Source organism: Bradyrhizobium cajani, assembly GCF_009759665.1.
GTDB classification, from domain to species: Bacteria; Pseudomonadota; Alphaproteobacteria; order Rhizobiales; family Xanthobacteraceae; genus Bradyrhizobium; species Bradyrhizobium cajani.
On record NZ_WQNE01000001.1, the window covers coordinates 515234 to 572231 of the forward strand.

Sequence of the window (56998 nt, forward strand, 5' to 3'; positions counted from 1 at the left end):
GATACAGCAGCCCCCCCTTGGTGTTGACCGGCAGGTAGATGATGGCGCCGACACCGACGTCCGGCAGATCCATGTTGCCGCCGTAATAGTCCGGGACCAGCGAGGAGATCGCCTCGATCTCCGGCGAGGTGCCGATGGTGCCGATGAACGGCTCATAGGGCAGCGTGATCTTGTCGTTCCATTTGGTCCCGGTCTTGGCGTCGATCTCGAGCTTCTTGACCCGCTCAGGCAGCGCCGGATTGAGCAGCGCGGTTTGACCGGTCGAGACCAGGCCGCCGAAGTCCGGCATGACCACGGTGGTACCGCATGGCTGCGGACCGCGCGGCACGATGTTCTCGATATAGACCGCGAGCGTATCGCCCTTCTCGGCGCCGTTGACGTGGATCGGCCCGTTCTGCGGATTGAGGAACGGGAAGTTGAGGATCTTCGACGGACTATCGGTCTCCTTCTTGATGGCGCCTTCGAACGCGTCATGCGTCTCAGCGGAGACGACCGCGCCGGGATCGACCGTCAGCACCGGCTTCACATAGGGACCGTAGACATAGTGATACTTGCCCTGTTCGCTCTCCGTGATGGTGTGCTGCTTGCCACGCTCCCCCTTTGCGACGCCCTTGCGCGCCATGATGGATTCGTTCTGCCAGGCCATTGCTGTTCTCCTTGGTTGGGGCGTCGTTTTTTTAAACTGCCAGATGGCGACGCATCTCCGCCTCGTTGTCGAGCGCCGCGCGATCGAGACTTGCGACGATGCGGCCCTTGTCCATGACGTAGCAGCGCTGTGCCATGGCGCGGATCATGTCCAGATTCTGCTCGACCAGGATGATGGTCACGCCGGTCCTGCGATTGAGCTCGACCATGTTGCGCGCGATGTCCTGGACGATGTTGGGCTGGATGCCTTCCGATGGCTCGTCGAGCAGGATGAGATTGGGGTCGGCGATCAGGACGCGTCCGATCGCGAGCTGCTGCTGCTGGCCGCCGGACATGGTACCGGCGCGCTGATCCCAGCGCTCGGCCAGGATCGGAAAGGCCTCGACGATCTTGCGCCGGCCCGCCTCGGGAATGCCGCCGCCCTTGATGGCGGCGCCGACCGCGACGTTTTCGCCGACGGTCAGGCGCGGAAACACGTCGCGCCCCTGCGGCACATAGCCCATGCCGAGACGCGCCCGCTTGTGGGCCGGGAGCGATTCCACCGCCTCGCCGCGATAGACGATCGAGCCGCTCATCGCCGGCACCAGCCCGATCAGGCTCTTCATCAGCGTCGACTTGCCGACACCGTTGCGTCCGATGACGGCGACGATCTCGCCTTCCCGCACCTCGATCTCGAGGCCCTGGAGCACCGGCTTGCCACCATAACCGGCACGCAGGGCCAGCGTCGAAAGGATCACTTCCTTGCGCGGCATATCAAGCATGGGCCTGTCCCAGATAGATCGCCGCGACACGCTCGTCGGCCACGATCTCGTCGATCGATCCCTGGGCAAAGACCTGGCCGAGATGCAGCACGGTGACGCGCTGAGCGACCTGGCGCACGAAGGCCATGTCGTGCTCGATCGCCAGCACGGTCATGCCATCGGCGTTGAGCCGCTGCACCATCTCGCCGGTCATGTGGGTTTCCTCCGGCGACATGCCGGCGGTCGGCTCGTCCAGCAGCAGCAGGCGCGGCTTCAGGCTGATCGCCATGCCGATCTCCAGCCATTGCTTCTGGCCGTGGCTGAGATTTCCCGCCGTCTGCGCCTGTTCGGATTCGAGGCCAAGGAAGTCGAGCAGCCGGCCGATCTCGGCTTCAAGCTCGACGCCGCGATGCCGGCTCTGGAGTGCAATCTCGAGGTTCTGGCGGACGGACAGCCCCTTGAAGACTCCCGGCACCTGGAACTTGACCGACAGGCCCCGATGAATCCGCGCAAAGGACTTTAGCGTCGTGATGTTCTCTCCGGCGAAGAGAATGTCGCCGCTGCCCGGATGATGCTCACCCAGGATCAGGCGGAACAGCGTGCTCTTGCCGGCACCGTTCGGACCGATCAGGCAATGAATCTCGCCGGGATTGAGCGTGAGGTTCACGCCGTTGGTGACGTGCAGCCCGCCAAAATGCTTGTTCAGCTCGCGCAGCTCCAGTAGCGACATCAGCCCGCCCTCTGCGTGAAGCGGGTGGCGAGGCGACCGAGCCAGTTCATCACCCCGAGCACGAGGCCGTTGGGCGCGATCAGGACCGTGAGCACGAGCAGCACGCCCATGAAGACGAGCGCATACTGGCTGCCGTAGATCGTGAGCGCCTGGAACGCGGCCAGCACCACCAGTGTGCCGACCACGGTCGACGTCAGATCGCTGCGGCCGCCGACCGCGACCCAGATCAGCGGCAGCGCCGCCGCCGTCATGCCCATACTCGACGGGGTGATGTACTGTCCCCACACCGTGTAGAGCACCCCGGACAGACCCGCGAGCACGGCGCCGATGACGAAGGTGATGAGCTGATATTTGCGCACGTCGTAACCCAGCATCTCCGCCCGCTCCGGGTTCTCGCGGATCGCGACGATGACGTTGCCGAACGACGAGTTCATCAGGATGCGCAAGGCCAGATAGACGAAGACCAGAAGGCCGAGCACGAGGTAGTAGAGCCCGACATCGGCGAACAGCACGATCGGCTCACCCGGCCAGGGGATGGTCAGAGGCGGCATCGCGCTCATGCCGTTGAAGCCGTTGAGCCGTGCAACTCCGATGTGCCACTCCGGCCCCGCCGTCTGCGCCATGAAGCGCTCCAGCATCAAGGTGACGGCGAGCGTGACGATGCCGAGGAAGACGCCGGCGATGCGGCCGAAGAACATGAAATAGCCGAGCAGGACCGCGAACAGCGCCGCGATTGCGACTGCGGCCACGAGCGCGATCAGCGTAAAACCATAGGCCGAGCCGAAATTGATGGTGAGGATGCCGTAGCCATAGCCTGCGATTCCGAAGAAGGCGGTCTGGCCGAAGGAGAGCGAGCCGCCATAGCCCCAGATCAGGCACAGGCTGAGCGCGATGAACACCCAGACGAAGAAGTAGACGGTGTTGCCAACCGTGTAGCCGTCGCTGAACAGCGGATAAGCGAGTGCGACAGCGAGCACCACGGCGAACAGGCCCCAGAAGGCCGGACCGCGACCGACGGTCTGCGGGCCTTCGAGACGGCGAAACATTGCGAGCAGACCGGTCACCGCCATCACTCCGTCAGGTGCGCTCGCGCAGCACGAAGCCGGAAATGCCTTTCGGCAGCACCCGGACGACGATGATGACGGCGACCAGCAGGCCGATCTGGCCGAACAACTGCCCCTGCCAGGACGTCATCACCGACTTCACCACAGCGAGCACGCCGCCGGCCGGCGCCGTGCCGAGGAAAACGTCGGCGCCGCCGATGACGACGGTGACGAACGCTTCCATGATGAAGGTTGCCCCCATGGTCGGCACCAGCGTCATGGTCGGCGCGTAGAGGCCGCCGGCGAGGCCGGCCAGCCCTGCGCCACAGGCAAAGGTGAGGCTGTAGATCAGGCGCGTATCGACACCGAGCGCCGCCGCCATGTGCGGCACCTGGATGGTGGCGCGTGCCAGCACGCCGAAGCGCGTCCAGTTGAACAGCGCATAGAGCCCCGCCAGCACGCCGAGCGCGGCACAGAACAGCACGATGCGATAGATCGAATATGAGTAGTCGCCGACCTGGAAACTGCCGAACGGCGTGCCGACGCCTGCCATGGTCGAGCCCACCATGATCAGCGTGCCCTGCGTTGCGATCAGGCTGAGCCCCCAGGTGGCGACGATGGTGTCGAGCGGGCGGTCGTAGAGATGGCGGATCACCGCGAGCTCCACCACGACGCCGACCAGCGCCGACACGAGGGTGCCGGCAAGTATTCCCAGTGGCAGCGGCAGGCCGGCATGCACAGTCGCGGCGGTGACATAGGCGCCGCACATGATGAACTCGCCATGGGCGAGATTGATCACGCCCATCATGCCGAAGATCACCGCCAGCCCGCAGGCCGAGAGCACCAGGAAGGCGAAGGCGTCGCCGAATTGATAGAGCGCCGAGAATACGTGGGTCGCGATGTCCATGAATCAACCAGGATGGAGGGAGACGCGACGTCGCCGCCGCAGGTGTCCGTGACCGCCCCGGCGCGCCGCGAGCGCCGGGGCGATCAGCCGCCGGTCAGGGTTTCGGCGGGGGATTCGATGGCGTATATTGGGCCATCGGATCTTTCTTGGTGAGATCGCAGCCGGCTTCACCCAGCCAGTACGGCTTGATGTCTTCCCAGGTTTTCGGGAAGGAGATCGAGTGATCGGCACCGACCTTGGCGAGATAGATCGTGTGCGACATGTGCTGGCTCTTCGGGTCGATGCAGACCTTGCCCTCCGGCGCGTCCATGCAGACGTCGCCCAGCGCGATCACCTTGCGGATCTCCTCCCGCTTGGTCGACTTCGCGCGCTCCACCATCTGCTTGTAGAGATAGACCGCGAGATAGGAGTTCTCCGCCTCCTGGTTCACATAGGGCTCGCTCGGGAACTTCGCCTTGAACTTGGCGTAGAATTCCTTGCTCTTGGGCGAGTCGATCTCCTCGATGTAGTTGGTGGTGACGTACATGTCCTTCAGGCTCGGCGGCTTGAAGCGCTTGTGCTCGTAACCCTGTCCGACGTTGACCGAGGACGCCATCGGCAGGTTGACGTTGGCGGAGGCCGCCTGCTCGTAATAGGAGGCCTGCGCGGTGCCGACCAGCAGCGTCACCACGAAGTCGGGCTTGGCCTTCTGGATGTTCTGGATGCTTTGCGAGAACTGCGACACGCCGAGCGGGATGAACTCCTCGCCGGCCATCTTGCCGCCGTTCTCCTTGACGATCTTGCGCACCCATTCCGCCGAGATCTGGCCGAAATTGTAGTCGGCGGCGAGCGTGTAGACGTTCTTGCCGTACTTCTCCATCATGTAGGGGATGAGCGTCGAGAACTGCTGCTCCGGCACGGCGCCGGTGACGATCATGTGGCCGTCGCAGACGCCGCCTTCGTACTGGTTGTTGTAGAAGGCGAAGCCGTTGAACTGGTCGACGATCGGGCGGTACGCCTCGCGCGAGGCCGAGGAGAAGCCCGCGAACACGACGTCGACCTTGTCGCGCTGGAGCACACGGCGCATGAACTCCTGGTAGCGGGTGTTGTCGGACTGGGTGTCGTAAGCAACGAGCTCCAGCGGCCGGCCCATGATGCCGCCGGCCTTGTTGATCTCGTCGGCCGCGAGCTGGATGGCGTGGACCTTGCCGATGGTGGCCGCGGCGAAGTCGCCGGACTGATCCTCCAGCACGCCGAGCTTGATCGGGTTTTCCGCCGCGAGCGCCAATTGTGATCCAAGGGGTGATCCGAGGACAAGCGTCCCCGTGAGGGCTGCGGCGCGCAGCCCCCGCAATACAGACTTGCTCATTTTGCTTCTCCTAGATGGCCTGCTTGTTGCCGCCTTGCAGCGTGATGCCGGTCGTGCGGCCGGACGTGTCGGGCGGCTTCGCCCGCTTGCTCAGAAACTCCTCGCAATAGAGTTCCATGTTCTGCCGCGCGCGCATGCTGTCGCGACGGAGCTGGGAATAGGCACCTTCCTCGTCGAGGCCGTCCTGCTGCATCAGCAGGATGACCGCCCGGATCACCGCGCGGCGGCCGCGGCGGCGCTCCTCGAGGCCCTGGAGGCGCTCGCTCATTTCGGCGCGCAACAGGAACTGGTTGATGCCCATGAAGAGCGACGTGTAGACCGCGCCGCCATGTACCGGTTTGCGCAGGAACGAGGTCGCCCCGAGATTGACCAGCGCCTTGAGCCGGCTCGGCGCCTCGACGCCGACGAGGCCGATCACCGGCACCGGCGGCAGCCGCGAGGCCGGGTTGACCTCGATCGCGACGGCGCCTTCCAGATCGCCGTCGACGAACAGGATGTCGCGATCAGCCTGAAGGCTCGCAATTTCGATCTGCGCGCGGCCGTCGATGATCTCCGGATATTCGGTCGAGACGCCGAGCTTGGCGAGTGTCGATTCGAGCGTGCTCTCCCATCCGCCTCGCCGGGTGACGACGATGGCCCGGCCGCCCTTGAAGTTCTGTAGCAGTCGAGAGCTCATGATTGCACCACTTTCAACAGCGGAGAGCGCATTGCGCTGGCAAAGCGCGGCGACGACTGGACGAGATATGGATCCGGCGCGATCGGCTCGCGGGATTCGAGCAGCACCTCGAACTGCCCGTTGGCCATCGAGCGGCCGATCCGCGGCGTGAGCCAGGCGTGAAAGGTCTGCCGGTCGATACGGACGTCCCCTTGCGGCGCGCGCAGCCGCTGATCGGCCACGGCCGCGCGCACCGTGCGCGCGTCGTCAGTCCCGGCCTGCGACAACGCCGCCGCGAGCAGCTTGACGGCGATGTAGGAGGATTCGGCATCGGCCGACGTGACCGGTCCATCCGGAAAGGACGTCGCGTAGGCGCGGATAAAGGCGCCATTTTCGGGCGAGTTCAGGGAGGAGAAGTAGACGCTCGAGGATAGATGTCCGTCGACTGCGTCCGGACCGATTTCCGGCAATTCCGGTTCCGACAAGGTGCAGCTCGCGACCGGAATTTCGGCGGCCTGGTCGATGCCGCGAACGCGGCAGGCCGCCCGGAACGCGCGGAAGAAGGCATAGGCACTGGTCCCGATCAGGTTGTTGAAGACGAAGTCGGGCCGGTGATCGATGATTGCCGCGATCACCTGGTCGACCTCGGTATCGCCAACCGAGAGATAGCGCTCGGCGAGCACGGTGCCGCCGCGCGCGGTCAGCGCCTCCCGGAAAATGCGGTTGTTCTCCCAGGCCCAGATGTAGTTCGAGCCGACGCAGAAGGCGCGCTTGCCAACGCGGGACGCCAGATAGTCGACGAGCGGCAGCACATGCTGGTTTGGTGCAGCACCGGTGTAGATGACGTTATCGGAGCTCTCGAAGCCCTCGTAGTGAGACGGATACCACAACAGTCCGTCGAACTTCTCGAAGCAGGGGATCACTTCCTTGCGGCTCGAGGACGTGTAACAGCCGACCACCTGCCGGATGCCCGAACGCAGGAGTTCGAGGCTGAGCGCACGGTAGCGCGCGAGATCGCCCGACGGGTTGACCACGACCGGCTCCAGCGCGACGTCGCCCTGGCTCGCATTGACTTCCTGGAATGCGAGCATCGCGCCGTTGAGGATCGAGCGCGCGACGACGCTGTAGGAGCCCGTCGTCGAAAACATCACGCCGATCCGATACTGCTTTCGCGTCATCACTCGATCCAAAAACAAAAAAGCGCCCGCCGGCCGTTAAGCCGAGGGCGCCCTCGCCGCCAACCGAACACGCAATCGCGTGGCGTTGGAAATGGTTGAACTTATCGCGTTGGTGGGCCAGTCTGCCCTACGCTCGCGAATACGGTCGTTGAGATCGGCCACGTTGTCAAGCGCGTTGTTGCAGCGAAGACTGCCGCAATTCATATCGACGTGTAGCAAATCTGAGCAGCGAACCGGCGCGCCGCTGCAGGTGCGAATTGACGCAAGCAGACAGATGCGTCGACCGGTCCCATTTCGTCACGTGCGCCTCTCGCCATCTACCAATCCCACAGGGCACCCGTCTGACTCCGCTAACGCAGACCTTCAGCACGTCCGCGACCGCGACGCGCATCACACTTCAGGCGGTGCCCAGAAGCGCGGGCTCCGTCTCGATATGAGGGATCGCCTCGACCAGCTTGCGCGTGTAGTCGGTCTTCGGGTCATCGAACAAGGCCCGGCTTTCCCCCTGCTCCACGATGCCGCCGTTGCGCAGGACGATGGTGCGGTCGCAGAGCATGCGCACCACGTTGAGATCGTGGCTGACGAACAGCAGCGCGATGTCGTGCTCGCGCCGGAGGCGGTCAAGCAGTTGCAGCACCACAGCCTGCACAGAGACATCGAGCGCGGCCGTCGGCTCGTCCAGCACCAGGAGCCGAGGCCGGCAGGCGATGGCACGAGCGATCCCGACACGGGCTTTCTGACCACCTGAGAGTTGATGCGGAAAACGCGGCAGCAGGTCCAGCGGCAAGCCTACACGCTCCGCGCACTCCTCCACCCGCTGCCGCAACACCTCGCCTGCGCGCATACCGTCGAGCCTCATCAAGGGATGGGCGATACAGTCGAAGGCGGTGAAGCGCGGGTTGAGGCTCTCGTTCGGGTCCTGGAAGACCATTTGAATGTCCCTGCGCAGGCGCGAGCGGTGAAACTCGCGTGCCGGCACATGACCGATCGACTGCCCGTCGAACACGATGTCGCCCTCACTCGGGTCGATGAGACGGCAGATCATCCGCGACGTCGTGCTCTTGCCCGATCCGGATTCGCCGACGAGCCCGACGCTCTCGCCGCCGGTCATCGTCATGGAGAAATCGGCCACTGCCGCGGAGCCCTGGTCGAAGCGCTTTGCCAGTTTTCGCACTTCCAGCAGCGGCGGCGTGCCATGCGCGAGCTCCGGCCTGGGCTTGCTGGCAACCGCCGCGTAGCCTTCCCTCTCCTCCTCCGTCACGAGATCCTCGATCCGCGAGGTCGCCGTCGGCGATGCCGCAACCAGGCGCCTGGTATAGGCGTGCTGCGGTGCACGGAATAGAGTTCCGGGACTCGCCTCCTCGACGATGCGGCCGCGTTCCATCACCGCGATGCGGCGGCAATAGCGCGCGGCAAGCCCGAGGTCGTGGGTGATCAGGATCGTCGCCATGCCGCGCGCGGCCGCGATATCAGCCAGCAGGTCCATCACCACCTTCTGCGTGGTGACGTCGAGCCCGGTGGTCGGCTCGTCGGCAATCAGGAGCGCGGGATTGCAGGAGATCGCGATCGCGATCATGACGCGCTGGCACATGCCGCCGGAGAGCTCGTGCGGATAGGCATTCATCCGCGTTTGGGGATCGCGGATCTGAACGGCGCGCAGCAAGTCCAGCGCCTCCGCACGCGCCGCGTCCTTCGATATCCGCTTGTGGGTGAGGATCGCATCCGCGATCTGGAGGCCGATCGCCCGGATCGGATTGAGCGCCGCGCGCGGGTTCTGGAAGATCATCGACATCGCGGCGCCCTGGAGGTGACGGAGGTCATCGCCCCTGAGCTTCGTCACGTCCTGGCCGCGAAACAGGATCTTGCCGCCCGTGACGCGCCCGGCCGCGTCCAGCAGCCGCGTCGTCGCAAAACCGGTGACCGACTTGCCCGAGCCGCTCTCGCCGACAAGGCCGAGCATCTCGCCCTTTTCGACCGAGAGCGTCACGCCGCGCACGGCTTCGACCATGCCGCGCCGCGTCGAAAACGCGACGTGGAGATCGTCGATCTTGAGCAATTCCTCGCTCATGTGCGCATGCGGGGGTCGAGAATGTCCCGCATCCCGTCACCGAGGAGATTGAAGCATAGCACCGCCATCATCAGCGCAAGGCCTGGAAAGGCCACCAGCCACCACCGCCCGGTCGAGATGAAGCGCGCGCCCTCCGCGACCATGATGCCCCATTCCGGCGTCGGCGGCTTGACGCCGAGCCCGATGAAGGACAGGCCGGCTGCATTCAAGATCGCCCAGCCGAGATTGAGCGAGATCTGCACCGCCATCGCCGGCAGGATGTTGGGCAGCAGGAAGCGCAGCACCACCGAGAAATGGCTCTCGCCGCAGGCGCGCGCGGCCTCGACCCAGCCGAGGTTGCGCCTGACATTCACCTCGGCCCGCGCGAAGCGGATGTAGAAGGGAAGATTGATCACCGCTGTCGCGATCACGATGTTCTCGATCCGGTTGCCAAGCGCCGCCACCATCGCCATCGCCAGCACGAACAGCGGAAAGGCCATCATCACGTCGACGAAGCGGCCGACCGCGCGATCGAGCCGGCCGCCGGCATAGCCGCAGAACGAGCCGACGACGGCCCCGATCACGAAGGAAATGCCGACCGCGGAGACGGCGATGGCAAGATCGAGTCGTGCCGCGATGACGAGCCGGCTGAACACGTCGCGCCCGAGCTGATCCGTGCCGGCGATGTGCGCCGCGCTCGGCGGCTGCAAGGCCTCCGAGACGTTGGAGACGATGGGATCGTAGGGCACGATCCACGGCCCGAAGATTGCGAGCAGGACGAACAGCAGGACGCCGGCCGCGGCGACACCGGTGAGCGGATTGCCGCGCAGGATCCAGACCGAATGGCGGAGGGTCGCGCTGGTCATTCGATCGATACCCTGGGATCCGCGATGCCGTAACAGATATCGACCGCCAGATTGACCAGCACGAACAGGCTCGCCATCAGCAGCACGAATCCCTGCACCGGCGCATAGTCGGACGACAGAAGCGCATCGAGCGCGTAGGAGGCAACGCCCGGCCAGGAGAACACCTTCTCGACCAGCACATTCGCGCCGAGCATGGTGGAGAACACGATGCCGGCGATGGTGATGACGGGAAGGATCGCGTTCCTCAACGCATAGGTGACGACAACCTTGCGCCAGGACAATCCGACCGAGCGCGCGGTGCGCACGAAATCGCTGCCGAGCGACACCAGCATCGAGGCGCGGGTGATCCGCGCCAACGGCGCGATGACGAACAGGGCCATGCTCACCGCCGGCAGGATCAATTGCTTGCAGGCCGCCCACCAGCCGTCGATGTCGCCGCCCAACAGAAAATCGATCGACAGGAAACCGGTGCGTTGCGGCGGCAGCGAGGTGAAGACGTCGATCCGCCCGGTCGGATCAGGCGCAAGCCCGAGCAGATAATAGAAGACGTAGATCAGCAGGAGGCCGGAGACGAAGGTCGGCACACAGACGCCGAGCGCGCAAAACAGCCGTACGCCGTGATCGACGATCGATCCCGGCCGCAGAGCCGCCAGCACGCCGAGCGGCACGGCCGCGACCAGCGCGATCAGGAGCGCCGTGAAGGTGAGCTCGAGCGATGCCGGCAGCCGCTCGCGCAAATCCTTCAGAACCGGCTGCCCCGTCATCATGGAGCGGCCGAGATTGCCGTGACCGATATCGGAGAGATAGTAGACGAGCTGCTCCGGCACCGACCTGTCGAGCCCCATCTGCTTGCGGATCTGCTCGATCTCCTCCTTGCCGGCGTTGGGCCCCGAGGCGAAGAACACCGCAGGGTCTCCCGGCAGGACCCGCATCAACAGAAAGGTGAAGACCAGCACGCCAAACAGCGCCGGCAGCGACGACAGAAGCCGCCTGCCCGCCCGCACCATCGTGCTACCGAGACCGGTCATCACCCTTCAAGGCCTCCCTTGTCCGGCGGCGTCACTTGCGGCTGACATCGCGATAATCGACCTGGCGGTGGAACTCGTAGGTGTAACCCTCGATTGACGGAACCATCACCGCGTCCTGGTTGGGCTGCCACAACATGATCTGCGGCATCAGGTCGGCATGCATCGCGTTGAGCTTGCGGCCGTCTTCCTCGTACTTGGCCTTGTCCGGCTCGAAGCGCGCCTCCTGCGCGATTGCGGCCAGTTCGGAATTGTTGGTCGAGCTGTAGTTCCAGCGTTGGTTGCCGGTGTAGAAGTTGCGGTAGAAATAGTCGGTCGAGGGCAGCCAGGCGACGATGCCCTCGGTGAAGAAGGGCAGCTTCTTCTCGTTGATCTGGGTCGACATCTGCGCATCCGGCAGCTTCTGGATGTCGACCTTGATACCGATCTTGCCGAGCGATTCCTTCACCAGGGCAGCCATCGGCTCCGCTGTCGAGGCCTGACCGACGTTGAAACTGAAGGTGGTCGAGAAGCCCTCGGGGAGACCGGCGGCCTTGAGATATTCCCGCGCCTTGTCGAGATCGATCTTCACCGGCTGCTGGAACGGATAGGTGCCGTTCAACGGCTTGCCGTCGGGCCAGGTCGCTCCGAACAACGGCGCTCCGCGGCCGAACAGCGCGGCCTTGAACATGTCGTCATAGGGCAGCGCAAAAGCGATCGCGCGGCGGACGTTGACATTGTCGAATGGCGGAATCTGGTTGTTCATCGAAACATAGGTGATCGCATTGTATTGCGGTGTCGAGATCACCTTGAGCTTGCCCTTGGCTTCGAGCGACTGCACGTCACTCGCCTGAAGATCGATGACGATGTCGGCATCGCCGCGCTCGACGAGATTCGCGCGCGTCGCCGGCTCCGGCACCGACTGCACGATCACGCGCTTGAAGAACGCCGGCTTCTGGGGCGAACCACGGTTCCAGGCCTCGTCGCGCTTGAGGATGACCTGCTCGCCCGGCTTGAAGGACTCGACCACATAGGCGCCACTGCCGGCGGTGTGCTCCTTGAGCCAAGCGGTCGCCCAGGGATCATCAGTCGTCGCGTGCGCCTTTGCGACCTTCGAGTTGATGATCATCGGGTAGACGGTGGCCAAATTCGGCAGCGCGAGCTTGTCGGGCTTCGGCAGCGTCACTTCGATGGTCAGGGGATCGATCACCTTGAACTGATCGGCCGAGGTCAGCGATCCCGTCAAGAGCTGCGCCTTGCCGAGGATCGGCGCGGTGACGCAGCGATCGAGCGACCATTTCACGTCCTCGGCGGTGACCGGCGAGCCATCCTGGAACTTGGCGTCCTTGCGCAGGCGGAACGTTATCTTCAGCCCGTCTGGGCTGACGTCGTAGGACTCGGCCAATTCGCCCGTGATCTTGTCGAGATCAAACACCCATTTGCCGTTGAGCTGCTTGCGGCCGAACGCCACCAGCCGATCGTAGGTGCTCATGCTCAGCGCGAAGGACTCGCGTGTCGCGCCGGGGATGTTGGGATCGAGCGTGTTGACGGATGCGCCGGTCACATAGCGCAGCGTTTCCGCCCTTGTCTGTGCCTGCGAGGGCGCGGTGGCGGCGAACAGAAGTGCGACAGCGGCGATCGCGCAGGACGCCGGCCTGAAAGACACAAAACGCATTCTTTTTCCCTTGAATTTCGACAAGAAACGCCAGCAAGGCAGGTTAAGAAGCAAGCAAGTTGCGCGCCAATCTCGTGAGACGCTTCGCCGCGGCGGCGCATGAATGATCATCGCGCTTCTCCCATGTTTCGGGCCGGCCGCGTGACCACGGCCTGCGGCACGTCATAGGCGCTGAGCGATGCCCAGTGCCGCTCGACATCGGCACAGAACAGACCGCGGGTCAGACCGTGGACCAGCTTCGGGACCGCGGTGGTCATCGCGTTGATCGACGATCCCGACGGACCGAAACTCATGGTCGAGGCGATGGCAAACAGATGGATGTTGGAGATCCATGGCGTCTCGCCCGGCACACGCTCGGTGAAAGCATAATCGTCAGCGAGATAGGGAAAGCGGCCGAGCCGCGCGTTACGCTCGCCTTCCGGCGGCTGGTAGCAGTCGGCCCAGGTCGCGATGTTGTCGGCAAATCCGCGCAACTCGCCGCGGTCGGCAAAGCTCATGTCGATGCCGGTGCCGCAGATCATGAAATCCGCCATGAGCGCGCCGCGCGGCGTCTGCAGTTCAATGGCTGTGCCGGTCTCGCGCGCCGCCTCGACCGGCGCGCCCTCGTGCAAGGTGAAATTGGCGTGGCGCGCGCAACGGTCGTAGGTTGCTTGCGGAAACCCCTCGCGCATTTCGAGAATGGCGCGCATGAAGCGCCAGCGCCAGGCATCGTCGAGATCGCTGAGATGACGCAGGAAGCCGCGGAAGGTAAGCCAGCGATAAGGCTGGATCACCTGGATCTGTGCGCGGCGGCAAAGCAGATATACCCATGCGGCTCCCGCCTCAAGCGCCGTGGCCGCATTGTCGAAGGCGGAGGCGCCGGCACCGATCACGGCGACACGCTTGCCGCGCAGACTGTCGAAGTCGATGTCGTCGGCGACGGTTGCGACCGAACTCGCCGGCAGACCGCGCAGCGGCTCCGGGATCATCCAGCCGCCCATGCCCTCCTGCCCCGTCGCCAGCACGATCTTGCGTGCATGGAGCGTCTCGACGGCGTCGGCCCGTTTCACGCGTGCGGCAAGCAAGCCGCCAGGCGCGGGCACGATCTCCAAGAGCTCGCAGCTGTTACACACCGGCAAGCCGATCGTACGCCGGAGCCAGAGCAGATACTCGGCCCAATGCCCGCGCGGGATCAGGTCGAGTGTCCGCCAACTCGCAGTGCCGAAGCGCGCCTCGTGCCAGGACTGATAGGTCAGGCTGGGGATATCGAGGTCCGGACCGGTGTAATCCTTCGGGCTACGCAGCGTCGGCATGCGTGCATAGGTGAGCCACGGGCCCTCCTTCCCCTCCTCGGCCTTGTCGAGCAGCAGGATGTTGCTGACGCGGGAGCGCATCAGACCGAACCCGATGGCAACGCCGGACTGTCCTGCGCCGACGATGAGAACGTCCAGCGCGGGCTTGCCATCCGGCCCCGTCTTCGGTTCGAGCCATGCGGCACCCGGATGCGCGATCCTGGCGAGATCGGCGCGAATATCCGCTTCGAGCTGTGTCAGCGCATCACTCATGCGGCGAGCCAGCCTCCGTCGACGACCATCACGGTGCCGGTCGTGAATGAGGATGCATCGCTGGCGAGATGCAGCACGGTCTGCGCGATCTCCTCAGGCACGCCGAACCGCTTCATGGCATGACGGTTGCGGGAGGCTTCACGGACCTCATCCGAATTGGCGTGACGGGCAAAACTGCGCCGCAGCATCGGCGTGTCGATCGCGCCAGGCGCGATCGCATTGACGCGGATGCCGTCGGTGGCAAAGTCCACGGCCATCGTCCGCGTCAGGCTGACGATCGCGCCCTTGGCCGCGATATAGGCACTGTTGCCCTTGCCGCCGGCAATCGCGAGCTGCGATGCCAGCGTGATGATCGAGCCGCTGTTCTGCCGCTGCATCTGCGGCACCGCCGCCCGCGCCCACAGCCAGGTGCCGCCGACATTGGCGCGGAACACCGCGTCCCAATCCTCCGGACTCGTCGTCAGCACCGTGCCGCCGCAGGAGAAGCCGGCCGCGGTCATCAGAATGTCGAGCCGGCCGTGCCTCGCGACGACGTCGCCGACAACGGTCTCGGCGAAACCGGCATCACCGACGTCGCCGACATGCGTCGTTGCCTCGCCGACCAGGCTCAGCGTGTCCTGAAGGCCTGCGGCATCGCGATCGACCAAGGCAAGACGCGCGCCTTCCTCCGCGAACAGTTTTGCGCTGGCGCGGCCGATGCCGGAGCCTGCGCCGGTGATGATGGCCGTGCGCCCTTGCAGCCGCATGTCAGATCGCCTCCCGGTGCTGCATCCACCACCTGCTCATCGCAGCCGCGGACTCGGCGCAGCCGAACCGCGCGCGCCAACCGAATTCGTCCGCCATCCGCGTCACCGACAGCGGCGCGCGATCCGGCCCGTGCAGCTTGATGAACGTCGTCTCGCCCGGCGCCGCCAGCCGGCATTGCAGGCCGGGATGCAGGGCCGCGAATGCCTCGCCCCATTGCAATGCGGACCATGCCGCCCCGCAGGAGATGTTGTAGAGCCGGTGACGCGGCCGCTCGGCTTCGATCAACACCGCCACGGCCTCAGCAGCGTCCGGAGCGTAGGTCCAATCCTTCATGCCTGGCCCCGGCATGATCGCAGGCTCGCCGCGACTGAACGCAGCCAGAATCTGCAGCTGAAGGCTCGGCGTGTCGCGCACAGAACCGGTCCGTTCCCACGGACCGAACACGGCGCTCAGCCGGACGCTGAGGAAATCGCCGCCAAAGAGTTCGGCATGGCGAGCGACAGATCGCTCCGAGGCGAATTTGCTGATGGCGTAGAAGGAGACGGGATCGCAGGGCGTCTCCTCGTCCAGCACCGGATAGCGGCCCCCAGCGGCACCATAGGCCGACGCCGACGAGAGATTGACGACGCGGTGAACGCCGTGGCGGATCGCGGCTTGCAAGACCGGGATCTGGGCCATCACGTTGATCTCAAGAACGTGCGCGGTCGACGTCCGCTCGAGTTCCTCGCCGGCGGTGATCGCCGCGCCGAGCACGATCGCGTCGCAGCCCTCGGCGATGAGGAGGTCGATCGCAGCGGCATCGGTGATATCGCCCGGTACGACCTTGAGCCGCGCTCCGTGATCGGCCAGCGCTCGCCGCGCCGATGGCGGCAACTCTGCGCGATCATGCAGCGTCACCTCATGGCCGCGCGCGAGCAGCACCTCCGCGAGATTGAGGCCGACAAAGCCTGTGCCGCCGAAGATGACGATCTTCATCGCGCGCGATCCACCGTCACAACAGTTTTGCTCCAAAATTCCGTTCCGGATCCATGTCGGCGACGAGCCGGCCGGTCGGCTTCGCGGCCTCGCCGCCGCTGCGCGCGAGGAATTTGCCGCTGCCGGCGTCAGCGAGACACTTGTTACCGTCGATGATGACCCGGCCGCGCGAGAGCACGTTAACCGGCCAGCCCTTCAGCTTGCGGCCCGCGAACGGCGTATAGCCGGCGAGATCGTGCATCATTTCGTCCGATATCGTGACCTCGCGGTTGGGGTCCCAGATCGCGATATCGGCATCGGCGCCAACCGCGATCGAGCCCTTGCGCGGATGCAGATTGTAGATCTTGGCCGGCGCCGTCGCGGTCAGCTCGACGAATTTTTCAAGACCGAGCCGCCCCTTCGATACCATCGCGTCGAACAGAAGCGGCAGCCGCAACTCCAGCCCCGGCAGTCCGTTGGCCACCTGCTTGAAGTTCGGATTGGGTCCGGCGCGCAGCTTGCCGGTCTCGTCGTAGCGATACGGCGCGTGGTCCGACGAGATGGTCTGGAGATCGCCGAGCGACAGCGCCTGCCACAACGCCTCCTGGTCGGAATGCGTGCGCGGCGGCGGGCTGCACATCCATTTGGCGCCCTCGGCGCCCGGCTTGTCGAGATCGCCGGCGGTGAGAAACAGATATTGCGGACAGGTCTCGGCGAAGACCTTCAGCCCCTGCCCGCGCGAGTCGCGGATCACCTTGGCGCCTTCGGCGGTCGAGACGTGGAAGATCATGATGGGCTGGTCGATCAGCGCCGCCATCCCGATCAGCCGCGTGAAGGCCTCCGCCTCCGAGACGCGGGCGTGGCTGACGGCGTGGTATTTCGGCATCGTGTAGCCCCGCGCGAGCAGCCGCTTCACCATCCAGGCGATGATGCCGTGATTCTCGGCATGGGCGCACAACATCGCACCGGACTGGCGCGCGGCGAGGAGGATGTCGAGCAACGGCTCGTCGTCGACCTTGAGCCGGTCATAGGTCATGAAGATCTTGATCGAGGCATGCCCCTGCTTCACAAGCGCGGGAATGTGCTCCTCGACCGTCTCCTTGGTGGCGTCCGCGATGATCATGTGAAATGCGTAGTCGATCACGGCGCCTTTCTTCGCCAGCGCGTGATAGTCCGCCACCACCTGCGGCAGCTTCATGCCGACATGCTGGGCGGCGAACGGGATCACCGTGGTCGTGCCGCCGAAAGCCGCGGAGACGGTCGCGCTCTCGAACGTATCGGCGTTCATGATGCCGGCGGCGGACAATTGCTCGATATGGGCATGGCTGTCGACGCCGCCGGGCAGCACCAGCTTTCCGCGTGCATCGATCTCGCGCTTGGCCGGCGGAAGCCCACGGCCGACGGCCGCGATGGTCTCACCGGAAATGGCGACGTCGGCCTCGAACACGTCGGTCGTGGTGGCGACGCGACCGCCGCGAATGATCAGGTCGTAGATGGGTTCAGTCATGAGGCACTCCATGATATGCCTAAGCTCAATGATCGCCCTTTTGCAGGAAAACCATCATGTCCCGGCCGCGCATTCTCGTCGTCAATCCAAACTCCAACCCCGCGGTCACGCAGGGGCTGGAGGACGCGCTGAAGCCGCTCGGCTTCGACGGCGGGCCGGAGCTGGTCTGCCAGACGCTGGCGGAAGGTCCGTTCGGAATTGAAAGCCAGGCCGATGTCGACGGCGTCGCGATGCCGCTGCGCCGACTGGTTGAAGGTGACAACAGCTCGGCGGCCTTCGTCATCGCCTGCTACAGCGACCCCGGGCTTCAGGTTTGCCGCGAAGGCACCGACCGCCCCGTGTTCGGCATCGCCGAGTGCGGCGTGCTGACGGCGCTCGCCCGCGCCGAGACCTTTGGCGTCATCGCCATCGCGCAGCGCTCGATCCCGCGCCACATGCGCTATCTCAGACAGATGGGACTGACCGAACGCCTGGCCGGCGAGCGGCCGCTCAACATGAGCGTGGCGGAAACCGCCTCGGGCGACGGCACGCTGGCAAAGATGATCGAGATCGGCCGCGCGCTGCGCGACGAGGACGGCGCCCGTGCCATCGTGATGGGCTGCGCCGGCATGGCGCGGCACCGCCGCCCGCTGGAAGACGCGCTTGGCATTCCCGTGATCGACCCGACGCAGGCGGCCGTCACCATGGCGCTGGGTGCGGTGCAGTTCTCGGCTCACTAGGCGTCCTTCAGTTCTTTGGCATCCTGCCGGGCAAGCCATTGCGCGTGGCTCTCGCGCGCCAGCGCAAACGTGTCCCGCTGCGTCGTGTAGAGATTGCCGAACATGCGGCCGATCGGCCGGTAGGCGTCGAGATCGACATACATATTGGCCTCGTCGACGAGGCCGGCGCGGGCATGAACCCTGAGCACCTCGCCGACCAATAGCTCGCGATCGGGCGAGAAGGTCAGGACGACATGGCGCCGGCATTCCAGTGCAAAGGGTGCCGCGGCCAAGCGCGGCACCTTCACGTCGACGGAGGGAAGCGTGGCCAGCCCGGTCGCCGCGACCTCGCTGTCGCCGGAAGGGAAATCGACCGCGCAGTCGTTCATCGCCACCGACAGCGCCTCGTCCACCATGTGAACGACGAATTCTCCATCGCGATGGATGTTGCGGGTTGTGTCCTTCGGACTGTGATCCGGCTTGTGCTGGAGCCCGAGCACGATCAGCGCCGGACTTTCCGAGAAGACGTTAAAGAAGCTGAAGGGCGCGGCATTGACCGCTCCGTTCTCGTCCAGCGTCGTCACCAGCGCGATCGGCCGCGGCACGATCACGCCGCAGAGCAGCTTGTAGCGATCGCGCGGATCGAGCTCGCGCAGGGAAATCCCCGATGTGCTCCGGTCAGCCATCAGCGTCACTTCTCCGGCGGCGGCACGGCGCCGGTGCGGCTGGTGATCAGGCCGTAATGCTCGATGCGGCGATGCCGGGCGAAATCGAAGATCGTGGTCTTGCCGAAGATGGTGGCATCGAGATCGCAGGGATGAACCAGAAGCTCGTCCTCCTCCGTCTTCGCTTCGGCCACGATCTCGCCGTCGGGATCGACGATCAGGCTGCCGCCAAACAGCGGATGCCCGTCCTCGACGCCGGCCTTGGCGACTGCGACAACCCAGGTCGAATTCTGGTAGGCGCCGGCCTGCACGGAGAGGCGATTGTGAAACAGGCGCTTCTCGACGCCCTCCTCGCTCTTCTCTGCGTTCACGGACGGCGTATTGTAGCCGATCAGCACCAGCTCGACACCCTGCAAGCCCATCACGCGATAGGTCTCGGGCCAGCGGCGGTCGTTGCAGATGGCCATGCCGATGATGCCGCCCAGCTCGCGCCAGACGTTGAAGCCGAGATCGCCGGGCTCGAAATAGCGCTTTTCCAGGTGCTGATGCGAGCGGTTGGTGTCGTACTCCACATGGCCCGGCAGATGGACCTTGCGGTACTTCCCGACAATCTTGCCGGACTTGTCGGTCAGGATGGCGGTGTTGAAGTGGTGGCCGTCGGGCGCCAGCTCCGCATAGCCGAAATTCATCGCCATCTGGTGCTGCGCCGCACGTTCGAACAGCGGCTTCGTCGCGGCATTCGGCATCTCGCGCTCGAACCAGATGTCGGCCTCCGCCCGATCCTCCGAATACCAGCGCGGGAAGAACGTCGTCAGCGCGAGTTCCGGATAGACGATCAGATCGGCGCCTTTCTTCTTCGCTTCGTCCATCAGCGCGATCATGCGCTTGACCACGGCCTCGCGGCTGTCGGCCTTCTGGATCGGGCCCATCTGGGCGGCGGCGACATTGACGATACGCATCAGCGAGTTCCTGATTTCCTGGTGAGGCTGGGGATCGCAGCTTCGAGGGCGTGTCGGCGTACGCAGCATAACGCAGCCTCGCGCCATTTTTCCAGCCAAGCAGCTTTCATGCCGTCCGCCCCCATTCGGCGTCCTGCAACAGCCGCCAATTGATCTTGTTGCTCGCCGTGCGCGGCAGCTCATCGACGAAGACGACGGCGCGCGGCGCCTTGTAGCTGGCCATCGCGCTGCGCGCCCAGCTCACGACGTCATCCGGCGAGGTCGTTGCACGCGCCGCCTCATCGAGAACCACCAGCGCCTTGACGGTTTCGCCGCGATAATTGTCGGGCGCCGAGACGATGCAGCACTCCCGGATGGCGCGGTTCTGGTACATCGCCGCCTCGACCTCGGCCGGCCACACCTTGAACCCGCTGACATTGATCATCCGCTTGAGGCGGTCGACCGCGAAGAAATAGCCGTCGGCATCGCGGTAGCCGAGATCACCCGTGCGCAGGAACCGTTTTCCGCCAAGCTCGACAAACGCTTCGGCATTGGCGTCGGGCTTGTTCCAGTAACCCAGCAGCACCTGCGGCCCGTGCACGACGATCTCGCCGACAACGTCGTCGTCGAGCTCGATCAGGCTCTCGGGATCGACGACCCGCGCATCGGTCTCGTGCACGGCAATGCCGAGGCATTGCCGCTTCGGCGCCGCCATCGGATTGAGATGGGTGGGCGACATGGTCTCGGTCATGCCATAGCCTTCGACGAAATCGAGGCCGAAACGGCTCTTGAGCCGCTCGGCGACCGCGGTCGGCATCGCCGCACCACCGCCGGTCAGAACCTTGAGCTTCGCAAAGGATCTATCGCGGAAGCGGGCGCTTGCGAGCACATCCCCAATCATGGTCGGCGCTGCGTTCCAGAAGGACACGCCATAGCTTTCGAACAGATCGGGCAGCAGATCCCTGTCCCAGCGCGCCATCAACAGCAGCGTGGCGCCAGTGACCATCGCAGCATTCATCGAGCCCTGCATGCCCGCGACGTGGAACAGCGGCATGAATCCGGTCATGACGTCGTCGCCGCCGAGACCGTACCAGCGTGCTTGCAGGACTGCGGTGAACAGCGCGCTGCGATGGGTATGCATGCACGCCTTGGGCTTGCCCGTCGTCCCCGACGTGTAGGGCAGGATCATGAGATCATCTGGGCCAACGCTCATCGCATTGGGGCGCAGGCCTTGCGCGATCACCGACGACCAGGAATGCCAGCCCGCCAAAAGCGGCACCTCCGACGGCGCTTCGGTCACGCATGACGGCAGCGCATAGGGTGTGGCGGCCGGAACCTCGTCGCGATACTGCGCGACGATCGTGCGGGTGATGGACTCACCCACCAGCGGGGCAAAGACATCGGTCAGCTCGCTGCCGATGATCGCGACCCGAGCGCCGCTATCGGCGGCGAGATGCGCGATCTCGGCGGTCTTGTTCATGGGATTGACGGGCACGATCACGGCGTCCGCCCGCATCACCGCATAATAGGCGATGACATATTGCGGCGAGTTCTGAAGGGCGATCATCACGCGGTCACCGCGCGCCACACCGCAAGCGCCTTGCAGGAAGCCGGCCATGGCGTCGACCCGGTCGCGCAGTTCGGCATAGCCCAGGCTCGCGCCGTAGAAGACGGTTGCCGGGTGCGCAGGGCGATCACGCGCAGCTCGCGCGAGTGCGTCATAGAGCGTACCCTCCGGCATGGCGAGATGCCAAGGCTCGCCCGCCGGCCAGGCCCGCGATCGAAGGAGCGTTGCGTGATCGGCGCTCACCCGTGCTCCTCGTCGGCAATATCGAGACCGTGGTCGAGCGCATCCAGCAGCCACTCGGCCTCATGCTCGGAGATCACCAGCGGCGGCGCCAGGAACAGCGACGTCTGCTCGCCGCTGGTACCGATCACCGCGCCGGCCTCCAGCGCCCGCGCCGCGACGCGCGAGGCGATCGGCACCTCCGAGGTGTCGGCGTGCCAGGTGCGCCAATCCGGACCGTGCAGCTCCACTGTCCAGTGCAGTCCCTGTCCTGCCACGCGCTGCACGCTCGGATGTTTTTGCGCGATCGCGAGCAGGCGGCGGGTGAACAGCTTTTCGAGGCTCTTCACATGCTCGAGGATCTTCTCTTCGCTGACGACCTTCAGATAGGCGCTGACGGCGGCCATGCTGATCGGATGGCCTCGCAGCGTGCCGTAGTTCTGCCAGCTGGTGCCCTTGAGCCGCTCGACGATGTCTTTCGACACCACGACCGCCGCGACCGCCGCCGCGCCGCCGCCGAGCGATTTTCCGAGTGTCACGATATCGGGACGGCTCGTCGCGCCCTGAAACGCGAACCAGCGCCCGGCACGGCCCGCGCCGGTGACGACCTCGTCCGCGATCCAGTATGAGCCCGCCTGCCGCGCGCAGCGCGCCACCTCGTCCTGATAGGCGCCGTCGTAATAGATGCCGCCCTGGGTGTAGTCGATGAGCGTCGCCGCAGTGTCCGAAAGCAGACGCGTGGCATCCGCCAGATATTCGCTCGGCGGGGCATTGTTGGCCGGCGCACCATAGATCGCACCGTCCGGCGCCGGCAAAATCCGCACGGGTGCCATCGGCGCCGGGAGCTTCGAGCCGCCGGCATGCACCGCGAGGCCGCCGTGCCATTGCGGCTGCACGGTCATGCTGCGCGAGAGGCCGGTGATGCCGTGATAGGCGCGCTCGCGCGTTGCCAGCGCAGAGCGCTGTGTCAGCGCCTGGCAGAGCGACAGCGCCATGTCGTTGGCCTCGCTACCACTGATGCAGAAGCGCACTGCTCCGACCCAATCCTCCTCGCCCTTGAATGCGGTGGTCATCAGATCATCCGCAGCCTGCTCGCGGCCGACCCAGGTCCACCCTTCGTTCACGACAGGCGTATCGGCCGCGCGGCGGATTGCCTCCACCATCGCCGGATGCCGGTGCCCAAGGCCGCCGCCGGTGTTGCTGCCGTCGATGAGCCTGCGGCCGTCCGCGAGATGAAAGTAGATGCCCTCGCCGCCGACGACGGCCATTGGCGCGCTGTCGCCCGCATTCAGCCCGGTTCGCAGCAATCTGCTCATCGCAATCCCCTCACTCCGCGGCTACGGCGCCATAGCCGCCACCGCCGCACATCTCGATCGTGACGAGATCGTCTTGCTGCAACACCAGGTTCGACTTGCCGTCGATGGCGACGTTCGCGCCCTGCCGGACCAGTGAAATACGGCATGCCTTGCCGGACTCCCCGCCCTGCATGCCGTAGGGCGCAATCACCATGCGCTCGATGCAGGTGGTGAGATGCATCGAGGGTGCGAGAATGCGGTAGGTGCGGACGGAGCCGTCACCGCCGCGATGGGCGCCCGCGCCGCCGGAATGCCGGCGAATGGCCTGCTGTTCGAGACGGATCGCGTAGTTCGCTTCGATCACCTCGACCGGCGTGTTCGAGGTGTTGGACAGATGCACGCGCGTCGCCGAGATGCCGGCCCGATCGTGCCGCGCGCCTTCGCCGCCGCCGTGGACCTCGTACAGCATCTTCCACGAACCGTTCTGTCGCGGTTCGGCGAAGAACAGGACGCCCGCGGTGGTCGCGCCGCCGGCCGACAGGCGCTCGGGAATGGTGTCCTGCATCGCGCGAAAAATCGCATCGACGATGCGCATCGAGGTCTCGTGGTTGCCGGCGGCAACCGACGCGGTCCATCCCGGCTCCAGGATCGAGCCCGGGCGCGTGATGATGGTCAGCGGCCGAAGCGCACCCGCATTCTGGTGCATGTCACGCCCGCTCATGATCCGCGCCGCATAGGCCACCGCCGAGCGCGCCATGAACGGCGTCGTGTTGCAGAAATTCGAAACGCGGTCGCAGCTTCCGGAGAGATCGAAGGTCGCCTCGTCGCCGCGAATAGTGATCTTCACATGGATGCGCGCCGGCGCGTTGTTGACGCTGCCGTCGTCGAGATAGTCTTCGCCCTCGTAGACGCCGTCCGGCAGTGCGCGGATCGCCTCGCGCATCTCGATCTCGGAGAGATCGTGCAGGCGGGACTGGGTCGCCGTGAAGACGGCCTTGCCGTGTTCGCGGCAGAGCTCGACGATGCGACGCTCGCCGGCTTTCGTTGCCGCGATCTGTGCGAGCAGATCGCCCTCGCAGGAGTCTGGATCGCGAACATTGGCTTTGAGCAGCTGCACGATCGGTGCATTGACGCCGGCCGCGGTCGCAATCAGCACCGGCGGAATCCGCATCGCCTCCTGGAACGTGTCGATGGCTTTTGCAAAATAGCTACCGGGCCAGGTGCCGCCGATATCGGGCCAGTGCGCGAGGCTGACCGCGAACGCGACGATCTCGCCGTCGACGAAGACGGGCCGCACCACCTTGACGTCGTTGAGATGATTGCCGCCGAGCGCGCCGACGTTGTAGATCAGCACATCGCCGTCGTTCAGGCTCTCGCGCGGCACCACTTTCAGCAGTTCCGGAATTGTGTAGGCCATCGCGCCGAGATGGATCGGGATGTCCCGGCCCTGCCCGACCAGGCCGCCGCGGCCATCCGTGATCGCGGACGACAGGTCGCCTGCCTCGCGCAGCAGCGGCGAGCGCGCCGAGCGCGTCATCACCAGGCTCATCTCCTCGGCCGCGGCGGAAAGCCCGTGCCTGATGACCTCGACGACGAACGGATCGAGCTTCATGCCGCCCTCCACGTCAGGAAGAGATTGCCGGCCTCATCCGGCTTCGCCTGCCAGCCGGGCGGCACGACCACGGTTGACCAGGCGTCTTCGATGATGGCGGGGCCGCTGACCGTTTCAGTCAGCGACGCGCGGTCGATGATCGCGGTCTCGGTCTCATGCGAGCTGTCGAACGAGCAGATGCGCTTGCCGGTGGACACCGCCCTCACCGCAGTCGCCGGCCGGCTCACGACGGTCGTTGACGGCCGGCGGGCCTGGACCCGCACGGATTCGATGACGCAGGGCTCGCCGGTCGCATAACCGAACAGCTCGTGGTGCCGCGTCAGAAAGTCCTTCTTCAGCCTGATAACATCGAGCGGCAAGGTGAAGGGCACCGGAATGGCGTCGTTCTGCGCGGCGTAACGCATCAGCGCGACGAGTTCGACCTGGATCTCGGCCCTCGCAACGCCGTTGGCGATCAGCGGGCCCGAGGCATCCTCAATCAGCGCACCAATCCGCTCCGACACGCGGGTGAGATCGATGCCGTCGAGGGCGGCGCGCAGGGTCTGCTGCTGGAGGAAGCTGAAATCGGCGGTGAGGCAGCCCAGTGCCGAGAACGCGCTCGATGCACTGGGCACGACGACCTCTGCAATCCCATAGAGATCGGCGAGGCCCGCGGCATGCATCGGGCCGCCGCCGCCGAAGGCGAGCAGCGTGCAGTCGCGCCCGTCGATGCCGCGCTCGACCGTGACGCGGCGAAGCGCGCGGGCCATCGTCGCGTTGGCAACCTTGATGATGCCGAGTGCGGTTTCAGTCAGGCTCAGCCCCAAGGCGTGCGCAATCGGTTCGATGACGCGCTTGGCTGCCTCGATGTCGATCCCGATCCGGTCGCCGAGTTTCGTTTCGGGATTGAGATAGCCGAGCACGGCATTGGCGTCGGTTATGGTGGGTTCTGTGCCGCCGCGGCTGTAGCAGGCCGGCCCTGGCTCGGAACCGGCGCTCTCCGGGCCGACCGTCAGGCCGCCCGGGCCGTTGCGCACGATCGATCCGCCGCCCGCGCCGATCGAATGGACCGCGAGCATCGGCTGGCGCAGCGGCTTGTCGCCGAGCATGCGGCCATCGGTCATCTCGGCCTGGCCGTCGACGATCAGGCAGACGTCGGTGGTGGTGCCGCCCATGTCGAACGTCAGCATGCGCGACGTGCCGAGCTGGCGCGCGATGCTGACCGATGCCGAGACACCGGCCGCAGGGCCCGACATCGCCATCACCAGGGACCGCCGCTTTACCGCCGAGATCGGGATCATCGCGCCGGCGGAATGAAACACCTGCAAGCCGGGGCCGATCGGAAGGCGCTGCTCGAGCTCGCTCAGATATTCCACCGCGATCGGCATGGCGGCCGCGTTGAACACGGTTGCCGAGGTGCGCTCATATTCGCGCGCCTCGGGATTGACCTCATGCGACAGCGAGACGTGGGCGACGACGTCCTTGAGACGTTCGCCGAGCATTTTTTCGTGGACAGGGTTGGCATAGGCGTGAAGGAGGGCAACCGCGACGCTCTGCACCCCGGTCTCTTTCAGCCAAGCCACCAAGCGCTCGATCTCTGCTGCATCAAGCGCCTTCAGCACCCGCCCCTCGTGATCGAGGCGCTCGGCGAGGCCAAAGCATCGCTCGGGCGGCACCAAAGGCTGTGATTTCGGCGGAATGTCGAGGCGATACAGATCGCGGCGGCGATAGCGCGCGATCTCCAGCACATCGGCAAAGCCTTCGGTCGCGACCAGCGCCACTTTCGGCAGGCGGTTCTCGACGATGGCGTTGGTGACGCGCGTGGTGCCGTGGACGAAGCGCTTGACCTCGCTCTTGCGCAGGCCCACCGCCTCGATCGCTTCCAGCATCGCCTGAACCGGCGCCTGCGGCCGCGACGGCACCTTGGCGATCCGCGCCTCCGCGGAATCGCGCCGGATCGCGATGATGTCGGTGAAGGTGCCGCCGATATCGGTGCCGACTTCCCAGTGGTTTTCGGAAGAGCTCATGTGCAGGGGGTCAGCTACGCGTGACGTCCGGACCCGACGCCGGGTCCTTGCCGTCCATCGCAACGTCCAATGCCAAACCGAGAGCGCTCATCATCACCCCTTGTCATGCCACCGCTCGCGAGCGTGCGACAGAGCGGCAGGCTCGGGATAGGGCCAGAGTTGTCGCAAACCACTAGACCAGCAAGCGGCCACCGCCGCGCGCCGCGCCACCTGCTGCTCGTTTTGGTGCAGCGCTGCCTGCGCTGGGTGCAGGCGAACGTGGATCGTTCCAGGCGAACAACGTGCGGCGCACCACGGATTTCTTCGTACAAATCGCGCCGCCCGCTGCACCGCAATCGAAGCGTCCAAAATCGTCTGTCTAATTTGCAGGCGATCGAACGGCGTCGCGGGATAGTCGCATGCCTACGAGCTATGCATAACGGTCGGCTCAGCTTCTCTTAATTGTACGAACAGTACGAGCGGATATTGCCGGGTCGGTTGCTGCGTTGCGGGAGCCGCTGCCGATGCCAGCCGCGATTCTTCCAAGCAATGGCGCGGCATCCTCGACATGCAGCCGCCCGTAGCCGAACACCAGGCCCTGCCGCGTCGGCCGCTCCAGGAAATTCTGCGACAAGGGCTGCACGTGGATGCCGGCCTGCTTCAGGACCGCGGCCGCCTCGCGATCGCTCATCCGCCGTTGCATCGTGTCCGTGAACAGCGCCACCAGGTGCAGCCCGGTCACCGCTGCGGACACGGTGAGATCATCCGGCATCCGCGCCGTGATCGCTTCGATCAGCGCCTGTCGCCGCGCAGCATAGATCCGCCGCATGCTTCGCAGATGCCGCGACAGGTGCCCCTCGCGCATGAACTCCGCCAGAGCGAGTTGTCCGATGCCTGAGGTGTGCACGTCGATCCGCGCGCGGCCCTTCGAAAATCCATCGATGAAACGCCTGTTGGCGACGATGTAGCCGAGCCGCAGGTTCGGCATCATGATCTTCGAGAAGGTGCCGAAATAGATTACCCGCCCCTGACGATCGAGCGAGCGCAGCGACGCGATCATGCTGTCCTGATGCCTGAACTCCGAATTGTAGTCGTCCTCGATCACCCAGACGTCGTTCCTGTTCGCCCAGTCCAGAAGTTCGAGACGCCGCTCCAGGCCCATGCTGACCCCGAGGGGATATTGATGCGACGGCGTGACCACGATCAGCCGCGCGCCGGGCGCACGCCGGATCCCCTCCGAGACCACCAGCCCCTTGTCATCGACGGGAACAGGAACCAGCTTCGCGCCGGCCGCTGTGAGCGCCCATCGGGCCTCGACGAAGCCCGGCTCCTCGACCCAGACCTCGTCGCCGGGGTCGAGGATCATCCGGCTGCAGAAGTCCAGCGCGCCCGACGTGCCGGAGGTGACGACGACCTCCTCCGGAGAGCAGACGAGACCGCGCACCGAGCCGAGGAAGTTCGCAATCTCGCTCCGCAGCCGCGGGTGGCCCTCGGGCGGAAGATCGAGGCACTCCTGCTCCCTTGGATTTTGCCAGGCCTGACGCAGCAGGCGCGACCATTCCTTGAAGGGAAAGCTCGAAATATCCGGCGCGCCTGGGCTGAACTCCGATGGCCAGTTGGTCTCGTAGTCGAAGGCGAGCAGTGATTGCCAGCGCTTCGACATATGGGCGGGCGCGGCCACAGGCGCGACCGACGGCGGCTCCACATGCTGCGTTGTGACGGACGCCACCATCACGCTGCCGCGCGGCGTCGATTCAAGATAGCCCTCGGCGTAGAGCAGATCCCACGCGGTCAGCACCACCGTGCGGGAGCAACCCAATTCCCGCGCGATCTCGCGCGAGCCCAGAAATTGCGTTCCGGCCGGGAAGATGCCGCGCAAAATGCAACTCCGGATGTGGGCCGAGATCTGCAAGTGCAGCGGCACCGACGACGTTCGGTCGATATGCATCCCGGCGAGGGATACGCGCTTGCCTGGTTGGCGGTTCTTGTCCATCGCACCGACGTGGGCTCTTCGAACGGCGGGCACGGGCCGCCCGGCGTCGCATCACAATGGGCCAAGAGCGGATTCGGGTCCAGCGTCGGCGGCCTCCGTCACCCGATGGGGTGGTCGGCATCAGCACGGCTCCGAAGCACCATCGTCAGCCCCAATCGCGCGCGCAGGTCCTTTAGCAGCAGCAGAATGTGCGCCTGGGTCGAGACGTCGAGCCCTGAGACGATCTCGTCGGCGACGATGAAGTCCGGCTCGAGGGCGAGCGCCCGCGCGATCCCAGCGCGCTGGCGCTGGCCGCCCGACAATTCGTGCGGATAGCGATCCGCGAATTCGGCCGGCAGTCCGACCAGATCGAGGAGCGCTGCCGCGCGCTCGCGCTGGTCGTCCCGTCCCCGCAACCGTCCGTGCACCCCAAGAGGACGCGTCAGCGTCGTGCCGAGCCGCAGCCGCCGTGGTCGGCGAGAGGGGATCGCACGATGGCGGGACAATGGATCGATATCGCTGCCAATGATGGCGGTAGCTTCAAGGGCTATCTCGCCGTTCCGGCCTCGGGCTCAGTCACCGATCTGGGCCACTCGGTCACTGAAGTCCTATGCGGATCTGCGCGCCGCAACTCTTCCGCCGATGCTGGAAGCGTTGGAGGACTGGGCGGAGAAATCCGAGGCTGCCGGCAGCCATCTCGACCTGATTGCGAGCCTCTATGCCCAGGCGGCCCAAGTCGCGATCACGCGGCGACATCAGCCCTGACGTCGGCGCTTTCGCAGCTGCGGGCCATGCACGGGTCTTTTCGGCGGCCGTCGCTATTCGATCGGCGCCGGCCGCACCAGCTGGAAGAGATCGCGAGGCCTCGCATACCAGCCCGAACCGTGCATGCGGGCAATGAGGTCGAGGCCGATCGCGTCGATATGGCCTCTCTGTGCATCGATCACGAACTGCTCCGCCACATGAGCGCAAACGACCTCGCCGATCACCGCGATTTGCCGGGGCCCGGTCTCCTGGACCGAGAGGGAGCGACATTCGAACGCAACCGGGCATCCCTTGATGCGTGGAGGCGCAATCATCTGCGACGGGAGCGTCTCCAGCCCCGCAATCTCGATCTCGTCGATCTCGGAGGGAGCATCGACCGCCGTCGCGTTCATGGCTTCGGCCATCTGGTGCGGCACCAGGTGAGCGACGAACTCACCGGTCTCGACGATGTTCTGCGCCGTGTCCTTCAAGCCTCGTTTCGGATGACGCAGCAAGCCGAGCACGACCGTCGGCGGCTCATGCCCGAGAACGTTGAAGAAGCTGAAGGGCGCCGCATTGGCGATCCCGTCCCGGGACCTTGTCGTCACCCAGGCGATGGGCCGCGGAGTAACGGTCGCGGTGAGTATCTTGTAGCGGATCTCCGCCGGAAGCTGGCTCATGTCGAACAGCATCGGTCCCTCAATTGCGCGCGCGAACGGAGCTGACAGCGGATACCGCCCGCTTCGGCCGATCGTCGGTTGCGTTTTATTTAGTCATAGATGTATGATGTGGTCAAATGCACTGAACCTGAATATCCGGCGCGACGCGCCCAATAATGCGACCGAGCGACACTCGCCCGTCACAACCACCTGATTCATAAGGACTTTCCGTGAAGAGGCCGCGTCGACCCCGCCCGCCGGATTCGGCGTCTGCATCCGCACGTGGATCCGAGCCCGTCAAAATCACCAAGGCAGAACGCAGCGGTCGGCGCGGCATCCAGTCGATCGAGATCGGCTTCAAGATCCTCGACTATCTGCGGACTGAACTGCGCCCTGTGCCGCTGAAGATGATCGCCGCCAACACCGGAATGTCGGCGGCCAATGTCCACTATTACCTCGTGAGTTTTCAGGCGGTGGGCATCGTCCGGCAGGAGACTGACACCGGCTGCTATGCCCTCGGCCCCTACGCATTGAAGCTCGGCATGGCGGCGATCGAGCAGTTCGACGTCTTTGCCGTCGCGCGGCCTGCGATGACCGAGCTCGCGACGACGATCGGCCACACGGTGTTTCTCGGCGTGTGGGGCAATCGTGGTCCAACCATCATCTACCGCGTCGAGGGCGGAGCCAGCCGCCCCATCATCGAGCTGCGTGTCGGAAGTGTCCTGAGCCTGCTGCGATCCGCGCTGGGGCGAAACTTTCTTGCACATCTGCCGCGTTCGCTGACGGGCGGAATGCTGGATCGGGAGCTCAAGGAGGAGCTCGCGCGCGAGACGCGGGTGGATGATGCGCCGACCACCAAGGCGGAGGTGGAGGAGATGATGGACACGATCCGGCGCGACGGCATCAGCCGCTGTCGTGATGCCCTGCTGCCGAACTTCACCTCCCTATCCGCACCGATCTTCGACCAGGCCGGATTCATGATCGCAGCCATCACGATGATGGGCCCCATCGGCATTCTCGATGATGACCTGAAGGGCCCGACGGCGACGGCGCTGATCGCTCATGCGCGGGCCCTCTCCGCGACCGCCGGCTGGCAACCCGAAGGATGACAGCGCCGCCTGGCAATTCGGCAGGCTTTAGCCGCTTTCCGGATGCCCGACGTCGCGTCGTTGCGACCGGCCCGTCAGCCGGGAGCGACGGCCCACAGCGAGGACCTTGCCGCCTCGATCTGCATCATGTCGCCGACCCGCGCTTCGGTCAGGGCCGGCACCTCGAAATGGAGTTCGCCGGCGCTGGTCCGCAGCCGCAATGAGCGGCGCGCACCGCGGAACACCGACGCAATCACCTCGCCGCGCCAGGTTGCGTCGGCATCGCTCGCGATCGGTCCGATGCGAAGATCCTCCGGCCTGGCAAGGACGCGCACACTTTGCCCGCAGGCGAAGGGCTGGTTGCCGCAAGCGACGCCCTGCCAGCCGTCGCCCTGCACCGTGAAGCGGGATGGATCGGACGGCGTCGCCTCGATCCCCGTCACGGTCGCATCCAGCAGGTTGGGCGCGCCGAGGAAACTCGCGACCGCCTCCGAGTTGGGACGCTGATAGATTTCGGTGGGCGCGCCGATCTGAAGGATGCGTCCGCCGCGCATCACCACGATGCGATCGGAGAGTGCCATCGCCTCGTCCTGATCGTGGGTCACATAGAGGGTTGTGATGCCGAGCCGCTTCTGGAGCGAGCGAAACTCGTCGCCCATCTGCGTGCGCAGCCGTGCATCGAGATTGCTGAGCGGCTCGTCGAGCAGGAGCACCTCGGGCTCGAACACCATCGCGCGCGCGATCGCAACCCGCTGCTGCTGGCCGCCAGACAGAGCGGGCGCCGGCCGGTCGGCAAATCGCTCCATCTCCACCAGCCGGAGCGCTCGCTCGACCCGCTCGCGGATCTCTGCGGCCGGCCGTCGCCGCACCTGCAAGGGATAGGCGACGTTGTCGAACACGCGCATATGCGGCCAGATCGCGTAGGACTGGAACACCATGCCGAGCTGGCGACGGTCGGGAGCAAGATGAATATTCCTGGCGGGCTCGCTCACGACACGCCGGCCGATCGAGATGCGGCCACCGGTCGTTTCCTCCAGACCGGCAACCATGCGCAACGTCGTCGTCTTGCCACAGCCGGAAGGTCCGAGCAGCGTGACGAATTCGCCCGCCGCGACGCGCAGGTCGACATCGTCCACCGCCGTGAAGCCGCCGAAGGTCCTGGAAACGTTTTCAAGAAGAACTTCTGCCATAGTTGCATCCCAACGTTTTGATCACAACGTGCTGACGTAGCGCTTGATCAGCCGGAGCTGCACCCAGCGGAACAGAAACACCAGCAACATCATCATGAGCCCGACCACGCTGACCGCCTCGGCCTGCCCGTTCTCCCACATCCGCAGCAGCACGACGGAGAGAACTTCCGAACCGACCGAATAGAGCAGCACCGAAGCGCTGAGCTCGCGCATGATGCCGAAGAACGTCAGCACCCAGCCGACCGCGAAGGACGGCCAGGCGAGTGCAATGAGGATCCGCCAAAGGGTCTGCCACCAGCTTGCGCCGTGAACGCGGGAGCATTCCTCGAGATCGAAGGAGAGCTGGTGATAGGCGGCCGACATCACGCGGACGGAAACCGGGGTCCCGAGCGCCACGTAGGCGATGAGCAGCGCCCAGATCGTGCCATAGATGGTGATCGCGCCCGGCAGAAAAGCAAAGCCCCAGAGAAAGCCGACGGCGAGCACCATGCCGGGCATCATCCAGGGCAGCCACGCCAGCACATCGATCAATTGGCGACCCGACCAGCGGGTGCGGGTCGAGACATAGGCGACGATGCTGCCGAGCACCATGGTCGCCGAGGCGCCGCCGAAGCCCAGGAGAAAGGTGTTGCGGAACGCGCGCCAGACCTCGTCATTGCCGAGGACCGACCGGTAATGGTCGAGCGTCAGCATGTCCCACTGATAGAAGCCGAAGAACTGGAAGAAGGACCCGAGCAGGAGTTGGCCGATCGGCAGCACGACGCTGATGATGAAGAAGAGCACGCAAACCGCAAAGGTGAGCCAACGCCACGGCCCGAGCTTGATGACGCGCGGCGAATAGCCTTTGCCGGTCACCGTCTGGAAGCTGCGGCCGCGCAGCAGGTGCCACTGCCAGATCACGAGCAGGAACATCAGCCCCATGATGACGAAGCTCAGCGCGCTGGCGAACTGGTAGTTCGGGATGGATTGGTGATGGATGGAATTGTAGATCGCGGTGGTCACCACCTCGATCTTCGCCGGCGTGCCGAAGAACAACGGGGATTCGAAGCTCTCGAGCCCGCGGATGAAGCTGAGCAGGAACGCCGTGATCACCGCCGGAAGCATCAAGGGCAGCGTGACACGGCGGAACGTCCGCCATTGCGAGGCCCCGCACATGCGGCTCGCCTCCTCCAGCGCCGGATCCATGGCGCGAAACGCCTCGACGACGAACAGGAAGAGGAACGGCGTCGAGTATTGCAGCATGTGCCAGACGACGCCGGCATAGGAGTAGACGTTGACGAGCGGCGTCTCGGAGCCGGAGAGCCACTGCCACGCAAGATTGATCACGCCGACCTGCGGATTGCCGAGCATGCCCCAGGCCATTGCGGTTAGAATCGGCGGCACGAAGAACGGCAGGGTAATCAGGACCTCGAGCGAGCCGCGCATCGGCGTGTCGGTGCGCGAGATGATCCAGCCGAACAGCACCGCGAGCAGAAGCGAGAAGACCGTCTTGAGCAGGGATATGCCGACCGTATTGGCGAATACCACGGCGGTCGGCCAGGTGAAGACCTGGATATAGCCCGACAGATTGAACGTCCCGGCCATGCCGGGCGGCGTGGTGTGCAGGCTGCCGTACAGCAGCATCGACAGCGGGTAGAGTGATAGAAACGCGAGCAGCAGGGCCAGGGCCGCAAGCGCGAGCCGCCGCGGCGCCTTGCCTTCCATCAGGCGAGCGAACCGGATCCCCCATCGCATGGGAGGGTGCGTGATCTCGTTCGACGACAACGTGCTCATCGGGCGCTTACTGGTAGAGCTTGCGGGCCAATTCCATCATGGCCGGCCGCTCCGCGAGCGTTGCCATGCCCATCAGCTTGGCGTTGGCGAACGCCTTCGCGTCGTCATTGGCGCGCTCGGCGGCGCCCTTGACGACCGGCAGCATCCAGGCGTTCGCGTAAAGGAGCTGGGAGTCGATCTCCAGGAAGTGGTTGATGAGGAGACGCGCGGCATTGGGGTGCGCCGCATTCTTCAACAGCGCGAACTCCATCTGCGCATAGGGCGCGCCCTCCTGCGGGATGACCACCTTGACCGGCAGTCCCTTCAGATCCGAGGCGAAGGCGAATACCTGCGGAACGTAGATCGGGTATTCGCCGCGCGCCACGCGGCGCGCATCATTGCGCATGTCGCGGCTGAACACCGGCTTCTGTTCCGCGAGCTGCTCGTTGAACGGTGCGCCCATCTTCTTCTGCAGGACCGCGAACATGGTGTTGCCGCTCCCCAGCGGACGCATGTCGTCCGACAGGATCTTGCCCTTCCATTTCGGATCGTTGAGATCGTTCCAGCTCTTCGGTTCCTCCTCGGGCTTCACCAGGCGCGTATTGATCAGGATCCCCATCGGCTGCACATAGGCCGGCACGCTGACATCGGAGGTCTTGAACGGTTCGCGCAGGTTGGCCGCGTTGGGGATGTCGCCGACCTTCTGGACATAGTCGCCAGTCTTGAGCTGCTCCTCGATCATCGTCGTGGTGATGATCTCGGTGTCGCCCAGAAACCGCCCGGCCGCCTGCTCGGTGCGAACACGCTCGGCAAGCTCGCTGGCACGCAGATCGAGACTCTCGACCTTGATTCCATACTTGGCTTCGAAGGACTTCAGCACGGCGGCATAATAGGGTGCGCCGAGCGCCATGCTGTAGACGACGACCTTGCCCTCCTTCTTGGCCGCGTCCACCACCGCGGTCCAGTCCGCGCTCTGCGCCGAGACGGTCGCGCTGCTCCCGACAAGCCATCCCGCACATACGATCCACTTCAGCACTCTCGACACGCCATCCTCCCTTGACTTCTTGTTCTTTCCGGTTGTTCTTTCCGGCTCGCGCAGCGATCGCGCGCTAAAGCTCGATCACAACATATTGCTTCTCGACCGACACGGGAAATGTCTCGGCGCGAAGCTCCTCCTCGCCCAGCGCACTCCCCTGCTCCAGCTTGAGATCGTAGCTTCGAACCTTGGTTCGCCGTGGATCGCACCAGGATTTGCCGGTACGGATGTCGAACTCCCAGCCATGCCAGGGGCAGCGCACGAGCTCGTTCCTGCGGCTGTAGCGATAGGCGCCCGGCTCATCGGCCTCGACCAAGCCGACGATACGGCCCTTGCACAGCGATGCGCCTTCATGCGGGCAACGGTTGGCGATGGCGAAGAACTCGCCTTCCAGGTTGAATATCCCGATCTCCCGCCCCTGCACCTCGACGATCTTGCGTGCGCCGGACGGAATCTCATCGACAGTGGCAACGACATGACGCGTCATCAGGCCAGTCCGTAGAATTGCTGCGCGTTGCCAAACAATATCTGGTGGCGCTGCGCTTCGCTCAGCGGCGCCTTGAAGGCGTAGCGCGGGTCATCGAAATCCCAATGCGGGTAGTCGGTCGAGAACAGCAGCCGGTCCCAGCCGATCCGCTCGAACAGCTCCGTCAGATGCGACGCCCGTTCCGGCTCCTCCATCGGCTGGGTCGTGAACCAGATGTGTTCCCGCACATAATCCGACGGACAGCGTTTCAGGTGCGGCACCTCGCTGCGCAGCTTGGCCCAATGCTTGTCCATGCGCGCGCAGAGCGAGGGAATCCAGCCGAGCCCGCCTTCCATGATGACGATCCGCAGCTTCGGAAAGCGCTCGAACACCCCCTCGAACACCAGGCTGCTGACGATGGCCTGCATGGATTCGGCGACCGCGTGATGTTCCTCCATGTAGTAGGAAGGCCAGCCGCCTCCGGTCGAGGGATGGCCGTTGGTGCCACCGACGTGAACCGCGATCGGCAGGCCCGCCTGCTCGGCGGCGGCAAAGATCGGCCAGTAGCGCCGACGCCCGAGCGGCTCGTCCGTGCGCGGCAGGACCAGGATCTGCACGAAATTCGGATCACCTGCCCGCGCCTCGATCTCGGCGACCGAGCCTGCCGCATCTTCCTGGGCGATCAGGACCGACGCCTTCAGACGCGGCTCGTTGCGCACCCAGCGCTCCACCTGCCAGGTGTTCATTGCCTTGGTCAGGGCTACGCCGAAGTCCAGATTGCGCTGGCTCCCCGGATTCCAGCGCAGCGGGATCAGGATGCCGTGGTCGACACCGTTGGGATCGAGATGCTGCTGCTGCATCAGGGCGAGGCTCGATCCCGGCGGACCGCCTTCGTCCGGATAGGCATCGACGCGCGCGGCATCCGGCGACATGCGCGGATGGGTCAGCGCTTCGGAGAAGGCATGACGCAGATGACTGCCATAGATGGTCAGATGATCGATCCAGCGCCGGGCGAGGAACGGATGAACCTCCGTCCAGGCGGTCATGGCGGGATGAATGTCGCAATCGATGACCCGCAGCCTGTTGGCGGCAGGACTGACGCGATCGAGTTCGACGATGCTCATGCGCTCACCTCGGCTTCGGTGCTGCGGACGGACGCCGCAAGCCGCGGATAGGCCGCAAGCGGGTTGTCGCGCAGGATCTTTTGCAGCAACGGCTCCGGCAGGCCGGGCGGCAACGCGGCATCGCCGTCAAACTGCCAGTGCGGGTAGTCGGTGGAGAACAGGAACAGCTCGTCCGATTTGAGGTGATCGACCAGCCGCAGCAAGCCTTCGGCCTCGTCGGGATCGTCGATCGGCTGCACCGTGAAACGGACGTGATCGCGCAGGATGTCGGAGGGCGCGCGCGTCACCCATGGCACTTCGGCGCGAACGCCCTTCCAGGTCTTGTCGGCGCGCCAGATGAAACCGCTGAGCCAGGTCAGGCCAGATTCGATCATCACCACACGCAGCCGGGGGAACTTTGCGAAGACGCCTTCCGAGATCAGGCTCTGCAGCTGGTTCTCGAAGGCGCCGGACTGCGCGATGTAATCCTCGATGAAATAGGACGGCCATCCAACCGACGTCGGCGCGTAGCGATAGGCGCTGCCGGCATGGACGCCGATCGCAAGACCGAGCCGCTCGGCCGCGGCGTAGATCGGCCAGAGCTGCCGGCGGCCGAGCGTGAGCTCGCCGGACACGAGGAGCAACACCTGGATGAAGCGGCCATCGCCCGCCACGCGTTCGATCTCCGCAACCGCGAGCTCGGTGTTGTGCGCCGGCACGATGATCGAGGCACGCAAGCGGGGATCGCGGTCGAGCCAGGCGTCGCGTATCCAATCATTGGTCGCCCGACACAACGCCGCCGCCATATCCTCGCTGTGCATGGCCTGGCCGCCATAGAGACAGTTGAGGATACCGAAACTGGCCTGGAAGCGATCGAGCACGTGTTGCTGCATCGCGGCGAGCGACGATCCGGGCTTTCCCGCACCGGCCGGCTTCCAGTCCGGGCGGCAGCTCAATGGCGCGTTCTGCGGATAGCTGGTCAGGCTGAGATTGAGGCGATCGAGCGCGCGGACGGCGACCATCTCGCGCCAGTAATCGTCGAGATAGGGCATCAGGACGTCCATGCCCGGCACCGCGGGATGGAGATCGCAATCGACGGCGCCGGCAAAGCGTTGCGCGCTGCACGATGGGTCGGTCGTCATGATGAGGCTTCGCCCTTCTTCGCAAGAGTGACCAACGCCGGAAACAGTCTTATGTTGATCCATCAATAAATGAGATGTCAAATAATTTGATCCAGATCAATAGCCTCGAATCGGACCTATCGGCTAGAGTGGCCGGCGATCCGGGAGAACGGGATGACTGCGCAGCGCACCAAGACGAAGGACGAGCCCAACCAGCATCCGATCGGCGGATTGATAGGGGAACAACACATCACCGTGCTGCTCGTCAGCATCGGCTCCCGTCTCAATCGCAGCGCCTCCACCTATTATCGCGAAGCCTGGAACCTGAGCATGGCGGAGTGGCGCCTGCTGCTGGCGCTCAAGAGCACGCACTCCCTCAATGTCGGCGAATTGTCGGCCGTGGTCGATCTCGACAAGGCGGCCGTCTCCCGGGCGCTGGCCTTGCTCCAGAAGAACCGGCTTGTCTCGGTACAGCAGACCCGGACCCGCGGCCGCGCCGCCATCGCGACCTTGACCGACGAGGGACAGAAACTCTCCGCAAAGCTGCTGCGCGTGTCGTTGCAGCGGCAGCAGCGGCTGTTCAAATCGATCGCCAAGGCGGACAAGGCGGAGCTGGAACGGCTGCTGCGCCAGCTTGCCGGCGTACTGGCGGACGCGGACTGGGAGCGCTGATGCCGGACGGACCGGCAACGGGACGGTGCCGGCCAGCCGCACCCGGGCGGAACGAAGCGGCGGCGCCGCCGCGCCAGCAATGGGACAATCGCGTCTGTTGAGCATGTATCCTCCGCCGGAGGTTTGCAGTCTCCGCCGCTATTTGTAGATTTCCTTCGCCAACGCCAGCATGGCGTCCTGGGTGTCGACATCGGTGGTGCCGAGCAGCTTGGCACCGGAGAGCGCACGCATCTCCTCCTTCACCGGGCCTTCGAGCTGGTCGACCACGGGAATCAGACCCGCATTGGCATAGATCAGCTGCACCTCGTCGCTGAGATAGTGGTTGATGAACAGCCGCGCAGCGTTCGGATGCGGCGCATTTCGCAGCAAGGCCATGTCGAAGCGGATATAGGGCACGCCCTCCTGCGGGATGATCAGCTTGACCGGAAGCCCCTTCAGCACCGTGGTGTTGGAGAACAATTGCGGGATGCGCATCGGAAATTCGCCGCGCGCAACCCGCCGCTCGTCATTGCCGACGTCGCGGCTGAAGATCGGCTGCTGGGCGGCGAGCTTCTCGTGATAGTCGCGCCCGAATGCGTCCTGGAGCACCGAGAACATGACCTGGCCGCCGCCGAGCGCGCGCATGTCATCGGACTGGATCTTGCCCTTCCAACGCGGATCAAGCAGATCCTTCCAGCTCTTCGGCTCGTCGGCAGGCTTGACCTGGGTCGTGTTGACGAGGATCCCGTAGGCGAGGATGTAGCTCGGCACCACCACGTCGGTCGCGGCTTGTCGCGGCGACAGGCGGCTCGTATTGGCGATGCCGCCGTGGGGCTGCAGCTCGCCGTCGCGCTGCGAACGGATCATGGTCGCCGCGCCGTTCTGGATCACATCGCCGATGAAGCGGCCCGCGGCCTGCTCGGTGCGCAACCGCTCGCGAAGCTCGCTCGCCCGGACGTCCAGCATCTCGACCGGGATGCCGTATTTCTTTTCGAAGCTCTTGATGGCCACGAGATGGAACGGCGCGCCGAGAAACGAGGTGTAGAAAGTCAGCTTGCCTTCGGCCTTGGCGGCAGCGACCAGCGCGGCATCATCCTCGCCTCTCGCCGTCGACGCCACGACGCAGGCGATCACCGCCGCCGCGACATACGAAAGAACTCGCCTCACTCGCCACCTCCTCCTCTCGCGCTTCACCTCTCTTGCCGGAGGCATGCCGCGCGGCGCCGGCAGGGCCGGCCTCTGAGCTCTAGGAACTCTTCTTGGTGATCTCCACGATGCCCCGATCGGCATCGACCCTGACCCAGTCACCGTCTTCGATGATCGAAAGCGGGTCGCGGTCGAAATCGGTGAGCGCCGGCACCCTCATCACCACCGCACCGAGCGCAACCTTGGTCGTGGTCCGGTTGTAGAGAATGGCCTTGGGCGCGGTGCCGGCGAGCCGTGCGAGATGAAAATACTGCGACCAGCCCGACGAACCCTTGGCGCCCGGAAACACCAGAATCTTGTCCTTGAACGAGACGCCGCAAAGTTCGTGGCGCGTCTCGACCACCTTGCCGGTCCGCGGATCGATGCCGCCCCACCCGGAGATGGTCTCACGCGTGACGAGCGCCTCGCCTTCCGATACGCCACCCACCACCTTGCGGCCGTGCAGGACGATCATGCTCATCGCAATCCTCCCGTCCAGCGTCCCGCCACGGCGGCCTCGACACAATCGGCCACCGAACCGAACCAGGCCTGAACGCCGGTGATGGCCGGAAGATAATGGGCCTGTTTCGCCGAGTCGGTCGCGACGACCCTGGTGCCCTTGGGCATGATGCGCGAGATCGCCGGGCAGGTATCGCTGAGCACGTGACCGCCGGCGGCCTTGATGACGTCGGTGTAGCCGCTGCGATCGGCGACCTCCTTCAACGCACGCGGCGTGAAGACCCACAGCGAGGTGTTGGGACTGATGCGCCGGCCCTCCAGAAGGCGCGCGACCTGCCAGACCTGCTCGATCGAATTGTGCGGACAGCCGAGCATGATGAAATCGACATCGGCCGAAGACGCCGTCGAATTCAGTTTCTCGTACGCGGCGCGTCGCTCCTGAGGTCCGTAGATCCAGCTCGCGCGCGGCGCGGAGCCGCCGAGCGCGCCCTCCTCCGACCTGGTTTCGGGCGTGACGCTCGGCATGTGATACATCTCGACGCCGCCGGACGAGGCCGCGGCCGCGCCGAAATGCTTCAGCTTGATCAGGCTGGGCTGGGACTCGAGGCCGCGAAACACCGGAATGTCCTCCTCGACCATTTCGCCGATGGCGTAACCCAGCAATCCCCAGTCCATCATGTCGTCGACGGACACCCTGACGTCGACGAGGTGTGTCGCGTGCCGGTTCTCCGGGATATGCAGGCCGAAATAGGGAATTCGCCCGGTGATGCTCGCGGCGCCCGTGCTCTCCCGTCCCTCGGTATTGGTGCGAGCACCCAGCACGGAGTTGCAGTAGATCACGGCCGATGATTCCATCCAGGCGCAATGCTCGCCCATCACCGGCACGTTGCCGACCTGATAGGGCGTGCAGGTCGAGAGCATGTTGATGCCCTTTGCGCCGAAGAACTTCTCTCCTTCGGTTTGTACCCGCGCGGCGTCTTCGGAAACCTGGCGCATCTCGGGATGCTCGCTGTCGATTCCCATGATGAGATGGCAGGTGTAGGCTTTCACCGGCGGCATCGCCACATGTTCGGTGCTGTCGAGATTGAACTCGGAGAAGATCGCGTCGTTGCCCTTGCTGGCGAACTCGCGGATCATCGGTCCGGCGGCCACGAAGGTGCCGCAGACGTTGTTGGTCTCCACCAGACGCTCGGCACCAAGCGCCTCGCCATAGCGGATCAGGAGATCCATGGCCTTCTGGACGGCTGCGCCCTCGGCGCCGTCCAGCATTCCCTGCTCGACGTCGGTGAGTTTCATGTCAGGCGCTCGCTTCCTTGAAGGAACGAATGCTGCGCGCCACCTCGTGGCCGCTGACGTTGCGTTCGAGATTGTCCCGCAGGCGGTGGCGCAACGCAGCCATATCGATCTGGTGGACACTGCCGGTGCCGGCGAGATCCAGCGCGTGGGCCGCAGCCGCGCCCATGGCAATGCACGGCCCCATGACGCGCACGCTGGACAAGGCCGCATTGTCCGCATCGATGCAGCGTCCGGCCGCAACGACATTGTCGGCGTCCGCCGGCGTCAGGCAGCCGAAGGGCACGTAATGCATGTGGTCCTCGCCGAACGGCCGCCAGACATGGTCGGTACCGGAATCGTGCAACTCGATCGGCCAGGCGGTGCGTGCGACGGCGTCGTCGAACGTCCGCCCGGTGATGACGTCGTCGACCGTGAGCTGCTGGCGGCCACGGATCCAGCGTGTCTGACGGATGCCCGGAAAACCGTAGGCGCGCACGCGCGCCTTGCCAAAGGCCTTGGGAAACTCGCGCCTGAGGAAGGTCACGGCGCGGTCCGCCTGCTCACGGCCCTCGAGCGTCTTGTTCGACATCTCGAACGGATCGAGCGGCGTCTCCACATGCGTCATGTTCATCGCTGCGATGCCGCGGCCGGGAATGATGAAGCTCAATCCCTCGCGCCGGACCAGGCCGTAATGCTCGGCGCGATCGCGCATCCGTGCCGGCAGCTCCTCGCGGCTCGGCACATGGGCCTCATCGATCCCCTCGAGCACCACCATCTGGGTGCCGAACACCGGGCCGTCTGCCGCCTCCTGGCAGGGAAAGCCGGCTTGCCACACCAATGCCGCGTCACCGCTGGCATCGACGAAACCGTTGGCCTCGACGCGGACGTCGCCGTAGCGCGTCGCCAGTCCAAGCGCGCGCACGCGCCGGTCGCGGACTTCGACCTCGCGCAGCACGGCGCCGAGCAACACATTGATGCCGGCGTCCCGGATCGCGTTCTCGATCCAGCGGCCGAGCGCGACCTCGTCGTAGATGATGATGTTGTTGACACCCTGCCGATAATGGATCGCGCCGTTCTTGGACAGATCGCGGATGATGTCCTCGGCAATGCCGTAGGTCACCTGGTAACCGTCCTTGCCGTTGGAGAACATGCCGCAGATGGTGCCGACGATGGAGTTGACGGCCTGGCCCCCGAGCACGGGAAGGCCGTCGATCAGCAGCACCTTGCGACCGAGCCGTGCCGCCTCGATGGCGGCGGACACCCCGGCGATGCCCGAGCCGACCACGCAGATATCGGCCGAGCTCTGCAACGGCCGGGAGCCGCTGCGCACGACGGTGCGCGTCGCGGTCGAGGCCTTGGTCCGAAAGGAGGTGGAAGCTGCGCCCATGCTGCTTGCGATCCCTGGGTTTGTCCCTGTCTGACGTCTTTTTTCGCCGCCTCCGAGGCAGCCCCCCAGACATGCGCTCGTCCAAAGCGGAAATAAATCATGTTATTTGCTTGTTCAGTTTTCTCGATTTGGAAAAAATGCGATCGTGGCCGCGGCCCGCAACGATTGGGGAATCACGGTGGATACGATCTTGAACATCAAGGCCTTCCTGCTGGTGGCGGAGACCGGCAGCCTGACGGCGGCGGCGCGACAGCTCGGTGTCGTTCCCTCCGTGATCACCAAGCGCATCAACCGGCTCGAAGACCAGATGCGAGTCCGGCTGCTGCAACGCTCGACGCGCCGCATCACGCTGACGCCGGACGGCGAAATGCGGTTGCCCCGCCTGCGGGCGGCTGTCGGCCAGCTCGACAGCATCTTCCGGGAATCGGAACTATCGTCGGCGGAGATCGAAGGACATCTGCGCATCAAATCGCCGACGACGATCGCCATCGTCAGTCTCGGCGAGGTGCTGACCAACTTCCAATTGGCCCACCCGAAGGTGAGCATCGAGCTGGTCATGCTCGATCGCTCGGTCAATCCCGTCGAGGAAGGTTTTGACATTGCAATCGGCGCGCTGCCGACGTCCTATCCCGGCGTCATCGACGAGCCACTCAGCGCATATCCACGCGTGCTTTGCGCCGCGCCGGCCTATCTCGCGCGCTATGGGGAGCCGAGCCACCCGCGCGATCTGGTCCAGCACGATTGCCTCACATTCGCGACGACCGGATTGAGCTGGGGTTTCGAGAGCCGCCGCGGACTGATCAACATCGAGATCAAGGCGCGGCTCAGCGCCAACGACAGCCAGCTCCTGTTGCGCGCCGCCCTCGCCGGCATGGGCATCGCGCGGCTTGCCGCACACATCGTCCGGCCAGCCTTGTCGTCCGGACAACTCGTCCGGATCCTTCCCGACTATCCCGTCCCGGAATTCTGGATCAAGGCACTGGTGCCGCGCAATCGCGCGGAGCGTCCGGCCGTCCGCAGCCTCATCGAGGCTTTGAAGGCGCACTTTGCATTGTCGCCGACGCTCGCATCTTGAGGCCGCGGCCGCCAGCGGTGGCCGCTACCTGTCGAGCGCAACGGGTTTCGTCCGATAGACGAGCTGCGGTCGCGTGATGCCCAGCATCCTCGCCGCCGCGGAAGCCTTTCCACCGGAGCGCTGCAGGGCCTCGGCATAGATCTGCTGGTTCAACTCGTCGATCGTCAGCTTCCCGGCGGTGATGAGATCGAGAATCCCACTCGCCAAGCCATTCTCGAAACTTTGACGCCTCGTCCCCAGAAGGTTCGCGACATGGTTCGGCCCGATCTCCCACGGGGGCCCCTTGGCTCCGCCCGACTCTGCAATGAACATCGCACTTTGCAGCACGGAGCGGAGTTGCGGAAGGTTGCCCGCGATGTCCATGGTCTCAAGCGCGTCGAGCGCGGCAGGGGAAAGGCGGTGCCGCGCGGGTGCATCATGCTTGTCGATGCTCGCAAGCATCGCATGGGCGATGTCGGAGATCTCGCTGCCCCGATCCCGAAGCCCGAGCAGTTCCACCGGCAGGACCGCAAGACCGAAGAGGAAGTCCCGACGCAGCGATGGCATCTCGGAGAGTTCGCTCAGACGATGCGCGGAGGTGCCGATCAGTTGGAGCCCCTGTGGCAGATCCTGGTTCTCCATCCTTTCAGCCAGCAGGAGCTGGCACGTTTCCGGTAGCGTTTCGATATGCTCCAGAAGCCAGGTCTCGCGCGACAGCTTGAGCTTTCGCAGGCGATCGTCGATCTCGCCAGCCGTCAGCGAACCGCAGATCATCCGCTGCAGGCGTCCGCCTATGCCGTGGCGTGTGTGGTGCAGATAACGCGCTGCCAGATGTTTTCCGGAGCCGCGCGGCCCCACGATGAGCGAAGGCAGCCCTTTGGCGGCGATGCTGTCGAGCCGGTCGCGGACCGGCCTCAGCACCACGTCTTCGAGCGAGGCGCCTTCCTGTCTGGCCATTCTGCGCGGCGTCCGTGCAGCCGGCTTTGAATGGACGGCTCTCCCGGGAAGCTCCGAAAGCGATGGGAGAACCTCCTCGTGGAAGATGCGAACCATGGGATCGTCGGCGCCCCAGGTGTCGGCGGTCTTGCCGGTCACGCGGCAATGCTTGTGCCCCATCGCGGCACATTCGGTCTCCTTGTAGACGATCAGCTTGTCGAAGAAGGAGCTGGCATATCCCGACGCGTAGCCAACCTGCATCCAGCACACAGGCTCCGACACGTTCCGATTGCGATTGAGAAACTCGGTCGCCTCCATTCCGCCGTGCCATAGAAACTCCGCGGCGAACTTGTTCTGCTTGAAGTCGAAATCGTTGTAGACGGTTTGCACGCGGACGACGCCGGTCATCGTATGCAATCGGGTACCCGCGGTGAACGCGTCGCCGATGTCGAGGCCGGGCCAGGACGTGCGGATGAATTCGGCGTCCTGCTTTCCCGATTGAAACCCCAGCCGGAGCAGAATGACGCGCGCCTCGTGCGGTCCGAAGCGGCGGACCAACTCCTCCTGCAATTGAACGGCGATCGAGGCGCGATGCAGCACAAGACGCGTGTTGCGCAGACTGATGTGGGCCTGTGCCGGATTGTAGACGAGCTGGGACAGCATATCGCGCAGGGTGGGCCTGCCGCCACGATCGAGCAGGCTGCTCTCCTCCAGCTTGGATATCATTCAGTCCCTCGCCCGGTTTGCGCCACTCGGAAAGCGGTGGCTTTGCCCGTAGAGATTGGCCAATTTTAGATCATATGGTCAATCCGATTTGACCATATGATCCATTTCTTCGCGCATTGACCAGCCTGACCACATCCCGCGCGTCGTGCGGCGGCGGAATTATCTCCACTATCTTCAATAGGTTGAGTCGCCACGAAACCGCCGACTGCAACGCAGCAACGATTTCCCCTTTGACCGTTTTCGGACCGGGATGGTTACCTCTGGCCAACAATTCGAGACATCGGGGGAAGCCAGAAATGCGGGACGCAAGCAAGATCGTGAACCTGCCGGAGGAGCCGCACGCGGACGCCATCAGGAAGTTCGCCAAGGAAGGGGCGTACATCGCAGGAGACGACAAATCCTCTCCCTGGGTCCCGTTCGGCGAGGTCGCATCCATCAAGCATCTGTGCTTCGACGTGCGCAACAACACCGCCGCCAACATCCTGTGGGTCAAGGGCGGCGGCCGGATCGGGACGCACAAGCATCGCGGCCTCGTGTCGGCGATCACACTCGAGGGCTCCTGGGGCTATTACGAGTATGACTGGATCGCCAGGCCCGGCGACTTCGTCTACGAGCTTCCCGGCACTGCACACACGCTCTACTCCGACGACCCCAACGGCATGAAAGCGCTGTTCTGGCTGAGCGGGGCTGTCGAATTCTTTGACGACAACGGCAAGTATGATTTCACGGCCGACGTCTTCTGGTTCATCGATCACTACACCCGCTACTGCGAGGCACAGGGCATCCCGATCAACAAAGACATGTTCATCTGAGCTTTGTTGCAGCAATTGGGGAAACGCCATGTCCTTGCAGGAAATGTTCGACGTTCGCGGAAAGTCCGTGATCGTCACCGGTGCCGCGTCGGGCATCGGACGGGCCTATGCCGAAGTCATGTCGGAGAATGACGCCCGGGTCTGTCTGTTCGATCTCGATTCGAAGAGGCTCGACAAGACGGTGTCCGAGATGAAGGCCGCAGGCGGTGACGCCTGGGGTCTCACGGTGGACGTGACGGACCGCGCCGCCATGAGCGCTGCGTTTGCCGAGGTGGTGCGCCGCCATGGACGCCTGGACGTGGTCTTTGCGAATGCCGGCATCGACGCCGGCCCGGGCTTCCTCGATCCCCTTGGTCAGCGCAACGATGAAGGCCAGATCGACAATCTCGACGACCACCACTGGGACAAGGTGATCGCGACGAACCTGACGAGCGTCTTCAACACGATCAAGCTGGCCGCGCGTGAGATGAAGCTGACCGGCGGCGGACGCATCATCGCCACCTCGTCCATCGCGGCGAGTTACAACGAGCCGATCGTGGGCACGCCCTACATGCCAGCCAAGGCCGGTGTCAGCCACCTCGTCCGCCAGGCGGCGATGGAGCTCGGACGCTACAACATCCTGGTCAATGCCATCGCGCCCGGTCCGTTCATCACCAATATCGCGGACGGACGCATGGCCAATCCCGAAGACCGGAAGGCATTTACCGATTGGTCGGTGCTCGGCCGCGTGGCCGAGACCTCGGAGATCAAGGGCGTGGCGCTGCTGCTGGCCTCGTCTGCGTCCTCCTACATGACCGGATCGGAAATCGTGATCGACGGCGGCGTGTTGTTGCGGCCGATGAAGGAAGCGGTCCCGGCGTAGCGTGCAAACCGATCCGGATACGACGAAGAAGCGGCCGGATCGAATCAAGTATCAATATGGAGGAGACACATGACCAACATCCGTTCGCGGAATTCCAATTCGTCTTTGACCCGTCGCGCCATGCTGAAGGCCGCCGGCGCCGGCGCCGCAACCCTTGCCATGCCCTGGGTCGCAAATGCGCAGGCGAACACCATCAAGATCGGTTTGGTCAGCCCGATGACCGGTCCGCTCGGCCTGTTCGGCGAGACCGACAACTTCTCGCTTGCGCGGATCAGGGCCCTGCTTGCCAAGGGGCTGCAAGTCGGCGGAAAGACCTATCAGGTCGAGATCCTCGCCCGCGATGCGCAATCCAACCCCAACAAGGCCGCCGAGCTTGCCGGTGATCTGATCCTCAACCAGAAGGTCCACTTCATGGTCCCGGCCTCGACCACGGATATCAACAATCCGACCGCGGACCAGTGCGAGCTCTACGGGGTGCCGTCGATGTCCTCCAGCTCGCCCTGGCAGGCCTTCGTCATGCCGCGGGGCGGTGCCGGCAAGGCGTTCGAGTGGACCTATCACATGTTCTGGGGCCTCGAGGACGTGCTTGCGACCTATGTCGCTCTCTGGAAATCGGTCGAGACCAACAAGAAGATCGGCATGCTCTTTCCGCGCAATTCGGACGGCGAGACGTGGGGCAACAACGACTACGGACTGCCGCCGGCGGTCAAGAAGGCCGGATTTGCGGCCACCTCGCCATCCATGTTCCAGCCGCTCACCAACGATTTCTCGGCGCAGATCTCGGAATTCAGGAAGAACGAGTGCGATCTCGTCGGCGGCATCTCCTACGTTCCCGATCTGAAGACCTTCATCACGCAGTGCAAGCAACAGAACTACCGGCCGAAGGTGGTGACGGTCGCAGCCGCGCTGCTCTTCCCCTCGGGCATCGAGGCGATGGGTGAACTTGGCGAAGGCATGAGCACCGAGGTGTGGTGGACTCCGACGTTCCCCTTCAAATCGTCACTGACCGGTGAGCGCAGCCGGGATCTCGCCAATGCCTGGGAGAAAGAGACTGGCAAGCAGTGGACACAGCCGCTCGGCTATTCCCACGCGCTGTGGGAGGTCGTCCTGGATAGCCTGAAGCGGTCGGCCGATCCGCTGGATCGCTCCGCCAACCGGGACGCCCTGAAGGCCACCAATCTGGAAACCCTGGTGGGCAAGGTCTCGTTTGCCGGCGGCCCGCACCCCAACATCTGCAAGACGGCCATCTTCGGCGGCCAATGGGTAAAGGGTCAGAAATTTCCGTACGACCTGAAAATCGTCGACACCACGGTGTCGCCGATCATCGAGCCGGAGGCCAAGATGCAGCTCATTCGTTGGTCGTGAGCCGGGGGCAGGCTTTCTTGATGAGTGGCAATCCGCTGTTGTCGGTGCAAGGTCTCGGAAAGGCTTTCGGGGCCTTGCGCGTCATTCAGGACATCTCCTTCGATGTCCGCGAAGGCGAGGTGCTCGGCATTCTAGGTCCGAACGGTGCCGGGAAGACCACGCTGTTCAACCTGATCAGCGGCGATCTGGCGACAGAAACGGGAGAGATCTGCCTTTCCAGCGAGAAACTGACGAACGAGCCGCCCCACATCCGATGCCGAAAGGGCATCGGTCGCACCTACCAGATCCCGAAACCCTATGGCGGCATGACGACATTCGAGAATTTGCTCGTCACGGCCATGTTCGGCGCGAAGCTCGACGAAGATGCCGCGCATCGCAGTTGCGCGGCGGTCCTTAGGGAGTGCGGGCTCGCCGACAAAGCCAATCGGCGCGCGGGATCGCTGACGCTGCTCGATCGCAAGCGGCTGGAATTGGCACGTGCACTGGCGGGTAATCCAAAGCTGCTGCTGCTCGACGAGATCGCCGGCGGCCTGACAGATCAGGAGTCCCGGGAGTTGGTCGATCTCGTTCGGAGGATCCGGGAGCGAGGCATCACCGTTCTGTGGATCGAGCACGTGCTGCATGCCGTGCTGGCGGTCGCCAGCCGCATCATCGTACTCAATTTCGGCGAGATGATCGCCGACGGCGCGCCCCAGATGGTGATCGCCGACCCGGATGTGCGGCGCATCTACATGGGGCTCGAGGCATGAGCGAAGAGCCAATGCTCTCGACCCACGCGCTCACCGCGGGGTATGGAGACTTCCAGGCGTTGTTCGGCGTCGATTTCGAGGTGCGCGCCGGCGAGGTCGTTGCCCTGATCGGTGCGAATGGCGCTGGGAAATCAACCCTGCTGCGGTCGATCCTCGGGTTGCTTTCGGTCGCACGCGACATGGTTCGCTTCAGGGGCGAGTCCGTCGGCGGGAGCAAGCCGCACGCGATGGTCCGGAACGGCATCGGCATTGTCCCGGAAGGCCGCCGGCTGTTCGCGGGCATGAGCATCGAGGACAATCTGCGCGTCGCGATCGACTACGGGCGCAAGCCGCAGAGAGGCGAGAACGTTGCCTCACTCTGGACGATCGAGCGGATCTACAAGCTGTTTCCGATCCTCCGCGAGCGCCGCGATCAGGTGGTCCATAACCTGTCGGGCGGCCAGCAGCAGATGGTGGCGATCGGTCGCGCCCTGTTGACGCAGCCGATGGTGCTGTTGTGCGACGAGATCTCGCTGGGCCTTGCGCCGAAGGTCATTCACGAAATCTACGACGTCCTGCCGATGATCCGCCAGGCCGGCACTGCGCTCGTTCTGGTGGAGCAGGACGTCTCGCTGGCGCAGCGCGCCTCCGATCGCCTGTATTGCATGCTGGAAGGACGCATCACGCTCACCGGCGACTCGAACACGATGACCCGCGAGGCGATCGCCGAGGCTTATTTCGGAGCCAATCATGCAGTGGCTTGATGCGCTGATTCAGGGCGTTCTGCTCGGCGGCATGTATGCCCAGTACGCGCTCGGCATGGCGTTGATGTTCGGGGTCATGCGCATCGTCAACATTGCGCATGGCGACCTGATGATCCTGCTGGCGTTGACGGGCATTTCGCTTGCGGCTGCGTTCTCGCTGGGAACGTTGTCGCTCATTGTCGTCCTGGTGCCGCTCGCAGCGGCCCTCGGCTGGGCCTTGCAGCGCGGTATCCTCAACAAGGTCGTCGGCGAGGATCCGTTGCCCTCCCTGATCGCCACGTTCGGCCTGTCCATCGCACTCCAGAATCTGATGCTCCAGATCTGGTCGGCGGATACGCGGTCATTGCGAGGCGGCGGGTTGGAGAGCGCATCGATCGATCTCGGCGGCGTCTATATCGGGGTGCTTCCGGTCATCGTGCTGGTTACGGCGATCGTCCTGACGGCCAGCCTCGATTTTGTCATCCGTGGAACGCGCTTCGGGCGTGGATTGCGGGCAGCGGCCGCCGACACCGAGGCGGCGGCCATGACCGGCGTCAATCCCAAGACCATCTACGCCGCGTCGACTGCAATCGCCGTGGCGATTCTCGGCATCGCCGCGGTCTTCCAGTCGCTCCGCGCCACGGTGTCTCCCGCCGATGGCCCGGCGCAACTGATCTACGCCTTCGAGGCGGTCATCATCGGCGGCATGGGCTCACTCTGGGGCGCCTTTGTGGGGTCGATGGTGCTCGGCGTTGCACAGGCGATCGGCTTTCGCATCGACCCCGGCTGGGGGATCCTGTTCGGGCACGTCATATTCCTTGCAGCCCTCGCCATCCGGCCCGAGGGCGTGATGATGAAGCGCAGGTGACGTGTGGTGGCAAACGAGATGACGACCCTTCCGATCGTGAATGTACAGCGCCACACTTTGTCGAGCCGCATCGCGATGTCACTGTCGGTCGTGGCACTCATGGCGCTCATTGCCATGCCGTGGTGGGCCGACAGTGGATGGATCCGCTGGGCGGTCGAGCTCAGTTGCTACATCGCGATCGCCCAGATGTGGAACCTGCTCGCCGGCTACGCCGGGCTCGTGTCGGTGGGCCAGCAGGCCTTCATTGGAGCGGCCGGATATGCGCTCTTCGTTCTGTGCCAGAAGTTCGGCGTCAATCCGTTCCTTGCGGTCCCGCTGGCGATGATCGTCCCGGCAATTCTGTCGGTGCCGACCTATCTGCTCCTTCACCGTCTCGACGGTCCATATTTCGCCATCGGCACGTGGGTGGTCGCCGAGGCCGTCCGGCTCGTGACGACAAACCTCGACTTCGTGAACGCAGGCGCGGGGCTCACCCTGCGCGTGATGACGCAATACCGCCTGCATGAGCGGGAAGTCGCCATGACCATATTGTGTGCGATCCTCCTGCTCGTCACCGTCGGCGGCTCCTACTGGCTGCTGCGCTCGCGTCATGGACTCGCCTTGACCGCCATGCGGGACAATCCCGTATCGGCCGGCAGCCAGGGCGTGAACGTGTCCAGGTTGCGTTTTCTGGTATTCATCGCCGCCGCGGTCGGCACGGGTTTCGCCGGCGCTATCTACTACATGGCGCAGTTGCGTATCACGCCGGCCTCCGGCTACGACCCCAAATGGGCATCCATCAGCATCTTCATCGTGATGGTCGGCGGCATCGGCTCCATCGAGGGCGCGATCATCGGTGCGCTGCTCTATTTCTTTGCGGACCGTTTCTTCAGCCAATATGGCGCGATCTACATGGTGGTCCTTGGCTGCCTGACCTTGTTCATGGCGATCTATGCCCGCGGCGGCATCTGGGGCTTCGTGTCGAGCCGTTTCGACGCGCCGTGGTTTCCGGTCGGGCGAAGGCTGGTCCTTCCGAACGACAAGGGAACGTGAACGATCATGAAAGCGGCCATTTTCGAGCAACTCGGCAAGCCCCTTCGGATCGGCTCCGTCGCCGACCCGAAACCAGGTCACGGACAGGTGCTGCTGAAGATCTGCCGCTGCGGCATCTGCGGGAGCGATCTCCACATGACGGAAGATCCCACCTTCGCGTTGAACGCCGGTGCCGTGATCGGCCATGAGTTTTCCGGGGAAGTGCTTGAAGTCGGCCGCGATGTGACGGAATTCGCGGTGGGCGACCACGTGTCGGCGGCCCCATTGAAAGGCTGCGGGAACTGCTCGTCATGCAAGGTTGGTGAACCTGCATGGTGCCACGACACCATGCAGTTGATCGGCGGAGGCTACGCCGAATATGCCGCCCTGGACGCGATCCAGTGCCGCAGACTACCCTGGGGGATATCTGCCGCCGACGGCGCGCTGGCCGAGCCGCTCGCGGTCGCCCTGCACGGCGTCATGCGCGCGGCCATGAAACCCGGCGAGCGGGTCCTGATCGTGGGCGCCGGGCCGATTGGCCTCGCGGTCGCGTTCTGGGCGCGACGACTGGGAGCGATCCGCGTCGCGATTGCCGACCTGCACGACCATCAGCAGGAGCGCGCCATGTCGCTCGGAGCCACTGGCTTCGTGCTTTCGGGAGACGACATGACCGCGCGGGTGGCGCAGGCCTGCGGCGGGGCGCCGGATATCGTCTTTGAATGCGTCGGCAAGCCCGGCCTCATCGACCACTGCATCGGGCTTGTCCGGCCGCGTGGCCGCGTCCTTGTGCTCGGCCTGTGCACGGTGCCCGACCGAATGGACAGCTTCCGGGCCATCTCCAAGGAGGTGCAGGTCATCATGTCGGTCTTTTTTGACATGCACGAATTTGCACAGGCAATCGAAGCGCTCGATTCCGGCCGTTATCGTCCCCAAAATCTGGTGTCCGACGTGGTGAGCCTCGACGCGATGCCTGGGACATTCGAAGCGCTCCGGAAGCGAACGACCCAATGCAAGGTCCTTGTGGACCCGTTCGCGCTCACCCCGGATCGTTCGCTCTGAACATTTGCGTCGATCGCGACCGGCCGAGCTCTGCTGGTGGGACGGCGATGCTTCGCCGTCTCAAATGCCCCCTGCACGCTCCGTCTTGCGTGCCCGGAAAACCTGCCCAACCCAGCCCTGCAAATCGTCCATGACCGTGAAAAATGCCGGCACATACACCAGGCTGAGAACCGTCGAGCTGAACAACCCACCGATCACGGCGATAGCCATGGGTGCGCGCCGTTCTGCATCGGCTCCCATTCCCAGGGCGATCGGCAACATGCCCGCGCTCATGGCGATCGTGGTCATCACGATCGGGCGAGCCCGCTTGCGGGCGGCCTCCAGCAGGGCATGTATGCGATCCTGGCCGCGGTCCCGGCGGGCGACGATCGCGTACTCGACCAGGAGAATCGAGTTCTTCGCGGCTATTCCCATCAGCATCAGCATGCCGATCAGAACCGGCAGAGAGATCGACGTTCGTGTCAGGAGCAGCAGGCCAAGTGCTCCCCCGATGGACAACGGAAGCGCGGTCAGAATCGTGACGGGTTGAACGAACCCGTCGAACAGCAGGGCAAGAACGACAAAAAGCAGAACGATCGCCGATCCCACCGCAAGCTTGAAGCCATCGAACAACTCCTCCATGCGTTCGGAATCACCCGCCGGCTTGTAGACTACTCCCGCCGGCAGACGCTTGATCGAGGGCATGTTCGCCACCAGGCGTTCGGCCTCACCGACAGTCAGGCCGCTCAACTCGGCCTCGACCGTCTCGCTGCGGGTGCGATCGGTCCGTTCGATCTGAAGCGGACCCGAGCCAAGGGAGATGTCGGCAACAGACGAGAGCGGCACCGGCTTGTCGAAGGCCGGGACCTGCAGCATCGCCACACGAGAAAGGTCGCTGCGTGCATTTTCGTTCAGGAGAACGCGGACCGGTATCTGTCTGGCGCCAAGGCTGTATTTTGAAAGATTCTGATCGATGTCGCCCACGGTGGCGATGTTCACGGTTTTCGCGATCGATGTCGTGGATACTCCAAGCGCCGCGGCCTTGTCCCGCTTGGGTGTCATCTGCAGCTCGGGTCTTGCGAAGCTGCTCATCACTCTCGCGCGATGAAATCCTGGTGTGACGCGCATGTCCTGCGCCAATTGCCTCGCAGAATCGGCAAGCGCCACCGGATCGTCGCTCAACAGGGACACCTGGATCTTCGCGCCGGACGAACCATCCTCCCCCAGCCGGATCCGAACGCCGGGAACCATCAACAGTTGGCGCCCGATCGAGGCCTCGAACTCCTGCTGCGAGACGGCTCTCTCCGCTCTTGGGATGAGGTTGACCGTAATCGTCGCCCTTCTGACCTCGCCGACCGAAGTCGAAAGGTCGCCCGGTCCGGTCAGTGTCGAAGTCTCGGTTCCGAGCGCCGAATAGACCGATGCCACTTCAGGTCGCGCCCTCAGCAAAAACGTGACCTTCTGCGTCGCTGCATCGGTTTCCTGCAACGTCGCTCCCGGTGACAATTCGACGCTGAGAATCGTGCGGCCGCGATCGGCGGCAGGCATGAAATCCGCAGGAAGGGACGGAACCAGCGCGAGCGAGGCCAGGAAGAATATGACCCCTGCGAAGATCGTTACCCATCGATATCTTAGGGTCCAATGCAACATGCGGGCGTAGTAACGCACCCATGCCGGCTCGCGATGCTCGTTGCCGGTTGCCTTCAGAAGAAAGGCCGCCATCAACGGCGTAAGCAGGCGCGCAACGACGAGGGAAAAGAAGACCGAGCTGCAGACGGCGATCGAGAAGGCCTTGAAGAATTGGCCCGGAATGCCCGGCATCAACCCGACGGGTGCGAAAACCACGATGATCGCGAATGTCGTGGCAACGACGGCCAGGCCGATTTCGTCGGCCGCATCGATGGCAGCATCGTAGACGCTCTTCCCGGACTGTCGGATGTGCCGAACGATATTCTCGATTTCCACGATGGCATCGTCGACGAGGATACCTACGACCAGGGCAATCGCGAGCAAGGTGATGTTGTTCAGCGACTGGTTCAGCGCATACATCACCGCAAATGTCGGGATCAGGGACAAAGGCAATGCCGCGCTGGAAATCAATGTCGCCCGGACGTCCCGCAGGAACACCCAGACGACGAGAACGGCCAGCAGAGCGCCCAACGCAAGCGCCTCGATCGCGGCGTCGTACCCCTCGACCACGGCGTCGGTCGAGGAGGTTACTTCGAGAATGCGCACGCCTGGATGAGCGGCCGCGAATTCCGTCATCCGCTTCCGGACGTCCCGCGTCACGGCGAACTCGCCCGTGCCGACCGCCCGGTAGACACTGAAACCGACGACCTCCCGATCGTTGAGACGGGACCTCTGGCGCGGCTCCGCCCAGGACCGTTCGACGGAGCCAAGCTCGGAGAGCTTGACGCTGCGTCCGTCGCTGAATGCGATGCGCATATCCTTCAGGCGCGCGACATCCGACACGCTGCCGATCGTGCGAATGGCCTGTTCGGCTCCCCCCAGAGTCGCGCGGCCGCCGGGTTGAACGATGTTCTGATTCCTGATCAGGTCGGAAACCTCGACGGCCGTCAGATCAAGCGCCATCAGCCTGTCGGGGTCGAGCTTGACCGCAATCTCGGCTTCCACGCCGCCGGATCGCGAGATCCTCGACACGCCGGGCACCGCAAGGGCGGCCTTGGCGATGTCGTTGTCGATGAACCAACTCAAATCGTCGGGCGCCATCGTAGGCGCATCCACAATGAACGTAAGGATGGCCTGTCCCGTCGCCTCCACGCGCCGGACCATCGGGTCGAGGACCCCTTGCGGCAATTTCGAACGGATCGAGACGACGGCATCGCGAACGTCATTCGTCGCCCGGTCGATGTCTGTGCCGATCGCGAATTCGACCATGGTCATCGAAACTCCCTCGTTCACGATCGAACGAGTGCGATTGACGGTGCCAAGCCCCGCGACGCTATCCTCGATGAAGCGCGTGACCTGCGTCTCGATTTCCGTCGGCGCGGCCCCGGCCCAGGCGACGCTGACGGTGACCGTCGGGATGTCCATATCGGGCATGTTGTTGAGCCGGAGCTTCGAAAATCCGACAAGGCCCGCCAGGGTCAGCAACAGAAACAGGATCGTGGTCGCGACCGGATTGCGGATCGCCCAGCTGGAGATCTTGTTCATCGCATCGCCCCAGCCCTCGCCGAGGCGGTTTTGACGTTCACGAAATCACCGTCGTTCAGAAGCCCGGCACCCTGGGTCACGATGCGATCTCCTGCATCCAGCCCCCTCAAGACTTCGATATCGTCTGCCGTTCCCGCACCGATTCCGATCTCGGTGAGTGACACCAGATTATCGCGACCGACCTTGAAAACGTGCGCCTTGGCTTCGCGCCAGACCAGAGCCTTGAACGGGACGGTCAGGGCAAGCTTGCTCTCGACCGCGATCTCGACACGGGCGAACATGCCGGGCTTTAGATGCGTGTCGCCGGACAAGGCGACGCGAACCGTACCCAGGCGCGTCTTGGGATCAACGATCGGCGAGACGATCCGCACGATTCCATGCTCGGATTTGCCGGTAGGCCCGACAACGGTCGCATGTTGTTTTGCGCCGACGACCAGAAGATCCGCCTCGATCACGCGGGCATCGACCTCGATGCGGTTGGCCTGAATGAGACGGAACATCTCTGCACCGGCCTGGACCACTTGCCCGATCGCGACCGATCGGGATGAGATCAGGCCGGCGGCGGGCGCGACGATGATCGTCTGCCGATGCCGCGCTTCGGCTTCGTCGAGCTGAGCCTGGGCAGCCTGCAGCCTGGCTTCGGTCGATTTAACGAGGGTCTCGCGCTGCTCGATCATCTGCGCGCTCATCACTCCGGACGAAACGGAATGCGCGCGCGTCACGTCCGAGCGAGCTATTGCGAGGCTCGCCTGAAGCTCGTCGATCGCCGCCTTCTGCTTCGATATCGCGGCCGTCGTGAGAGCCTGACCGAGCCGCGCCAATACCTGCCCCTTGGCGACGACATCGCCCTCGTCGACGGCAATCTCGATCACGGCCAGACCGCCAACCTCCGAGCTGACGGGTATTTCGCGCCAGGCGACGACGTTCCCCGTCGCGGTGATGCTCCTGGTGACCTCCGACTTCTCCACCGACGCGGCGATGACCGTCATTGCGGCCGAGCCGTCCTGCCCATGGGCGGCGGAGT

Annotated in this window: 51 protein-coding genes (2 of these 51 cut by a window edge); 13 read left to right on the plus strand and 38 right to left on the minus strand. The window is 64.5% G+C overall.

What is annotated here, in order from left to right; translation table 11 throughout:
- The 16 genes from GPL20_RS02275 to hydA all read right to left on the minus strand — a co-directional run.
- Positions 1-646 carry the 5' portion of an acetamidase/formamidase family protein gene (locus tag GPL20_RS02275; RefSeq protein WP_157327262.1) on the minus strand. Its footprint begins 344 nt before the window's first position, so the window shows 646 of its 990 coding nt (coding positions 1-646); the start codon lies at positions 644-646; its stop codon lies beyond the left edge, outside the window.
- Positions 647-677: 31 nt separating this feature from the next.
- Positions 678-1397 (minus strand): ABC transporter ATP-binding protein, encoded by a 720-nt coding sequence (locus GPL20_RS02280; RefSeq protein ID WP_157327470.1) that lies wholly within the window; start codon positions 1395-1397, stop codon positions 678-680.
- A 1-nt stretch (position 1398) separates the two neighbouring features.
- Positions 1399-2115, minus strand: coding sequence for an ABC transporter ATP-binding protein (locus tag GPL20_RS02285; protein ID WP_157327263.1), 717 nt, complete (start codon positions 2113-2115; stop codon positions 1399-1401).
- Positions 2115-3185 carry a branched-chain amino acid ABC transporter permease gene (locus GPL20_RS02290; protein WP_157327265.1) on the minus strand — a complete coding sequence of 357 codons (1071 nt, stop codon included), beginning with the start codon at positions 3183-3185 and terminating at the stop codon, positions 2115-2117. Before GPL20_RS02290 ends, GPL20_RS02285 begins: the two co-directional genes overlap by 1 nt.
- Positions 3186-3192: 7 nt before the next feature.
- On the minus strand, positions 3193-4065 hold the full coding sequence (locus tag GPL20_RS02295; RefSeq protein WP_157327267.1) for an ABC transporter permease subunit: 873 nt from the start codon (positions 4063-4065) through the stop codon (positions 3193-3195).
- Positions 4066-4159: 94 nt separating this feature from the next.
- A complete protein-coding gene (locus tag GPL20_RS02300; RefSeq protein WP_157327269.1) occupies positions 4160-5413 on the minus strand; it encodes an urea ABC transporter substrate-binding protein in 1254 nt (417 codons plus the stop codon).
- Positions 5414-5423: 10 nt separating this feature from the next.
- Complete coding sequence (locus GPL20_RS02305; protein WP_157327271.1) at positions 5424-6089, minus strand: ANTAR domain-containing response regulator; 666 nt, start codon at positions 6087-6089, stop codon at positions 5424-5426.
- On the minus strand, positions 6086-7246 hold the full coding sequence (locus GPL20_RS02310; protein ID WP_157327273.1) for a transporter substrate-binding domain-containing protein: 1161 nt from the start codon (positions 7244-7246) through the stop codon (positions 6086-6088). Before GPL20_RS02310 ends, GPL20_RS02305 begins: the two co-directional genes overlap by 4 nt.
- Positions 7247-7643: 397 nt before the next feature.
- Positions 7644-9314 (minus strand): nickel ABC transporter ATP-binding protein NikE, encoded by a 1671-nt coding sequence (nikE, locus tag GPL20_RS02315; protein ID WP_157327275.1) that lies wholly within the window; start codon positions 9312-9314, stop codon positions 7644-7646.
- On the minus strand, positions 9311-10159 hold the full coding sequence (locus GPL20_RS02320; RefSeq protein ID WP_157327277.1) for an ABC transporter permease: 849 nt from the start codon (positions 10157-10159) through the stop codon (positions 9311-9313). Before GPL20_RS02320 ends, nikE begins: the two co-directional genes overlap by 4 nt.
- Positions 10156-11190 (minus strand): ABC transporter permease, encoded by a 1035-nt coding sequence (locus GPL20_RS02325; RefSeq protein ID WP_373568205.1) that lies wholly within the window; start codon positions 11188-11190, stop codon positions 10156-10158. The genes GPL20_RS02320 and GPL20_RS02325 overlap by 4 nt, the downstream gene beginning before the upstream one ends.
- A gap of 28 nt (positions 11191-11218) precedes the next feature.
- Entirely contained in the window at positions 11219-12838 is a 1620-nt protein-coding gene (locus tag GPL20_RS02330; protein ID WP_157327281.1) for an ABC transporter substrate-binding protein, read from the minus strand.
- A 107-nt stretch (positions 12839-12945) separates the two neighbouring features.
- On the minus strand, positions 12946-14382 hold the full coding sequence (locus GPL20_RS02335) for an NAD(P)-binding domain-containing protein (RefSeq protein WP_157327283.1): 1437 nt from the start codon (positions 14380-14382) through the stop codon (positions 12946-12948).
- Complete coding sequence (locus GPL20_RS02340; protein WP_157327285.1) at positions 14379-15128, minus strand: SDR family oxidoreductase; 750 nt, start codon at positions 15126-15128, stop codon at positions 14379-14381. Before GPL20_RS02340 ends, GPL20_RS02335 begins: the two co-directional genes overlap by 4 nt.
- A gap of 1 nt (position 15129) precedes the next feature.
- Positions 15130-16104 (minus strand): NAD-dependent epimerase/dehydratase family protein, encoded by a 975-nt coding sequence (locus tag GPL20_RS02345; protein WP_157327287.1) that lies wholly within the window; start codon positions 16102-16104, stop codon positions 15130-15132.
- A gap of 16 nt (positions 16105-16120) precedes the next feature.
- Positions 16121-17590, minus strand: a complete 1470-nt coding sequence (gene hydA, locus GPL20_RS02350) for a dihydropyrimidinase (RefSeq protein ID WP_157327289.1) — start codon at positions 17588-17590, stop codon at positions 16121-16123.
- Between the two features lie 56 nt (positions 17591-17646).
- On the opposite strand from hydA, the gene GPL20_RS02355 reads away from it, so the two are divergent.
- Complete coding sequence (locus GPL20_RS02355; protein WP_157327291.1) at positions 17647-18309, plus strand: aspartate/glutamate racemase family protein; 663 nt, start codon at positions 17647-17649, stop codon at positions 18307-18309.
- Here GPL20_RS02355 and GPL20_RS02360 read toward each other — a convergent pair.
- From GPL20_RS02360 to GPL20_RS02395, 8 genes are all read right to left on the minus strand, one after another.
- Positions 18306-18974 (minus strand): flavin reductase family protein, encoded by a 669-nt coding sequence (locus GPL20_RS02360; protein ID WP_157327293.1) that lies wholly within the window; start codon positions 18972-18974, stop codon positions 18306-18308. The two genes, GPL20_RS02355 and GPL20_RS02360, sit on opposite strands and share 4 nt — an antisense overlap.
- A gap of 5 nt (positions 18975-18979) precedes the next feature.
- Complete coding sequence (locus GPL20_RS02365; RefSeq protein WP_157327295.1) at positions 18980-19912, minus strand: N-carbamoyl-D-amino-acid hydrolase; 933 nt, start codon at positions 19910-19912, stop codon at positions 18980-18982.
- Positions 19913-20018: 106 nt separating this feature from the next.
- Positions 20019-21701, minus strand: a complete 1683-nt coding sequence (locus GPL20_RS02370; RefSeq protein ID WP_254125352.1) for a long-chain-fatty-acid--CoA ligase — start codon at positions 21699-21701, stop codon at positions 20019-20021.
- Positions 21698-22993, minus strand: a complete 1296-nt coding sequence (locus tag GPL20_RS02375; protein ID WP_157327297.1) for an aminotransferase class III-fold pyridoxal phosphate-dependent enzyme — start codon at positions 22991-22993, stop codon at positions 21698-21700. Before GPL20_RS02375 ends, GPL20_RS02370 begins: the two co-directional genes overlap by 4 nt.
- Before the next feature lie 10 nt (positions 22994-23003).
- Positions 23004-24584: a hydantoinase B/oxoprolinase family protein gene (locus GPL20_RS02380; protein WP_157327298.1), complete on the minus strand. Its 1581-nt coding sequence runs from the start codon at positions 24582-24584 to the stop codon at positions 23004-23006.
- A complete protein-coding gene (locus GPL20_RS02385) occupies positions 24581-26590 on the minus strand; it encodes a hydantoinase/oxoprolinase family protein (RefSeq protein WP_157327299.1) in 2010 nt (669 codons plus the stop codon). The genes GPL20_RS02380 and GPL20_RS02385 overlap by 4 nt, the downstream gene beginning before the upstream one ends.
- Before the next feature lie 427 nt (positions 26591-27017).
- Entirely contained in the window at positions 27018-28562 is a 1545-nt protein-coding gene (pdxR, locus tag GPL20_RS02390; RefSeq protein ID WP_157327300.1) for a MocR-like pyridoxine biosynthesis transcription factor PdxR, read from the minus strand.
- Between the two features lie 98 nt (positions 28563-28660).
- Entirely contained in the window at positions 28661-29047 is a 387-nt protein-coding gene (locus GPL20_RS02395) for an ATP-binding cassette domain-containing protein (RefSeq protein WP_373568206.1), read from the minus strand.
- A 136-nt stretch (positions 29048-29183) separates the two neighbouring features.
- Between GPL20_RS02395 and GPL20_RS39905 the strand changes: the two genes are divergently transcribed.
- Entirely contained in the window at positions 29184-29306 is a 123-nt protein-coding gene (locus GPL20_RS39905; RefSeq protein ID WP_256557398.1) for a hypothetical protein, read from the plus strand.
- Positions 29307-29359: 53 nt separating this feature from the next.
- On the opposite strand, the gene GPL20_RS02405 is transcribed toward GPL20_RS39905, so the two are convergent.
- The gene (locus tag GPL20_RS02405; RefSeq protein ID WP_157327301.1) at positions 29360-29977 is read right to left on the minus strand and encodes a flavin reductase family protein; all 618 of its coding nucleotides are present in this window, start codon (positions 29975-29977) and stop codon (positions 29360-29362) included.
- 197 nt (positions 29978-30174) lie between these two features.
- Here GPL20_RS02405 and GPL20_RS40085 point away from each other — a divergent pair, with 197 nt between their 5' ends.
- Positions 30175-31053, plus strand: coding sequence for an IclR family transcriptional regulator (locus GPL20_RS40085; protein WP_254125354.1), 879 nt, complete (start codon positions 30175-30177; stop codon positions 31051-31053).
- A gap of 74 nt (positions 31054-31127) precedes the next feature.
- Here the strand turns inward: GPL20_RS40085 and GPL20_RS02415 are convergent, their stop codons facing one another.
- The 6 genes from GPL20_RS02415 to GPL20_RS02440 form a co-directional block, all read right to left on the minus strand.
- The gene (locus GPL20_RS02415; RefSeq protein ID WP_157327302.1) at positions 31128-32222 is read right to left on the minus strand and encodes an ABC transporter ATP-binding protein; all 1095 of its coding nucleotides are present in this window, start codon (positions 32220-32222) and stop codon (positions 31128-31130) included.
- Between the two features lie 21 nt (positions 32223-32243).
- Positions 32244-33956, minus strand: a complete 1713-nt coding sequence (locus tag GPL20_RS02420; RefSeq protein ID WP_246250022.1) for an ABC transporter permease — start codon at positions 33954-33956, stop codon at positions 32244-32246.
- 46 nt (positions 33957-34002) lie between these two features.
- Positions 34003-35019, minus strand: coding sequence for an ABC transporter substrate-binding protein (locus GPL20_RS02425; RefSeq protein WP_254125356.1), 1017 nt, complete (start codon positions 35017-35019; stop codon positions 34003-34005).
- 64 nt (positions 35020-35083) lie between these two features.
- Positions 35084-35497 carry a Rieske (2Fe-2S) protein gene (locus tag GPL20_RS02430; RefSeq protein WP_157327306.1) on the minus strand — a complete coding sequence of 138 codons (414 nt, stop codon included), beginning with the start codon at positions 35495-35497 and terminating at the stop codon, positions 35084-35086.
- Positions 35497-36600 carry an amidohydrolase family protein gene (locus GPL20_RS02435; protein WP_157327308.1) on the minus strand — a complete coding sequence of 368 codons (1104 nt, stop codon included), beginning with the start codon at positions 36598-36600 and terminating at the stop codon, positions 35497-35499. The genes GPL20_RS02430 and GPL20_RS02435 overlap by 1 nt, the downstream gene beginning before the upstream one ends.
- The gene (locus tag GPL20_RS02440; protein ID WP_157327310.1) at positions 36597-37721 is read right to left on the minus strand and encodes an amidohydrolase family protein; all 1125 of its coding nucleotides are present in this window, start codon (positions 37719-37721) and stop codon (positions 36597-36599) included. Before GPL20_RS02440 ends, GPL20_RS02435 begins: the two co-directional genes overlap by 4 nt.
- Before the next feature lie 153 nt (positions 37722-37874).
- Between GPL20_RS02440 and GPL20_RS02445 the strand changes: the two genes are divergently transcribed.
- Complete coding sequence (locus GPL20_RS02445; protein WP_157327312.1) at positions 37875-38372, plus strand: MarR family winged helix-turn-helix transcriptional regulator; 498 nt, start codon at positions 37875-37877, stop codon at positions 38370-38372.
- A gap of 138 nt (positions 38373-38510) precedes the next feature.
- Here GPL20_RS02445 and GPL20_RS02450 read toward each other — a convergent pair whose 3' ends face one another.
- From GPL20_RS02450 to GPL20_RS02465, 4 genes are all read right to left on the minus strand, one after another.
- The gene (locus GPL20_RS02450; RefSeq protein ID WP_254125358.1) at positions 38511-39518 is read right to left on the minus strand and encodes an ABC transporter substrate-binding protein; all 1008 of its coding nucleotides are present in this window, start codon (positions 39516-39518) and stop codon (positions 38511-38513) included.
- A 79-nt stretch (positions 39519-39597) separates the two neighbouring features.
- Complete coding sequence (locus GPL20_RS02455; protein WP_205751130.1) at positions 39598-40017, minus strand: aconitase X swivel domain-containing protein; 420 nt, start codon at positions 40015-40017, stop codon at positions 39598-39600.
- Entirely contained in the window at positions 40014-41291 is a 1278-nt protein-coding gene (locus tag GPL20_RS02460; protein WP_157327314.1) for an aconitase X, read from the minus strand. Before GPL20_RS02460 ends, GPL20_RS02455 begins: the two co-directional genes overlap by 4 nt.
- A gap of 1 nt (position 41292) precedes the next feature.
- The gene (locus tag GPL20_RS02465; protein ID WP_157327315.1) at positions 41293-42657 is read right to left on the minus strand and encodes an FAD-dependent oxidoreductase; all 1365 of its coding nucleotides are present in this window, start codon (positions 42655-42657) and stop codon (positions 41293-41295) included.
- A 178-nt stretch (positions 42658-42835) separates the two neighbouring features.
- Here GPL20_RS02465 and GPL20_RS02470 point away from each other — a divergent pair, with 178 nt between their 5' ends.
- The gene (locus GPL20_RS02470; protein WP_254125359.1) at positions 42836-43732 is read left to right on the plus strand and encodes a LysR family transcriptional regulator; all 897 of its coding nucleotides are present in this window, start codon (positions 42836-42838) and stop codon (positions 43730-43732) included.
- 24 nt (positions 43733-43756) lie between these two features.
- On the opposite strand, the gene GPL20_RS02475 is transcribed toward GPL20_RS02470, so the two are convergent.
- Positions 43757-45373, minus strand: coding sequence for a XylR N-terminal domain-containing protein (locus GPL20_RS02475; RefSeq protein WP_157327317.1), 1617 nt, complete (start codon positions 45371-45373; stop codon positions 43757-43759).
- Between the two features lie 296 nt (positions 45374-45669).
- On the opposite strand from GPL20_RS02475, the gene GPL20_RS02480 reads away from it, so the two are divergent.
- From GPL20_RS02480 to GPL20_RS02515, 8 genes are all read left to right on the plus strand, one after another.
- Positions 45670-46185, plus strand: coding sequence for a 2,4'-dihydroxyacetophenone dioxygenase family protein (locus GPL20_RS02480; RefSeq protein ID WP_157327318.1), 516 nt, complete (start codon positions 45670-45672; stop codon positions 46183-46185).
- Between the two features lie 28 nt (positions 46186-46213).
- On the plus strand, positions 46214-47047 hold the full coding sequence (locus GPL20_RS02485) for an SDR family NAD(P)-dependent oxidoreductase (protein ID WP_157327319.1): 834 nt from the start codon (positions 46214-46216) through the stop codon (positions 47045-47047).
- A 69-nt stretch (positions 47048-47116) separates the two neighbouring features.
- The gene (locus GPL20_RS02490) at positions 47117-48412 is read left to right on the plus strand and encodes an ABC transporter substrate-binding protein (RefSeq protein WP_157327320.1); all 1296 of its coding nucleotides are present in this window, start codon (positions 47117-47119) and stop codon (positions 48410-48412) included.
- A 20-nt stretch (positions 48413-48432) separates the two neighbouring features.
- Positions 48433-49161 carry an ABC transporter ATP-binding protein gene (locus GPL20_RS02495; RefSeq protein ID WP_157327322.1) on the plus strand — a complete coding sequence of 243 codons (729 nt, stop codon included), beginning with the start codon at positions 48433-48435 and terminating at the stop codon, positions 49159-49161.
- Positions 49158-49904, plus strand: a complete 747-nt coding sequence (locus GPL20_RS02500; protein ID WP_157327324.1) for an ABC transporter ATP-binding protein — start codon at positions 49158-49160, stop codon at positions 49902-49904. The genes GPL20_RS02495 and GPL20_RS02500 overlap by 4 nt, the downstream gene beginning before the upstream one ends.
- Entirely contained in the window at positions 49891-50751 is an 861-nt protein-coding gene (locus GPL20_RS02505; RefSeq protein WP_157327326.1) for a branched-chain amino acid ABC transporter permease, read from the plus strand. Before GPL20_RS02500 ends, GPL20_RS02505 begins: the two co-directional genes overlap by 14 nt.
- An 18-nt stretch (positions 50752-50769) precedes the next feature.
- Positions 50770-51783, plus strand: a complete 1014-nt coding sequence (locus GPL20_RS02510) for a branched-chain amino acid ABC transporter permease (protein ID WP_157327328.1) — start codon at positions 50770-50772, stop codon at positions 51781-51783.
- A gap of 6 nt (positions 51784-51789) precedes the next feature.
- Complete coding sequence (locus tag GPL20_RS02515) at positions 51790-52821, plus strand: alcohol dehydrogenase catalytic domain-containing protein (RefSeq protein ID WP_157327330.1); 1032 nt, start codon at positions 51790-51792, stop codon at positions 52819-52821.
- Between the two features lie 60 nt (positions 52822-52881).
- Here GPL20_RS02515 and GPL20_RS02520 read toward each other — a convergent pair whose 3' ends face one another.
- The gene (locus GPL20_RS02520; RefSeq protein WP_157327333.1) at positions 52882-55974 is read right to left on the minus strand and encodes an efflux RND transporter permease subunit; all 3093 of its coding nucleotides are present in this window, start codon (positions 55972-55974) and stop codon (positions 52882-52884) included.
- On the minus strand, positions 55971-56998 hold the 3' portion of the coding sequence (locus tag GPL20_RS02525) for an efflux RND transporter periplasmic adaptor subunit (RefSeq protein ID WP_157327335.1). 64 nt of this gene lie beyond the right edge of the window; the window shows 1028 of its 1092 coding nt (coding positions 65-1092); the start codon falls outside the window, past its right edge; its stop codon occupies positions 55971-55973. The genes GPL20_RS02520 and GPL20_RS02525 overlap by 4 nt, the downstream gene beginning before the upstream one ends.

What these genes read in the sequence shown, in the direction of transcription:
- GPL20_RS02280 (WP_157327470.1), bottom strand. Translation starts at nt 1,397, where the DNA reads ATGCCGCGCAAGGAAGTGATCCTTTCGACGCTGGCCCTGCGTGCCGGT.
- GPL20_RS02285 (WP_157327263.1), bottom strand. Translation starts at nt 2,115, where the DNA reads ATGTCGCTACTGGAGCTGCGCGAGCTGAACAAGCATTTTGGCGGGCTG.
- GPL20_RS02290 (WP_157327265.1), bottom strand. Translation starts at nt 3,185, where the DNA reads ATGGCGGTGACCGGTCTGCTCGCAATGTTTCGCCGTCTCGAAGGCCCG.
- GPL20_RS02295 (WP_157327267.1), bottom strand. Translation starts at nt 4,065, where the DNA reads ATGGACATCGCGACCCACGTATTCTCGGCGCTCTATCAATTCGGCGAC.
- GPL20_RS02300 (WP_157327269.1), bottom strand. Translation starts at nt 5,413, where the DNA reads ATGAGCAAGTCTGTATTGCGGGGGCTGCGCGCCGCAGCCCTCACGGGG.
- GPL20_RS02305 (WP_157327271.1), bottom strand. Translation starts at nt 6,089, where the DNA reads ATGAGCTCTCGACTGCTACAGAACTTCAAGGGCGGCCGGGCCATCGTC.
- GPL20_RS02310 (WP_157327273.1), bottom strand. Translation starts at nt 7,246, where the DNA reads ATGACGCGAAAGCAGTATCGGATCGGCGTGATGTTTTCGACGACGGGC.
- nikE (WP_157327275.1), bottom strand. Translation starts at nt 9,314, where the DNA reads ATGAGCGAGGAATTGCTCAAGATCGACGATCTCCACGTCGCGTTTTCG.
- GPL20_RS02320 (WP_157327277.1), bottom strand. Translation starts at nt 10,159, where the DNA reads ATGACCAGCGCGACCCTCCGCCATTCGGTCTGGATCCTGCGCGGCAAT.
- GPL20_RS02330 (WP_157327281.1), bottom strand. Translation starts at nt 12,838, where the DNA reads ATGCGTTTTGTGTCTTTCAGGCCGGCGTCCTGCGCGATCGCCGCTGTC.
- GPL20_RS02335 (WP_157327283.1), bottom strand. Translation starts at nt 14,382, where the DNA reads ATGAGTGATGCGCTGACACAGCTCGAAGCGGATATTCGCGCCGATCTC.
- GPL20_RS02340 (WP_157327285.1), bottom strand. Translation starts at nt 15,128, where the DNA reads ATGCGGCTGCAAGGGCGCACGGCCATCATCACCGGCGCAGGCTCCGGC.
- GPL20_RS02345 (WP_157327287.1), bottom strand. Translation starts at nt 16,104, where the DNA reads ATGAAGATCGTCATCTTCGGCGGCACAGGCTTTGTCGGCCTCAATCTC.
- hydA (WP_157327289.1), bottom strand. Translation starts at nt 17,590, where the DNA reads ATGACTGAACCCATCTACGACCTGATCATTCGCGGCGGTCGCGTCGCC.
- GPL20_RS02355 (WP_157327291.1), top strand. Translation starts at nt 17,647, where the DNA reads ATGTCCCGGCCGCGCATTCTCGTCGTCAATCCAAACTCCAACCCCGCG.
- GPL20_RS02360 (WP_157327293.1), bottom strand. Translation starts at nt 18,974, where the DNA reads ATGGCTGACCGGAGCACATCGGGGATTTCCCTGCGCGAGCTCGATCCG.
- GPL20_RS02365 (WP_157327295.1), bottom strand. Translation starts at nt 19,912, where the DNA reads ATGCGTATCGTCAATGTCGCCGCCGCCCAGATGGGCCCGATCCAGAAG.
- GPL20_RS02375 (WP_157327297.1), bottom strand. Translation starts at nt 22,993, where the DNA reads ATGAGCAGATTGCTGCGAACCGGGCTGAATGCGGGCGACAGCGCGCCA.
- GPL20_RS02380 (WP_157327298.1), bottom strand. Translation starts at nt 24,584, where the DNA reads ATGAAGCTCGATCCGTTCGTCGTCGAGGTCATCAGGCACGGGCTTTCC.
- GPL20_RS02385 (WP_157327299.1), bottom strand. Translation starts at nt 26,590, where the DNA reads ATGAGCTCTTCCGAAAACCACTGGGAAGTCGGCACCGATATCGGCGGC.
- pdxR (WP_157327300.1), bottom strand. Translation starts at nt 28,562, where the DNA reads ATGGACAAGAACCGCCAACCAGGCAAGCGCGTATCCCTCGCCGGGATG.
- GPL20_RS39905 (WP_256557398.1), top strand. Translation starts at nt 29,184, where the DNA reads ATGCTGGAAGCGTTGGAGGACTGGGCGGAGAAATCCGAGGCTGCCGGC.
- GPL20_RS02405 (WP_157327301.1), bottom strand. Translation starts at nt 29,977, where the DNA reads ATGCTGTTCGACATGAGCCAGCTTCCGGCGGAGATCCGCTACAAGATA.
- GPL20_RS02415 (WP_157327302.1), bottom strand. Translation starts at nt 32,222, where the DNA reads ATGGCAGAAGTTCTTCTTGAAAACGTTTCCAGGACCTTCGGCGGCTTC.
- GPL20_RS02420 (WP_246250022.1), bottom strand. Translation starts at nt 33,956, where the DNA reads ATGCGATGGGGGATCCGGTTCGCTCGCCTGATGGAAGGCAAGGCGCCG.
- GPL20_RS02430 (WP_157327306.1), bottom strand. Translation starts at nt 35,497, where the DNA reads ATGACGCGTCATGTCGTTGCCACTGTCGATGAGATTCCGTCCGGCGCA.
- GPL20_RS02435 (WP_157327308.1), bottom strand. Translation starts at nt 36,600, where the DNA reads ATGAGCATCGTCGAACTCGATCGCGTCAGTCCTGCCGCCAACAGGCTG.
- GPL20_RS02440 (WP_157327310.1), bottom strand. Translation starts at nt 37,721, where the DNA reads ATGACGACCGACCCATCGTGCAGCGCGCAACGCTTTGCCGGCGCCGTC.
- GPL20_RS02445 (WP_157327312.1), top strand. Translation starts at nt 37,875, where the DNA reads ATGACTGCGCAGCGCACCAAGACGAAGGACGAGCCCAACCAGCATCCG.
- GPL20_RS02455 (WP_205751130.1), bottom strand. Translation starts at nt 40,017, where the DNA reads ATGAGCATGATCGTCCTGCACGGCCGCAAGGTGGTGGGTGGCGTATCG.
- GPL20_RS02460 (WP_157327314.1), bottom strand. Translation starts at nt 41,291, where the DNA reads ATGAAACTCACCGACGTCGAGCAGGGAATGCTGGACGGCGCCGAGGGC.
- GPL20_RS02465 (WP_157327315.1), bottom strand. Translation starts at nt 42,657, where the DNA reads ATGGGCGCAGCTTCCACCTCCTTTCGGACCAAGGCCTCGACCGCGACG.
- GPL20_RS02475 (WP_157327317.1), bottom strand. Translation starts at nt 45,373, where the DNA reads ATGATATCCAAGCTGGAGGAGAGCAGCCTGCTCGATCGTGGCGGCAGG.
- GPL20_RS02480 (WP_157327318.1), top strand. Translation starts at nt 45,670, where the DNA reads ATGCGGGACGCAAGCAAGATCGTGAACCTGCCGGAGGAGCCGCACGCG.
- GPL20_RS02485 (WP_157327319.1), top strand. Translation starts at nt 46,214, where the DNA reads ATGTCCTTGCAGGAAATGTTCGACGTTCGCGGAAAGTCCGTGATCGTC.
- GPL20_RS02490 (WP_157327320.1), top strand. Translation starts at nt 47,117, where the DNA reads ATGACCAACATCCGTTCGCGGAATTCCAATTCGTCTTTGACCCGTCGC.
- GPL20_RS02495 (WP_157327322.1), top strand. Translation starts at nt 48,433, where the DNA reads ATGAGTGGCAATCCGCTGTTGTCGGTGCAAGGTCTCGGAAAGGCTTTC.
- GPL20_RS02500 (WP_157327324.1), top strand. Translation starts at nt 49,158, where the DNA reads ATGAGCGAAGAGCCAATGCTCTCGACCCACGCGCTCACCGCGGGGTAT.
- GPL20_RS02505 (WP_157327326.1), top strand. Translation starts at nt 49,891, where the DNA reads ATGCAGTGGCTTGATGCGCTGATTCAGGGCGTTCTGCTCGGCGGCATG.
- GPL20_RS02510 (WP_157327328.1), top strand. Translation starts at nt 50,770, where the DNA reads ATGACGACCCTTCCGATCGTGAATGTACAGCGCCACACTTTGTCGAGC.
- GPL20_RS02515 (WP_157327330.1), top strand. Translation starts at nt 51,790, where the DNA reads ATGAAAGCGGCCATTTTCGAGCAACTCGGCAAGCCCCTTCGGATCGGC.
- GPL20_RS02520 (WP_157327333.1), bottom strand. Translation starts at nt 55,974, where the DNA reads ATGAACAAGATCTCCAGCTGGGCGATCCGCAATCCGGTCGCGACCACG.